Raw genomic sequence first — 46,526 nt, 5'->3', positions numbered from 1 at the left:
CTCGTCCAGAATCTGACAGCCAGCCCAATCCCTGTGGGAGCGGGCTTGTCCCGCGATAGGCTCGGTACAGACGCCGCGAACCTATTTGGACAAGTACCTCATCGCTTCCTCCAACCCCTGCAAGGTCAGCGGGAACATCCTGTCCTCGACCAGCTCACGCACCAGTTGGGTGGAGGCGGTGTAGTTCCAGGTCTGTTTCGGGTAAGGATTGATCCAGACGATCTTCCTGAATTTCTCCATGAAGCGCTGCATCCACACATACCCGGCCTCTTCGTTCCAGTGCTCGACGCTGCCGCCCGGCTGGGTGATCTCGTAGGGCGCCATCGCCGCATCGCCGACGAACACCACCTTGTAGTCATCACCGTACTTGTGCAGCAGGTCGAAGGTGGAAAAACGCTCGGAGGTGCGGCGCAGGTTGTTCTTCCACACCGATTCGTAGACGAAGTTGTGGAAGTAGTAGTACTCCAGATGCTTGAACTCGGTCTTGCAGGCCGAGAACAGCTCTTCGCACACTTTCACGTGGGCATCCATCGAGCCGCCGATATCGAACAGCAACAGCAGCTTGACCGTGTTGCGCCGTTCCGGACGCATCTGGATGTTCAACAGCCCGGCATCGCGGGCGGTGTGGTCGATGGTCCCGTCGATGTCGAGCTCCTCGGCGGCGCCCTCGCGGGCGAACTTGCGCAGGCGACGCAGGGCCAGCTTGATGTTGCGCGTGCCCAGCTCGACCTGGTCGTCGAGGTTCTTGTACTCGCGCTGATCCCAGACCTTGACCGCCTTGCCCTGACGCTTGCCGGCCTCGCCGACGCGGATGCCCTCGGGGTTGAAACCGCCCGAGCCGAACGGGCTGGTGCCGCCGGTGCCGATCCACTTGTTGCCGCCGGCGTGGCGTTCCTTCTGCTCCTCGAGACGCTTCTTGAATTCCTCTATCAGCTTGTCGAGCCCGCCGAGCGACTGGATCTGCGCGCGCTCTTCATCGCTGAGCGAGCGTTCGAACTCCTTGCGCAACCATTCTTCGGGGATCAGCGCTTCCAGGTGGCGGTCGAGGTTTTCCAGGCCCTTGAAATAAGCCGAGAAGGCGCGGTCGAACTTGTCGAAATGGCGCTCATCCTTCACCAGGATTGCCCGCGCCAAATAGTAGAACTCGTCCATGTCGGCGAATACCACACGCTGCTGCAGGGCGTTGAGCAGGTCGAGCAGTTCGCGCACCGACACCGGCACCTTGGCCGCGCGCATTTCATTGAACAGGTTGAGCAGCATGGCCAGCCCCTCAGCGGTTGCCGCGACGGCTCATGAAGGCCAGGCGCTCCAGCAGTTGTACGTCCTGCTCGTTCTTGACCAGGGCACCGGCCAGCGGCGGGATGGCCTTGGTCGGATCGCGCTCGCGCAGCACCGCCTCACCGATGTTGTCGGCCATCAGCAGCTTGAGCCAGTCGACCAGCTCGGAGGTGGAGGGCTTCTTCTTCAGGCCCGGCACCTTGCGCACGTCGAAGAATACGTCCAGCGCCTCGCTGACCAGCGACTGCTTGATGTTCGGGTAGTGCACATCGACGATGCGCTGCAGGGTTTCGCGGTCGGGGAAGGCGATGTAGTGGAAGAAGCAGCGGCGCAGGAAGGCGTCGGGTAGCTCTTTTTCATTGTTGGAGGTGATGATGATGATCGGGCGCTGTTTCGCCTTGATGGTCTCGTCGATTTCGTAGACGTAGAACTCCATCTTGTCGAGTTCCTGCAGCAGGTCGTTGGGGAACTCGATGTCGGCCTTGTCGATCTCGTCGATCAGCAGGATCACGCGCTCATCGGCCTCGAAGGCTTCCCACAGCTTGCCTTTCTTCAGGTAGTTGCGCACATCGTGGACCTTGTCCACGCCCAGTTGCGAGTCGCGCAGGCGGCTCACCGCATCGTACTCGTAGAGGCCCTGGTGGGCCTTGGTGGTGGATTTGATGTGCCAGGTGATCAGGCGTGCCCCGAAAGATTCGGCCAGTTGCTCGGCCAGCATGGTCTTGCCGGTGCCCGGCTCGCCCTTGACCAGCAGCGGGCGTTCGAGGGTGATGGCCGCGTTGACCGCCAGCTTCAGGTCGTCGGTGGCGACGTAGTTGCGGGTGCCTTCGAATTTCATGGAGCCGATCCTCTGCGGGGTGTCGGTGCTGGCTTTTTCGCGGGCAAGCTGGCTCCTACAGGGGAGAGTACCTTGTGGGAGCGGGCTTGCCCGCGAAAAGGCCGACACCGAGAACTCATGTCTAAGATGTATCCCCGACTATAACGCGGCCCCAGGCGGCTGCAAACGCAGACCGGGTATTCAGTCCCTGAATGGCCCGTCACCCCGGTTTCAGTCAGCCTTGGGTGGCGGCTGCTCGTAGCGGGCGTTGAATGCCTGGACGAAACCATTGCGCAATATCTGCAGGAACGCCTCGAATGCGCTGATGTTCTGTTGATGCACGCTGCCACTGAGCTCGACGCGGGTGGCGAACTGATTCTTCGGCTGGTTCTTCAGCACCGTTTCACTGGCACCGACCACCGCCTCCCAGATCGAGCGGAAGAAGCCTTTGTCCTTGTCTTCGACATCCTGCTGCCAGTCGAACACATCGACATCGCGCAGCAACGGCTTGATATAGCCGTTGAGCCTACCGTTCTCGGCCTGGGCCTCGATAACCAGGTCGCCGTGCCCGGCATTGAAATCGAACTTGCCATAGGCGCTGGCGAAGTCATTGAGTCGACGCAGTTCCAGGCCCTCGGCGCGCAGACGGAACTCGAAGTCGTCGAAGTCGCTGAACGGATCGAAGGTGGCGCGGCTTTCGACCTTGGCATCTCCGGCGATCAGGGCGGTGGCCTCGAAGCTGGCGTCACGCCGACCCTTTTCGTCGCGCACGTTGGTCAGGTTGCGGATACTGGCCTGAAGCTGGATGGCCTTGAGGTCCACAGGCGGCTTGGAGTTGAAGTTGCGAAAGGTCAGGGTGCCGTTTTCGATGCGCACTTCGTTGAGCGTAATTGGCAGCAGTTTCTCCAGTTGCTGGCGCCAGTCGGTGCCCTGGCCGGTCTGCGAGTTCTGTTTGCTGCCGCCATCGACGAAGTTGAGTTCGGGCCGCACGAACGCCACCTCGGCGACCACGGCCTGGTCGTACCACAGCGCATGCCAACTGACCGACAGGTCGATCAGCGGCGCATCGAGCAGCGGCACGGGCACCTTGCCGGTGGTCTTGACGATCTTCAGCCCGTTGATCTGGTAGGCACCGCGCCACCAGGCGAGATCGACGTCGGCGACCTGGCCGCGGTAGTCGCCCATGTCGGCGAGCTTGTCGTTCAGGTAGTCGCGCACCAGGTAGGGCAGGGCCAGATGCAGGGCCACCAGCAGCACGATCAGGCCGGCCAGGCCGATCAGCGGCCAGCGATAACGGGCTTTCATCGCAAGCTCTCCAGGGCAGGTTGTGCGGTTGACCGCCAGGCGCCGGGCTTGGTTCGAACGGGCTTTACGGGCTGCCGGGGCAGGCTTACCCTTGAAGCTTTCCCGCCTGTTTCCAACGATTCAAGGACCCCTGCCATGAGCCGTATCTACGCCGACAACGCCCACTCCATCGGCAACACGCCGCTGGTGCAGATCAACCGCATCGCCCCGCGCGGGGTGACCATTCTGGCCAAGATCGAGGGGCGCAATCCGGGCTATTCGGTGAAGTGCCGGATCGGCGCGAACATGGTCTGGGACGCCGAAGGTAGCGGCAAGCTCAAACCGGGCATGACCATTGTCGAGCCCACCTCGGGCAACACCGGCATCGGCCTTGCCTTCGTTGCTGCGGCGCGCGGCTACAAGCTGATTCTGACCATGCCGGCCTCCATGAGCCTGGAGCGGCGCAAGGTGCTCAAGGCGCTGGGCGCCGAGCTTGTGCTGACCGACCCTGCCAAGGGCATGAAAGGTGCGATCGAAAAAGCCAACGAGATCGTCGCCTCCGATCCCGCGCAGTACTTCCAGCCAGGGCAGTTCGAAAACCCCGCCAACCCGGCGATTCACGAGAAGACCACCGGCCCCGAGATCTGGAACGACACCGACGGCGCCGTTGACGTGCTGGTCGCAGGTGTCGGCACCGGCGGCACCATTACCGGCGTGTCGCGCTACATCAAGCACACCCAGGGCAAGCCGCTGCTGTCGGTGGCTGTGGAGCCGGTGGCTTCGCCGCTGATCAGCCAGACCCTGGCCGGCGAGGAACTCAAGCCCAGCCCGCACAAGATCCAGGGCATCGGCGCAGGTTTCGTGCCGAAGAACCTCGACCTGTCGGTCGTCGACCAGGTCGAGCAGGTCACCGATGAAGAGTCCAAGGCCATGGCCATCCGCCTGATGCAGGAGGAGGGGATCCTGTGTGGTATCTCCTGCGGTGCGGCGATGGCGGCGGCCGTGCGCCTGGCGGAAAAACCGGAGATGCAGGGCAAGACCATCGTGGTGATCCTGCCGGACTCGGGCGAGCGCTACCTGTCGAGCATGCTGTTCAGCGACATGTTCAGCGAGCAGGAAAACCAGCAGTGAAGCCCAGGGGCGTCTAGCGCCCCTGCCTCAACGCTGATCCTGGGCAATGCCGACGGTTTCGGTTTGCTGCACAGTCCGTGACACTGTGATCCGGTCCGGGCTGTTTTTACCCGGCCCGGATGGGTTTATCATGTCCGGCTATCTGGGGATGGCCTGATTTCCCCGTCAAGGAGTGTTGCATGACCTTTTCCTTCGTCGCCAAGGCGGGTGTCCTGCTGGTGTTCTTCGGCAGTGTGCTGTTCGTGCACCTGCGCGGCAAGGCACGCCTGCCGGTACTGCGCCAGTTCGTCAACCATTCGGCGCTGTTCGCCCCCTACAACAGCCTGATGTACCTGTTCTCCGGCGTACCGTCCAAGCCTTACCTGGACCGCCAGCGGTTCCCGGAGCTGGATGTGCTCAAGGATAACTGGCAGGAGATCCGCGAAGAGGCCATGCGCCTGTTCGACGAGGGGTATATCCGCGCAGCCGAAAAAGACAATGACGCCGGCTTCGGCTCGTTCTTCAAGAAGGGCTGGAAGCGGTTCTACCTCAAGTGGTACGACAAGCCGCTGCCGTCCGCCGAGGCCCTGTGCCCGCGTACCGTCGAACTGGTCAGCAGCATTCCCAACGTCAAAGGTGCAATGTTCGCCCTGTTGCCTGGCGGTAGCCACCTGAACCCGCATCGCGACCCGTTTGCCGGCTCCCTGCGCTATCACCTGGGGCTGTCGACCCCCAACTCCGATGACTGCCGCATCTACGTCGATGGCCAGGTCTATGCCTGGCGTGACGGCGAAGACGTGATGTTCGATGAAACCTATGTGCACTGGGTGAAGAACGAAACCGACGTGACGCGGGTAATCCTGTTCTGTGACGTCGAGCGTCCGCTCAACAGCCCGCTGATGACCCGCATCAACCGCAAGGTCAGCGCGTTCCTTGGCCGCGCCACCGCGCCGCAGAACACTGACGACGAGCGGGTGGGCGGGATCAACCAGGCCTATGCCTGGAGCAAGCGCTTCAGCAACCGCATCAGCACCCATGTGAAGCAGTTCAAGCGCTCCAACCCCAAGGCCTACCGCATCCTGCGGCCGGTGCTGGCGGTGGTGGTGGCCTACCTGCTGTATCGCTGGTTGTTCTGATTCGTTGACCTCTTCGCGGGCTTGCCCGCGAAGAGGTCTGTCCGATCAATCCAGGGTGTTGCCCTGTCCCGCATTCACCGATATATTCCGAAACATCCATCTTCCCCGAAGACCTGTTCATGCCAGCCATCCCTTCCACCTCCGCCTACGTTCTCGCGCCTGTCGCGGGCGTTGTCGTGCGTGGCAGCCAGCAGCCGGCCATGATCAGTCACTACCCACCACCTGTCAGTGGCGTCGTCGGCGGCGTATCCCCGCCTCGCTGCGTGGTCGTGCTGGGCTGATCGGCGTTCTCGCCGGCCCACGCGCACTCGCAACCTACTGAACACGGTCGGCCTCTTTGCTCGCTGAAGCGCGCCCACCGTTTGGCTTTTGCCCAATACTCAGGTGGCACTACATGTCTGTCCTTTCCAAAGCATCCGTGGCCTCGGCGGCCACTACCAGCCTGTTCGTCCTGCTGTGGAGCAGCGGGGCGATCGTCTCCAAGCTCGGCCTGGCCCAGGCCAGCCCCTTCGCCTTCCTGCTGCTGCGCTCGGCCCTGGCCCTGGCAGGGCTGTTGCTGATCGGCCCCTGGCTGGGGTTGCGCTGGCCGCGCAGTCGCGGCGGTATCCTGCGTGCCCTGGGCACCGGTTGCGTGCTGCTCGGTGCGTACCAGATCTTTTACCTGCTGGCGCTCAACACCCACGTCACCCCCGGAGTCATGGCCACGGTCATGGGGGTGCAACCAATCCTCACGGTGGTGTCGATGGAGCGTCAGCGCTCATGGAGCCGTCTGTTCGGCCTGGGCCTGGGGCTTGGCGGCCTGGTGATGGTGGTCTACCAAGGCATCAACCTGGGTGGGGTTTCCCTTGCCGGGATGCTGTTTGCCCTGCTGGCGCTGACCAGCATGACGTTCGGCTCGATCCTGCAGAAGCGCATCACCGACAACCCGATGGGGACCTTGCCGCTGCAATACCTCGCAGGGTTTGCCCTGTGTGCGGTGTTTGCGCCGTTTCAGCCGCTGCACGTCGAATGGAGCGCCAGTTTCGTCGGCGCCCTGCTGTGGATGGGATTGGTGGTGTCGTTGCTGGCGACGCTGCTGCTCTATCGGTTGATCGCCCGAGGCAACCTGGTCAATGTCACCAGCCTGTTCTACCTGGTGCCAGCAGTGACTGCCGTGATGGATTTCCTTATCTTCGGTAACCGCCTGGCGCCGCTGAGCCTGCTGGGGATGGGGCTGATCGTGGTGGGGTTGCTGTTCGTGTTCCGCAAGCCTGGGGTGAAGATGGCCGAGGCCTGATACCGCCTGCGGCGGTACGGTTTCAGGCACGCGCCGGCCGCAGCACCAACCACAGTGCTGCGGCAATCAGGACCCCGCCATACAGGTGCGCCAACGACAGGGGCTCATCCAGCAACCAGGCTCCCCACAGCACCCCGAACACCGGAATCAGGAAGGTCACGGTACTGGCCTTGACCGGCCCGATTTCGTTGAGCAGGCGGAAGTACAGGATGTAGGCGAAGGCCGTGCACACCAGCCCCAGGCCCAGCAACGACAGCCACACCGACCAGCCACCCCAGCTGGCGGGTGGCTGGGTCAGGGCGCTCCAGGCAAACAGCGGGCTGAGCAGCAAGGTCGCTCCCAGCATGCTGCCCAAGGCCGACAGGCGGCTGTCCAGGCCGCCGATCCAGCGCCGGGCGAGAAAACCGGCGAAGCCATAGCAGGTGGTCGCCGCAAGGCAGGCCAGGGCGCCTTGCACCAGTGCCATGTCCAGCGCCACCGGGCCTGCGCCGCTGAGGATGCCGACGCCGAACAGGCCCAGGAAGATCCCGCACAGTTTGGGCAGGGTCATGCTTTCGCGGAAGAACAACGCGCCGATCAGCACGCCCATCAGCGGTGTGGTGGCGTTGAAGATTGCCGAATAGCCCGCGGGCAATACCTGCGCGGCGACCGAATAGAAGGTCGCCGGAATGCCCGAGTTGATCATGCCCAGCACCAGGCAGGCACCGAGCTTGCCCTGGAAGTCCCAGCGCACCCTGGCTGCGGCGAGGATGCCGATCAGGCCGAGGCAGGCGATGGAGACGCGAAAGAAAGCGGTCGGCACCGTACCCAGTTCAGGGGCGATGATGCGCATGAACAGGAAGCTCGCGCCCCAGACGGCGGCAAGGGTCAGCAGGCGGGCGAGGGCGATGGGGCTCACGGGTATCTCCGGGTTCTGGGCAGGGGCGCGAGTGTACGTCAGCTGTCGGGGGTGTTTCTTGTGCTTTCTTGCTTTGGCAATTGTGTTGGCCCACGAAAAGGCCGACACCCGACTAAGCTCTTTTCATTCCGCACCCAACGAGCCCCTCAGCATGCCCCAGCCCTGGCCCGCTGCAGCCATCGCCCGGATGATCCTCGATGGCTTCGACAATTACCGCGAACACTTTCGCCGCATCACCCTGGGCGCCCGCGAACGCTTCGAGCAGGCGCAATGGCAGGCGATCCAGCAGGCCGCTGCTGCGCGGATCAACCTGTACGAAGAGAAGGTCGCCGAGGTCAACGGCTGGTTGCGCGAGGCTTTCGACGCCTCGCTGCTGCTGGACGTGGAACAGTGGCCGCTGGTCAAGAGCGCCTATATCCGCTTGATCGACCCGCGCCTGGACGATGAGCTGGCCGAGACCTGGTACAACTCCCTGTTCTGCAGCCTGTTCAGCCACGACCTGATCAGCGACGGCTGCATGTTCATCCACACCACCCGTCCGGCCATGCGCGGCCGCGAGCGCGCTGCACAGACCCGCACCTATCACCTGCGCGATGGCCTGGGCAGCCTGTTGCGGGCGATCCTTGCCGACCATGCTTTCGAAGTGCCCTACGGCGAGCTGGACGCCGATCTAATGCGCCTTGAGGAGCAACTGCGTGACTGCCTGCCCGACTGGGTATGCAAGGACCCGGCGCTGGCCGTGGAGCTGTTTTCCTCGGTGCTGTACCGCAACAAGGGCGCCTATCTGGTCGGGCGCCTGTACACCCGTGACGAGCAATGGCCGCTGGTGATCCCGCTGCTGCACCGCGAGGGCCATGGCATCGAGGCCGATGCCCTGATCACCGACGAGGCCGAGGTGTCGATCATCTTCTCGTTCACCCGCTCGTACTTCATGGTCGATGTGCCGGTGCCGGCGGAGTTCGTCAACTTTCTCAAGCGCATCCTGCCGGGCAAGCATGTTGCCGAGTTGTATACCTCGATCGGCTTCTACAAGCATGGCAAGTCGGAGTTCTACCGCGCGTTGATCAATCATCTGGCCAGTACCGATGACCGTTTCGTCATGGCGCCTGGCGTGCGTGGCATGGTGATGAGTGTGTTCACTCTGCCGGGCTTCAACACCGTGTTCAAGATCATCAAGGATCGCTTTTCACCCTCGAAGACCGTCGACCGGGCCACGGTGATCGAAAAATACCGGCTGGTGAAAAGTGTCGATCGCGTGGGGCGTATGGCCGACACCCAGGAGTTCGCCGATTTTCGCTTCCCGGTGGCCAAGTTCGAAGCCGATTGCCTGGCCGAGCTGTTGGAGGTCGCGCCTTCGACGGTGGTGGTGGAGGGTGACAGCGTGCTGATCCGCCACTGCTGGACCGAACGGCGCATGACGCCGTTGAACCTGTACCTGGAGCAGGCGAGCGAGGCCCAGGTGCTCGAAGCGCTGGAGGACTACGGGCTGGCGATCAAGCAACTGGCGGCGGCAAACATCTTTCCCGGCGACATGCTGCTGAAGAACTTCGGGGTTACCCGGCATGGGCGGGTGGTGTTCTACGACTATGACGAGATCAGCTATCTCACCGAGGTGAATTTTCGCCATATCCCGCCGCCGCGCTACCCGGAAGATGAGATGTCTGGCGAGCCCTGGTATTCGATCGGGCCGCACGATGTGTTTCCCGAGGAGTTCCCACCCTTCCTGTTCGCCGATATCGGCCAGCGCCGCTTGTTCAGCCGGCTGCATGGGGAGCTGTATGACGCCGATTACTGGCAGGGATTGCAGGGGGCGATACGGGCGGGGAAGGTGATTGATGTATTCCCCTATCGGCGCAGGGGCAGGTGAGGGTGTCAGTTGAGTCGGTGGTGGCCTTTTCGCGGGCAAGCCCGCTCCTACACCCCCTCCACCGCCCTTGTAGGAGCGGCGGTTCGCCGCTGCGACTTGCCCGCGAAAAGGCCACCCCGACCCTCACCCCTTGAGGCACTTCAGCTCGCTGAAGTCACGACGTACCTTGGCCAGCCGATCCTGCAGGAACTGCCGCTGCGCCGGGCTGCTCTGCTGCATCAGGTCGACCAGCAGGCTGCGTGCCTGCAGTTCGGTGTTCTCGAAGGCCATGCGGTAGGCCGGTGACCACAGGCTCTCCTTGCGCTGCAGCAGCTGCGCCAGGCGCGGCTCGAACGCTGGCGAGCGGCGTTGCTCCATGGCCAGCACCAACTGCTGCTGCCAGGCTTGGCGGTTGGCGATCCACTCGCTGTTCTGATCGCCGAGGGCCTGGGACCAGGTCATCACCCGCAGGCGCTGGCGGGCATTGAGTTCGCCCAGCCACGGCGTCAGGCGTTTTTCCATGCGCGTTGCGCGCGCCTGGATCTGCTTGGGCAGCGGAGTGTCGACATACTGTTTCTGGCGTTCGGCAATGTCGTCATCGAACGCCTTGCGCATTTCGGCGACCTGCGCGTCGCTCATGCCGCGCAGCAATTCGGTCGCGGAGGGTGTGATTTCTTCGGCGACCCGGCCAATGGCCTGGCGCGCCTCGGTAGTGCGCTGCTGCAGGGCCTGGTCGGTCACGGTCTGGTTGGCAACCATCAGGCGCACCTTGTCGAGCCAGTCGAGGTAGCCGGGCAGCTGTGTCTTGCAGTGCCAGGCCAGGTGTTCCTTGAGCCGTTCGTCGAGCAGGGCCTTCTGCTGGCGATTCATGTCCAGGTAGTCGCCCAGCGACCAGGGCACCAGCCGGTCGAGGTTGCGGTAGGCGAGGTCGATACGGCTGCAGGCCGCGAGCGTAAGGGCAAACGCGAGAATGAGCAGCAGGGCTCTGGGCAGACGGACAGGCATGAGCGAATCCTTGCAGGTTGCTTGCCAGGCAATAGATACGCGCCGCGCTCGGCGGTTCCCACGGATCGGGCAGCCGGGCAGCTTCAGGTGTAGAATAGCCGCCTTGTCTTGAGGAACATCGGAAATGGCTCTGCTTGGGCGTTACAACAGTTTGCAAATCGTGAAACACGTGGAGTTCGGTCTTTACCTGGACGGCGGCGCCGACGGCGAGATCCTCCTGCCCAGGCGCTACTTCCCCAAGGACGCCGAGCTCGAGCTCGACGACTGGCTGAACGTGTTCATCTACCTCGACAGCGAAGACCAGCTGATCGCCACCACCGAGAAACCCAAGGTGCAGGTCGGTGAGTTCGCCAGTCTCAAGGTCAAGGACATCAACGGTGCCGGCATCTTCCTCGATTGGGGCCTGTCCAAGGACTTGCTGATGCCCTACTCGGAAGAGGCGCAGCAGTTGAAGATCGGCGATTACTGCGTGGTGCACGCTTACCTCGACAAGCGCACCCGACGCATCACCGCCACCGCGCGCCTGGACCGCTACCTCGACCGTACCCCGGCCGACTACAAGGCGGGCCAGCCGGTGGAGTTGCTGGTGGCGGGCGAGACGCCAATGGGCTTCAAGGCGATCATCAACAACCGCCACTGGGGCCTGATCCACAAGAACGAGGTGTTCAAGTTCCTGCGCTCGGGCATGCACGAGAAGGGCTTCATCAAGGAAGTGCGCCACGACGGCAAGATCGCCCTGAGTCTGCAGCCGGTGGGCGCGGCCTTGGCCGACAGCCTGCAGGAGCAGATCCTCAAGCGCCTGGACGAAGCCGGAGGCGTGCTGCCGGTGTGCGACAAGAGCGCACCGGAAGTGATCGCCAAGCTGTTCAACGTCAGCAAGGGCAATTTCAAGAAGGCTATTGGCGGGCTGTTCAAGCAGGGGCTGATCGTCATCCATGACGATCGCATCGAGCGGGCCTGATCAGGCCTGCACGAAGGTGCTGAAGTCCAGTTGCTCACCGCCTGGGCGGGTGTCGCGCAGCAGCGAGTCGCGGTCGGCGCTCAGCGCCAGGCTGATGGTCGAGCGGCGCTTGCCGGGGTGGCGGACTTCCATCTGTTCCTGATGCGCGCGCAGGAAGTTGACCGGCACTTTCAAGTGCTGCAGTTCGTCGGTTTCCGGGGAGTGCAGCAGCAGGTTGACCCAATCGGGCTGGCCTTTGCGCAGCAATGCCACCGGCACCTCGAACCACCACAGGTTGCGTTTCTTGTCGAGGATGGCGAACAGGGTGTTGTCGCGGTCGAGCACCGGCCGGTTCAGCGCTTGGTTGCGCCGGGCGATGGCGGTGGGTTTGTCGAGTTTCATGCAGGTTCCTGCGGGTTGACGCCAGAAAGGCCTGACATTGTGCGGGGTGGCGCGGGGCGCGGCAAGGGTTGTGGGGTGGGTTGGGTCGGCCTCCTCGCGGGTTTGCCCGTGAAGAGGCCCTGAGCTTCAGCGCCGCAACGGCTGGCTCAACTCCGAGGTCGCGCCATCGGCTGTGGTCACCGTCGCGGTGAAGCTGTTCAAGCCGTCACTGCCGTCCAGCCTCTTCTCGAACCGTGCCTTGCCCTGGGCATCGCTGGCGACCAGCACCTCGCCCAGATACTGCTCCGCCTCCCGCCCATCCGCCGCCGCATTGCCGAACACCTCGATGCGCAGCAGGCTGGATGCCGGCCCTTGCACTTCACCTTGCAGCATCTGCCCGGCCAGCCCGATCAGACGCGGCGCCTGCTGATTGTGATTGGGCAGCGGCTGGCACGGCTGGGGTTGGCCGCTGCCATCGCAGATGATCGCCTGGTCCTTTTTCGCCAGTTCCGCGCCGACACCGCGCGAACCGACGTACAGCGCGTGGGCCTGGGCCGGCACACCGAAGATGATCGCGCCAGTGCGCTGGTTCGCGACGCACGAGCCACCCGCTTCGCAGCGCCGGATATCCAGGCCATTGCCCCAGATACGGTTGGCGGTGACGCGGGTGGCGGTGACTTCCGGCTCCGGACGCAGGGCCACGCCGATGCGGTTGCCGTGGATCAGGTTGCCGTCGAGGATGTTGCCCTCGCCGGTCACGCTGATGCCGATGGAGTTGCCGGTGAAGGTATTGGCACCCAGGTAGTTGCGCTTGCCCCAGTTGATCTGCAGGCCGTCGGAGTAGTTCTCGAAGCGGTTGCGCACCACGCTGTTGTCGTTGCCCAGCAGGATCTCGATGCCCTGGGAAGGCTCGGGGTTGGCGTCGGTGGAGCGGAACAGGTTGTCGGCCACCAGGTTGAACGCGGCGCCGCGGGTCAGCTCCAGGCCGTCGCCGTTGTCGATCAGTTGGTTGCGCAGCACCTTGTTGTTGAGTGTGGTGGTGGCCGTCGGGTTGCCCGCGCCGTCATCGCCCGTGAGCATGATCCCGGCCCCGCCCTTGTTGGCGACGATGCGGTTGTCTTCGATCACGTTGCCGCTGGCGCGGTTGACCAGGATGCCGATGCAGAAGTTGCGCACTTCCAGGCCACTCAGGTGCACGCCCTGGGTGTCGCGCAGCACCAGGCCGGGGTTGGTGGTGGTGCGCACATTGGTGCCGAACTGGCCGGGCAGGGCGCCTGGGCAGGTGCGTACCCCCTGGTCCTTGATATAGCCGGCGCCGTCGATGGCGATGTACTGGCCGTCACGTGCCCAGGCCAGGCCGGTGATGCGTACCGGGCCTTTGATTTCAGGCAGTGGCCGGCTCGGGCGGATCACGTAGGGCGGCTCGCCGACCGCGGCGATGTCGATGCGGTAGTGGCCGGGGTTGCGGTTGCTGGTTTCCAGGGCCCAGCGCAGGGTGCCGGGTTGGTCGTCGTCGGTGTAGCGCTCGACCCGCAAGGTTTGCACGGCGGTCGGGGCGGCGGCGAGGGCGGGCAGGGGAAGCAACGGCAGCATGGCCGCGAGTAGGGGCATCAATCGCATGTGCAAGGTTTCCACGAACTGTTGTTTTTATGAATGGCCGGATTCTAGAGCTGCGCCTTCCGAGTGCGCAGCGGCGCTGGGACAATTCGGTGCGGTATTCGCCCGCTGTTTGCCGTTCGGCTTGGTGCCCGAGAAATTGTTGAAACTCTTGCGCAAGCGAACCGGTCCACCTTTTGTCGACACGGTTCACGTGTCTCTTTTTGCAGGAGATTCGCCATGAGCGGCACTAAAGACAAAGCCAAGGGCCTGGTCAACGAAGCGGTTGGCAACATCAAGCAAGGCGTCGGTAAAGTGACCGACAACGACAAGCTGCGTGCCGAGGGCAAGGCCCAGGAACTCAAGGGCGAAGGGCAGCAGGCGGTGGGCAAGGTCAAGGATGCGGTGAAAAAGCCTTGACCCGCGGTTGATGCACAGGGCCTTGTGGGCGCGCCGTTTTGCGCCCATGAGGCCTTACCGTTTTGTCTCAACGTCCGCCGTAGCCGTTTTCCTGATTTCGCCAGTGAGCAGTACGCGGTGCGCGTGGTCTATTAGACTTGTCTGCACAGTTGCAACCACGACGATCAAGCGGCGAAAGGAGACGCTATGATTTTTCCCGCCCTGCAGGGCCTGCCTCTGCACCGCGTGCTGGTGCGCACCGTCAAGGAATTCCTCGATGACGAGATGTCCACCTATGCCTCGGCACTGGCCTACCAGATGCTGTTCTCGCTGTTCCCTTTCATTTTGTTTCTGATCGCGCTGATCGGTTTCCTGCACCTGCCCGACTTCTTCTCCTGGTTGCGCCTGCAATCGGAACTGGTGCTGCCGCCCCAGGCACTCGAACAAGTCAATCCGGTGATCGACCAACTGCAGCAATCGAAGGGCGGATTGCTCTCGGTGGGTATCGTCATCGCCCTGTGGACGGCCTCGGCCGGTGTGCGCCTGATGATGAGCGCCATGAACGCCGCCTACGATGTGCCCGAGGGCCGTCCGGTGTGGAAGCGCATCCCGTTGTCGATCTTCTACACCATCGGCATCGCTGGCATGCTGCTGGCCGCCGCCGCACTCATGGTGCTGGGGCCGCAGGTGATGGAGTGGATCGCCGCCCAGGTCGGCCTGCAGGAGGTGATCGTCACCATTTGGACCGTGCTGCGTTGGCCGGCGATCATCATCCTGATGATGGTGGCGGTGGCGTTGATCTACTACGTGATGCCCGACGTGAAGCAGAAATTCCGCTTCATCACCCCAGGCTCGGTGCTGGCGGTGGTGGTGTGGATCATCGCCTCATTGGGCTTTGCCTACTACGTCAAGACCTTCGCCGACTACAACGCCATGTACGGCAGCATCGGGGCGATCATCGTGCTGTTGCTGTATTTCTATATCTCCGCCGCCGTGCTATTGCTGGGCGCCGAGATGAATGCGGTGATCGAGCACATGTCGGCTGAAGGCAAGAACCCCGGCGAGAAGGATTTCGACGGCGAGCAGCCGAAGGAGACCATCACTGTGCTCGGCCATGAGCATCCCGCGCATGCCGAACCCCAGACCCGTGAGCCGAACCCCTGATGATCCGTGACATCCTCAAGATGGGCGATGAGCGCCTGCTGCGCATCGCACCGCCTGTGCCCGAGCAGATGATCGGCAGCCCAGAGCTGCAGCAACTGATCGACGACATGTTCGAGACCATGCGCCACGTCGGTGGCGTCGGCCTGGCCGCGCCGCAGATCGGCATCGACCTGCAGCTGGTGATCTTCGGATTCGAGCGCAGCGAGCGCTATCCGGACGCCGAGCCCGTGCCGCAGACCATCCTGCTCAACCCGCTGATCACCCCGATGTCCACCGAGCTCGAGGACGGTTGGGAAGGGTGCCTGTCAGTGCCGGGCTTGCGCGGTGTCGTGCCCCGCTACAAGCACATCCGCTATGAGGGCCTCGACCCCCAGGGTGCCCCCATCAACCGCTTCGCCGATGGCTTTCATGCGCGGGTGGTGCAGCATGAGTGCGATCACCTCATCGGCCGGCTCTACCCATCGCGCATCCAGGATTTTGCCCGCTTCGGCTATACCGATGTGCTGTTTCCCGGGCTCGACGTTGCCGACGACTGAGCGCACACCATCGCTACCAGCGCTTTGCTGCGTTGGTAGCGGGCCAGCCGCGAGGCCAGTTCGGCGGGCAGGGCGCTCGCCGTTGTGAATGCCTGGCGCGCATAGAAGCTTTGCAGGTCGGGGTGGCAGAACAGCCAGGTCGGGCCTGTGCTGTAGTCCAGCGCTGCGCCTACCAGCCCTGCAGCGACACCCTGGCCACGCCACTGTGGCGCCACGAACAGGCCGGTCAGCCAATGGCCATCGGCGACGGGCGTCAGGTTCAATGCACCCACCATGACCTGATTACGCGCGACCCACAGTTGCCCCTCTGCACTGGCGCGCATGCGCGAGCCGTGCTGGCGGTAGAAGTGGTCGAGCAGGCGGCGCTGCGAGCGGCAGAGCGGGAGGAATTCGGGCAGGGTCATGGGGGGCTTTGTCGCAGATTGTTGCAAATCTGGCAAGGGTGAATATCCGACTGCAGGGTTCAAGTATTCGGTGGCGGGCGTAGAATTTCACTCATCCCTTCTGCAGTACGACGATGCGGGATCGGTGCTTCGTGTCATCGCCGACGATGACAACTTCTCCGCGCCAGTGACGGCATAAGAAGTCAATCGATCAACGTGATTGCTTTCAAGGCCACAGACTCATGAAAACATTACTCATTCTTGCATTGGTCGGGATGTCTTCGCTCGCCCTCGCGGACGAGGCCAAGACCACCCAGCCCCAGCCCCCGGTGCAGTACGATTACTCGATGAACCTGGATATCAAGCGGGTGATCAATCTGTCGACCATCCCCGATGTCTGCGAGGTGGTGCCGGCCACCATGACCTATGAGGATCATCAAGGTCAGGTGCACACCATTCAGTACCGAGCCATGGGCGAGGGTTGCCAGCAGGGGTGAGTGCTATCTCCCTGCCAGCTCGCCAAGTACCGCGCGCACGACCTCCAGCCCCTGCTTGAGCTGCGCGCGGCTGGTGGCGGCCGACAGGCTAATGCGCACGGCCCTGACCTCATCGCCACCCACCGCGAAGACACTGGCTGGTACTACTTCGACCCCACGTGCCCGGCAAGCGCCTACCAGTGCTTCAGCAGGCCCTGGGGTGTTCACCCAGACATGTGGCGAGGGCTCATCCTGAGCGCGCATCGCCTCACCGAACAGACGTCGCGCCAGGCGCCAGCGTTCCCCGATTTCCTCCCGTTGCCAAGCCAGCCGCCGCGCGGCTGTGCCATTGGCGATCCATTGGCAGGCGATGCGCAGGTTCAGCGGTGACACCGGCCAGTGCGTGGCCCGGGCATGCGGGTCGATGTGTTCCAGCACTGACGCCGGTGCGGCGATCCAGCCCAGGCGCAGCCCCGCCGCGACCGTCTTGGACAGGCTGCTGACGAGTATCCCCTGGCCGTCGAGCAAGGGGTACAAGGGCGCCCGCTCGCTCAGTGCGCCATAGACATCATCCTCGATCACCCGCAGGCCGTGACGCTTTACCACCTCGGCGATGGCCTGGCGACGGCTGTCGTCCATGCAGGCGCCGGTGGGATTGTGCAGGGTCGGTGTGGTCACCAGCACCCTGGCGCCACTGGCCCGCGTCACCCGATCAAGTTCATCCGGGCGCAGCCCTTGGTGATCCAGGGCCACGCCATGCACCGGCAGGCGCAACTGGCGACACGCTGCCTTGATCCCTGGTGCGGTCAGGGCTTCGACCATGACCGCCTCGCCGGGCTGGCACAGCGACTGCAGCACACATGCCAGCCCTTGCTGGGCGCCGCCGCACAGCAGCAGGTCGTCAGCGCCCAGCGCCAGCCCGCGCTGGGCCAGCCAGCGTGCGCCGTGCAGGCGACCGAGCAGCAGTTGGTCATGATCGAGGTAGTGATCGAGCAGGCTGAGGTCGTCCGCCTGCAGCAATGCCTGGAGGCTGTGCTGCAGGTCGTGCGGGTGCGGATCGGCCACCGGCACGTTGGTCGACAGGTCGATCAGCGACGAATGCCGGTCGTGCTGTTTGAGGCGAAACAGCGTTGCTTCCTTGCTGCCCGCCAATACGTAGGTACCGCGTCCCACTTCGCCGGCCACCAGGTGTCGCGCGGCAGCTTCGCGGTAAGCCTGCTGGGTGGTGCTCGGGTTGAGCCCCAGCTTCCAGGCCAGGCGCCGTTGTGGCGGCAGACGTTCCCCTACCTTGAGTTCACCGCGTTCGATGGCGGCGGCGATGGCATCGACCAGTGCCAGGTAGCGGGGTTGGGCGTCGTCGATCAGTTCCGGGGTCCACACGAAATTGCTACCCATGCAATATAAGGTTTGACCCATACAATGCCCGGCGCTCAGGATCGTCGCAACTGCCCTCGATGAAGGATGATCGCCATGTTCGACCTCACAGCCCTGCGCGAAGCCGCCGATTTCGTTCACCAGCATGTGCCTGCGACGCCACAGCACGTCTGGCCGTTGCTCGCCGAGCGGGCCGGCTGCCAACTGTGGGTCAAGCATGAGAACCATGCGCCGACTGGCGCATTCAAGGTGCGCGGCGGGCTGGTCTATGTGCGCTCGCTGCTGGCCAGCGGTGATGTGCCCCCGGGGCTGGTCACCGCTACTCGCGGCAATCATGGCCAGAGCATGGCCCTGGCGGCGCGTCAGGCAGGCTTGCCGCTGGTGATCGTGGTGCCTGAAGGCAATTCGCGGGAGAAGAACGCCGCCATGCGTGCGTTGGGCGCCGAACTGATCGAGCACGGTGTCGATTTCGATGTGGCCCGTGAGTACGCCGCACAGCTGGCCGAGCAGCGCGGCTACCGGATGGTGCCCTCGTTCCACCCGGAGCTGGTGCGCGGCGTGGCGACCTATGCGCTGGAGCTGTTCGAGGCCGTGTCGGACCTCGACACCGTCTACGTGCCGATTGGCATGGGTTCTGGCATCTGCGGGCTGATCCAGGCGCGCAACCTGCTGGGGCTGCGGACCGAGATCGTTGGCGTGGTGTCCAGCGCTGCAGATGCCTACGCACAGAGCTTCGAGCTGGGGCGTATCGTCACCACGGCCACCGCCGACACCTTTGCCGACGGCATGGCCTGCCGCGTGCCGCACCCGGACGCTTTCGCCCTGGTGCGTGAGCATGCTGCGCGCATCGTCCGGGTGAGCGATGACGAGATCGCCCAGGCCATGCGCCTCTACCACGAAACCACCCACAACACCGCCGAAGGCGCGGGCGCCGCAGCACTGGCCGCGCTGTTGCAGGAGCGCGAACGCCAGCAGGGCAGGAGGGTTGCGGTGGTGTTGAGCGGGGCCAACGTGGATCGGGCGCGTTATGCACAGGTGCTGGCTGGGTAAGGGGGGCGCAACGGAGAATCCTGAATCACCATAGGCGGAAATAGTGCTATCTTAATTTGATAGCATTTTCCGCGACCGGTATTTGGGATATGAGTTGCATGCGCTACAAGGGCTATGTTGCCCGCATCGATTACGACGAACGCGACGACCTGTTCGTCGGCCGTGTGCTGGGGATGCGTGACATCATCAGCTTTCACGCAAGCTCCGTACCCGAGTTGCACAAGGCGTTCGCTCAAGCCCTGGAAGATTACCTGGCCGATTGTGCCGAGCAGGGTATTGCCCCGGAAAAACCGGCCTCCGGAAAAGTGATGTTGCGTATTCGTCCTGAAGTGCACGCTGCCGCAAGTGTCGCGGCGCGAGCTGCAGGCAAGAGTCTCAACCAGTGGGCCGACGAAGTGTTCGAGCAGGCGGCGCGGGCTTGAACCTGCGAAGGTCTTTCGGCACGGGCCGGTAACGGAAAACCGCAAAAAGTTTTCCAGCGTTGTCGATTCCTCCCATCCCCAGTCGACCATCAGTGAAGGCGCCGCAAACATCCGGCGCCACCCACTGATGACCTGCTGGAGGCTTCCCCATGAATACCCCCGCCGAAACCGAAATCCGTCAACTTATCGAAGGCTGGATCCAGGCTGTGCGCGAGCGCGACCTGCCGGCCATCGTCGCGCCCTATGCCGATGACATCGTTGCCTTCGACGCCATCCAGGCCCTGCAATTCAAGGGTAAGGCTGCCTACCAGGCACACTGGGAAATGTGCATGGGCTTTTGCACCGGTCCGATGGTCTTCGAGGTGGCCGAGCTGAATGTCCAGGCCGATGGCGACCTGGCCCTGGCGCATTGGCTCAACCGCTGCGGCCCGGCCGACGATGAAAGCCAGTGCGGCTTCATGCGCGTCACGGTGGGCTATCGTCGTAGTGCAGGGCGCTGGCAGGTGATCCATGAGCACTGGTCGGCACCGTTCGACATGGAAACCCAGAAGGCTCGCTTCGACCTCAAGCCCTGAACCGCCCGTCAGCTGGAGACGATCATGAAATACCTGTGCCTGGTCTATTGTGACGAGGGGCTGCTGCACAGCCTGCCCGACAGCCCCGAAGACGCCGAGTGCATGGCTTACGCCGAGTCGCTGCACGGCTCCGGGCGGATGCTTGCGGCCGAGGCGCTCAAGCCGGTGCAGACCGCCACTACGGTGCGCATGCGCGCTGGCAAGATGAGCCTGACCGACGGGCCCTTCGCCGAAACCAAGGAGCAACTGGCCGGCTTCTACCTGGTCGATGCCCGTGACCTCAACGAGGCACTGAACATCGCCAAAGGCATTCCGGCGGCGCGGGTCGGCAGTGTCGAAGTGAGGCCGGTGCGCGAACTGCAACCCTGATGACGGGAGGTCAGCCAAGATGACGCCGCGGACCGCAACACGATGACGGGTGATGAACTGCGCACCCATGTCGAGGTTATCTACCGGCGCGACTCGCGGCGCATCCTGGCGACCCTGATCCGCCTGTTGGGTGATTTCGACCTGGCCGAGGAGGCCCTGCATGATGCCTTCTTCATTGCCGTGGAACGTTGGCAGCGCGACGGCATGCCGGATAACCCCCGGGCCTGGCTGGTCTCGGCCGGGCGCTTCAAGGCCATCGATGCCTTGCGCAGACGCGCCCGTTTCGATCGTTCGCAGGCGGCGCTGATCATGCAGCTCCAAGACCCGTCGCAGGATCCGAGCGAGGAGGAACTGCTCGCTGACGACCGCTTGCGCTTGATCTTCACCTGTTGTCACCCGGCGTTGTCCGCCGATGCCCAGGTGCCTTTGACCCTGCGTGAGGTGTGCGATCTGACCACCGAGCAGATCGCCCGCGCGTTCCTGCAGTCGCCCTCGACCATCGCCCAGCGCATCGTGCGGGCCAAGGCCAAGATCCGCGATGCACGGATTCCCTACCAGGTGCCCGCCATGGGCGAACTGGCCGAGCGCCTGGAAAGTGTGTTGCGGGTGATTTACCTGGTGTTCAACGAAGGCTATTCGGCGTCGGCGGGGGAAGACCTGGTGCAGCGCGACCTGTGTGACGAGGCGATTCGCCTGGGGCGGCTGCTGGCGCAATTGCTGCCGGATCCAGAGGTGTTCGGCCTGCTGGCGTTGATGCTGTTGCAGGCCTCGCGCCAGCAGGCGCGCACCGATGGCGAAGGCGAGTTGGTGCTGCTCGACCAGCAGGACCGCAGCCTGTGGGACAAGGCACAGATCGAGGAAGGCTGCGCTCTGGTGCGTCATGCGCTGGGTAGCCGTGATATCGGGCCCTACAGCGTGCAGGCGGCGATTGCTGCGGTGCATGCCGAGGCCGCCAGCGCCCAGGACACCGACTGGGCAGAGATCGTCGGCCTGTATGACGTGTTGCTGCGGCACTGGCCGTCACCTGTGATCGAACTCAACCGCGCAGTGGCGCTGGCCAGTCGTGACGGACCGGCGACGGGCCTGGCGGTGGTGGAGGCGATTCTGGGGCGCGGCGAGTTGCTCGATTACCATCTGGCCCATGCGGCCCGGGCTCAGCTACATGGGCAGCTGGGGCATGTGCAGCAGGCCCGGGAGGCGTGGGGCAGGGCGCTGGCGCTGGCCCGCCAGGAACCTGAGCGGCGGCATATCGAGCGCTGCCTGAGGGCGTTGGAGCCCTGTCGCGGGTAGATCCGCGACAGGATACTGCTCGATCAGCCGGCGACAAAGTTCGGCGGCGATACCAGCTCTACTGTCTGCTGCTTGCGTGGCGCCAGGATCTCGGCCTCGCCCTCGACTACCAGTTCGTCGTTCTGGTTGTACACGTTGGTGGCGATGCGCACCTTGAACTTGGGCAGCTTCTCGAGGATTTCCAGGCGTACGGTCAGGGTGTCGCCAATCTTCACCGGCTTCTGGAAGCTCATCTTCTGCCCCAGGTAGATGGTGCCGGGCCCTGGCAAGGTGCAGGCGACCGCGGCGCTGATCAGGGCACCGCTGAACATGCCGTGGGCGATGCGCTCGCGGAACATGCTCTTGGCCGCGAACTCGGCGTCCAGGTGCACCGGGTTGTGGTCACCGGACATGGCGGCGAACAGCTGGATGTCGCGTTCTTCCACCGATTTTTCATAACTGGCTTTCTGGCCGACTTCGAGGGCTTCGTAGGGCGTGTTGGTGACCTGGGTCATCAGGGCTTCCTTGGAGGGACGAGGCGGTGCACATCATTCGCTGCGGGCAGGGCGGCCAAGGGCCAGTGCCTGTTCCAGCCAGGCAATGATGTCGTGGGTGACCTCGTCGCGATTGGTTTCGTTGAGCACTTCGTGGCGTGCCTGCGGGTAGACGCGCAATTGTACATGGCGATTGCCAGTCGCGCGCAGGGCGTTGGCCAGGTGGGTGAGACGCTTGCCGGCGCTGACCGGATCACATTCGCCGCCGATCACCAGCATCGGCAGGTTCGGATCGATCTGCGCCAGATGGCGCGGTTGGCTGATCTGTGCCAGGCCTTGCAGCAGGTCGAGCCACAGCTGGTTGCTGCAACGAAAGCCGCACAGCGGGTCGTCGATGTAGGCGTCGACCTCGGCCGGGTCGCGGCTGAGCCAGTCGAACGCCGTGCGGTTGGGTTTGAAGGCCTTGTTGAACGAGCCGAACGACAGCCAGTCGATCAGCGCGCTCTTGCCCTCCACCCCCTGGCGCCAGGCCTCCAGGCGGGCGATCAGGCGTGCTGCGCGATAGAGCGCAGGCGGCTGGAAGTTCGAGCCGCTGAGCACCGCCCCATGCAGGCTGCCACTGTGGTGCAGCAGGTACGCCTGGGCGATGTAGCTGCCCATGCTGTGGCCGAACAGGAACAGCGGCGTGCCGGGGAACTGCTGGCCGATGTGCTGGCTGAGCAGGCCCAGGTCGTTGACCACCGTGTTCCAGCCGTGCTGATGGGCGAACAGACCGAGGCTACCGAGCTCCGCGGTGCGGCCGTGGCCACGCAGATCAGGGGCGAACAGGGCAAAGCCGGCATCGTTCAGCGCATGGCCCAGGCGCCGGTAGCGCCCGGCGTGCTCGGCCATGCCATGGGCCAGCAGCACAACGGCCTTGACCGGCGTCTGCGGCAGCCACTGGTGGACGTACAGGCTGCAGTGCTCGCTGGCGGGTAGCCAGAAGGCGTCGTGGGGCATGGGAAATCCTTTGTGCACGGGATTGAGCTCAGTGTATGCACAATGACCAGGATTGCAGCAGGGGCACAAATAAGATTCACAATGTTAATGGCAGCCCTTGGCGTATTTGCCACCTCCGGCTTACCTGCTAACGTCGGCTGAACGCCTTTTTGCCGCTGGGCAATCAGGTCATGGACGGTTCAGGCTGAGGAACAACAATAAATGCAAGCCGACTTCTGGAATGACAAGCGCCCGGCGGGCGTGCCTTCCACCATAGACATCACTGCTTACAAATCCGTCGTCGAGGTGTTCGAGCGTTCCTGCAAACGCTTCGCCGACCGGCCGGCGTTCAGCAACCTCGGTGTCACCCTCAGTTACGCCGAACTGGAGCGCCATTCGGCGGCCTTTGCGGCCTGGCTGCAACAGCACACCGACCTCAAGCCCGGTGATCGCATCGCCGTGCAGATGCCCAATGTCCTGCAATACCCCATCGCCGTCTTCGGTGCGATGCGCGCCGGGTTGATCGTGGTCAACACCAACCCGCTGTACACCGAGCGCGAGATGCGCCACCAGTTCAATGACTCCGGCGCCCGTGCGCTGGTGTACCTGAACATGTTCGGCCAGCGGGTGCAGACGGTGCTGCCCGATACCGGCATCGAATACCTGATCGAGGCGAAGATGGGCGACCTGCTGCCCGCCGCCAAGGGCTGGCTGGTCAACACGGTGGTCGACAAGCTGAAGAAGATGGTGCCGGCCTACCGCCTGCCCCAGGCCGTGTCGTTCAAGCAGGTACTGCGTGAGGGCCGTGAGCTCACGCACAAGCCGGTGGTGCAGACGCTCGAGGATGTCGCCGTATTGCAATACACCGGCGGCACCACGGGGCTGGCCAAGGGCGCGATGCTCACCCACGGCAACCTGGTCGCCAACATGCTGCAGGTACTGGCCTGCTTCGCCCAGCACGGGCCCGACGGCCAGCCGCTGATCAAGGAAGGGCAGGAGGTGATGATCGCACCGCTGCCGCTGTATCACATCTATGCCTTCACTGCGAACTGCATGTGCATGATGGTCACGGGCAATCACAACGTACTGATCACCAACCCGCGCGACATTCCGGGCTTCATCAATGAGCTGGGCAAGTGGCGCTTCTCGGCGCTGCTGGGCCTGAACACACTGTTCGTCGCGTTGATGGACAACCCGGGCTTCAAGTCGCTGGATTTCTCGGCGCTGAAGGTCACCAACTCGGGCGGCACGGCGTTGGTCAAGGCCACCGCCGAGCGCTGGGAGAGCCTGACTGGCTGTCGCATCGTCGAGGGTTACGGCCTGACCGAAACCTCCCCGGTGGCCAGCACCAACCCCTACGGGCAACTGGCGCGGCTGGGTACGGTGGGCATCCCGGTGGTCGGGACTGCATTCAAGGTCATCGACGACGACGGCAACGAAATGCCGCTGGGCGAACGCGGCGAGCTGTGCATCAAGGGGCCGCAGGTCATGAAGGGCTATTGGCAGCAGCCGGAGGCGACAGCCCAGGCGCTGGATGCCGACGGCTGGTTCAAGACCGGCGACATCGCGGTGATCGACCCGGACGGCTTCACCCGCATCGTCGATCGCAAGAAGGACATGATCATCGTCTCGGGCTTCAACGTGTATCCCAACGAGATCGAGGACGTGGTCATGGGCCACCCGCAGGTGGCCAGTTGCGCGGTGATCGGCGTGCCCGACGAACGCTCCGGCGAAGCGGTAAAACTGTTCGTGGTTCCTCGGGCGGGCGGTGTCAGCGTCGAGGAGCTCAAGACCTTCTGCAAGGCCAACTTCACCGGCTACAAGGTGCCCAAGCACATCGTGCTGCGCGATTCACTGCCCATGACGCCGGTAGGCAAGATCCTGCGTCGGGAGTTGCGCGACATCGCCTGAAATCCAGCGCATGTGTGGGAGCAATTGTCTTGCTCAGAATTTAAAGTCCAGCCCAATCCCCTGTGGGAGCGGCGGTTCGGCGTCCCGACTTGTCCCGCGATCGGGCGCGAAGCGGCCGTAGAACCTGGCACCGAGATTTATCAGGATGATCTCGACTGCCTGGCTTGCGGCCGCTTCGCGCCCGATCGCGGGACAAGCCCGCTCCTACAGCGACCGAGTCGGCTGCCGCACGCACCGCAATGCGACATTTTGATTAAATACTCTAGAAATGACTCATAGGGTTCATTGAGTCACTTTGGTGACTCTTGAGGCTTGCTAAGCCCTCTAGGCGACCCCAGGCAAAGCTGTTACTCTCGGCGCGCTTTCAGATGATGCGGTTTGCAATGAATCCCTTCATCTCATATCAATAATAAACGCATCGACGCGTGAAGAATTCGCTGTTGCTAAAGGAGTGGGCTTCCATGATCGAACATTTTTGGAAGGATAAATACCCAGCCGGAATTACGGCGGAAATCAATCCTGACGAATTCCCCAACATCCAGGCCGTACTGAAGCAATCCTGCCAGCGCTTCGCCGACAAACCGGCGTTCAGCAACCTCGGCAAGACCCTCACCTACGGCGAGCTGTACACCCTGTCCGGCGCTTTCGCGGCCTGGCTGCAACAGCACACCGACCTCAAGCCCGGCGATCGCATCGCCGTGCAACTGCCCAATGTACTGCAATATCCCGTCGCCGTGTTCGGTGCCATGCGCGCCGGCCTGGTCGTGGTCAACACCAACCCGCTGTATACCGCGCGTGAGCTGGAGCATCAGTTCACCGATTCCGGTGCCAAGGCCGTGGTGTGCCTGGCCAACATGGCGCACTTGGTCGAGAAGGTCCTGCCCAAGACCCAGGTCAAGCACGTCATCGTTACCGAAGTGGCCGACCTGCTGCCGCCGCTCAAGCGCGTGCTGATCAACAGCGTCATCAAGTATGTGAAGAAGATGGTGCCGGCCTACAGCCTGCCCCAGGCCGTGCGCTTCAACGATGCACTGGCCAAGGGCCGTGGCCAGCCGGTCATCGAGGCCAGCCCGCAAGCCAATGACGTGGCCGTGCTGCAATACACCGGCGGCACTACGGGCGTGGCCAAGGGCGCGATGCTGACCCACCGCAACCTGGTCTCCAACATGCTGCAATGCCGCGCGCTGATGGGCTCGAACCTGCAGGAAGGCTCCGAGATCATCATCACGCCGCTGCCGCTGTACCACATCTACGCCTTCACCTTCCATTGCATGGCGATGATGCTGATCGGCAACCACAACGTGCTGATCAGCAACCCGCGCGACCTGCCGGCGATGGTCAAGGAGCTGGGCAAGTGGAAGTTCAGCGGCTTCGTCGGGCTCAACACCCTGTTCGTCGCCCTGTGCAACAACGAAACCTTCCGCAGCCTGGACTTCTCGGCGCTGAAGGTCACGCTTTCCGGCGGCATGGCCCTGCAACTGAGCGTGGCCGAACGCTGGAAGGCGGTCACCGGCTGCGCCATCTGCGAAGGCTATGGCATGACCGAGACCAGCCCGGTGGCGGCGGTCAACCCGTCCGAAGCCAACCAGATCGGCACCATCGGCATTCCGGTGCCGTCCACCCTGTGCAAGGTCATCGACGACAGCGGCCAGGAACTGCCGCTGGGAGAAGTCGGTGAGCTGTGCATCAAGGGCCCGCAGGTGATGAAGGGCTACTGGCAGCGCGAAGACGCCACCGCCGAGATCCTCGACAGCGAAGGCTGGCTGAAGACCGGTGACATCGCGGTGATTCAGCCGGACGGCTACATGCGCATCGTCGACCGCAAGAAGGACATGATCCTGGTCTCGGGCTTCAACGTGTACCCCAACGAGCTGGAAGACGTGCTGGTTTCCCTGCCGGGCGTGCTGCAATGTGCCGCGATCGGCGTGCCTGACGAGAAGTCGGGCGAGGTGATCAAGATGTTCATCGTCGCCAAGCCGGGTGTCACGCTGACCAAGGAGCAGGTGATGGAGCACATGCGTGCCAACGTCACCGGCTACAAGGTGCCGCGTTTCATCGAGTTCCGCGATGCCCTGCCGACCACCAACGTTGGCAAGATCCTGCGTCGTGAGCTGCGCGACGAAGAAATGAAGAAGCTTGGGCTGAAGAAGATCGCCTGATTGACACCGGCCCGCTCCTGCAAGAACGGGCCGGTTTTGGTTTCAGCGCAACTTTTCCAGCATCTGGTAGTACCACATCCCCACCGACAGCAGCGGATTGCCCAGCAAATCCCCCATCGGCACCTTGATGTGCTTGCACGCGGCAAAGGTGTCGAACTTCTCCAGCGTCCCGGTCAACGCCTCGGCCATGATCTCGCCCATGATGTGGCTGGTCGCGATGCCATGCCCGGAGTAACCCTGGCAGTACCAGACGTTGTCCGACAGCTTGCCCAGCTGTGGGATGCGGTTGACCACGATGCCCATGGCGCAGCTCCACTTGAACTCGATCGGCACGCCCTTGAGCGCCGGGAAGGTGCGCTCGATGCAGGGGCGCAGCTCGGCTTCGATGTCCCGCGAATCACGCCCCGAATAGTTGGCGCCGCCGCCGAACAGCAGGCGCTTGTCGGCGGTCAGGCGGTAGTAGTCGAGCACGAAGCGACAGTCGTACACCGCCAGGTCCTCGGGGTTGATCTGCTCGGCCAGCTCGCCCAGGGGCGCGGTGGTCACGATGCCGCCCATGGCCGGGAAAATCTTGCCCTTGAGCTGGCGCTGTTCGAGCTTGTGGTACACATCGCCCGCCAGCAATACCTGGCGCGCCTCGATCCGGCCGTTGGCAGTGACCACCGCCGGGCGCGGACCGTGGACGATATCCAGCACTTCTGAATTCTCGAAGATCAGCGCGCCGAGGCTGTGCGCAGCCCGCGCCTCGCCCAGGCACAGGTTGAGTGGATGCAGGTGCAGGTTGCGCGTGTTCTTCAGCGCCCCGAGATACAGCGGGCTCTGCAGGTGGCGCGAGATGCCCTGGCGGTCGAGCAGCTGTACCTGGTCGCCCATCCCACGGCGCTGGGCCTCGGCTTCGAAGGCGCGCAGTTCCTCCAGATGCGACGGCTTCATCGCGGCATGCAGGTGGCCGCGCTTGAGATCGCACTGGATGCCGTAGCGCGCCACGCGCTGCTCGATGATCTGGTGCCCGCGCCAGCGCAGGTGCCAGATGAAATCGTCCACCTCGCTGCCGAGCCGGTCACGCATCTGCGTGCGCATGGCCTCGTCGCCGGACAGGCTGCCGGTCACTTGCCCACCATTGCGCCCGCTGGCGCCCCAGCCGATGCGGTTGGTCTCGACGATGGCGACCTTCAGGCCGCGCTCGGCCAGTTCCACTGCAGTGGCGACGCCGGTGAAGCCGCCACCGATGATCGCCACGTCGACCTGTTCGCTGCCCTCGAGCGTCGGGTATTCGGTCCGATCGTTGAGGGTGGCGCTGTAGTAGGACGGTGCGCGCTGGGCCGGGCCGTTGTTCAGTGCAGCGTTCATGGGGTGTTCCTTGTTCTGAATAGGGTAGGGCTCAGGCCTGGTGCAGGTACCAGCGCCAGTCCTGTTCGCTGACTTCGGCCATGAACTGGCGGTATTCGGCGCGTTTGACTTTCAGGTATACCCCGAGGAAGGCATCGCCCAGCGCTTCGCGCGCCCAGGCCGAGTGCTCCAGTGCATCGAGGGCGGTGAGCCAGTCGGTGGGCAGGTGCTCGGTGGCCTGGGCATAGCCGTTGCCCTCGACCGGGGCGCCGGGGTCCAGTTGTTCGCGAATGCCCTGGTGCGTGGCGGCGAGAATGGCCGCGGCGGCCAGGTAAGGGTTGGCATCGGCGCCGCAGATGCGGTGCTCGATGTGCCGGCTGGGGGCAGGGCCGCCGGGCACGCGCAGGCTCACGGTGCGGTTGTCGACACCCCAGGTCGGCGCCAGCGGCGCATAGCTGTTGGCCTGGAAGCGGCGGAACGAGTTGGCGTTGGGGCAGAACAGCAGCAGCGAATCGCGCAGGTGGCGCAGCATGCCGGCCACAGCCTGGCGCAGCAGCGGCGTGCCGGCCGGGTCCTCGCTGGCGAACAGGTTGCGGCCTTCGCTGTCAGCCAGGCTCAGGTGCATGTGCATGCCGGTGCCGGCAATCTGCGCGAAGGGCTTGGCCATGAAGCAGGCCTGCATGCCGTGGGCGTGGGCCACGCCCTTGACCAGGCGCTTGTAGCGCACGGCCTGGTCCATCGCTGCCAGCGCATCGCCGTGCTCCAGGGTGATTTCCACCTGGCCGGGTGCGTATTCGGAAATCGCCGTGCGCGCCGGAATGCCCTGGGCCTTGCAGGCGGCATACAGGTCGGCGAGGAAGGGTTCGATCTGTTCCAGTTCACGCAGGCCGTAGACCTGTGTGCTGCGTGGCCGGCCGCCGTCGCTGTCGAGCGCCGGTTGCGGGCGGCCCTGGGCATCGCGCTGTTGGTCGAGCAGGTAGAACTCCAGCTCGCAGGCCATCACCGGGTGATAACCGTCGGCCTTCAGGGCCTCGATGGTGCGCAGCAGGACATGGCGTGGGTCGGCAATGCTGGCGGGCAGGCCTTCGCTGGGGTGCATGCTGACCTGCACCGCGGCGGTCGGCACCCGGCGCCAGGGCAGGCGCACCAGGCTGCCATCCAGGGGATAGGCGCGACAGTCGATGTCGCCGACATCCCAGACCAGGCCCGAGTTTTCCACATCGTCGCCATTGAGGGTCAGGCCAAGGATGGTGCTGGGCAGCGGCCGGCCGCTTTCATACACCGCCATCAGCTCGTCACGGTGCAGCAGCTTGCCGCGCGGCACGCCGTTGGCGTCGAGGATGAACAGTTCGATCAGGTCGATATCGGGGTTTTCGGCCAGAAAGCCGCGGGCTTGCTCGGGGTTGGCAAAGTGCATGGAGGCTCGCTCGCGCCCCTGTCGTTCAGGGGCGCACAAGACCACCGCGGGTTGACGCGGTGTGTCGGACGGATTCAGGCAGCCGCAGGGCTGCGGTAGGCGTCAATGGACAGCGAGCGAGGTATCCGGCGGGCGAGCATGGCGGCAGTGCCACAGGGCCCAGAAGGCGAGGATGACGTGGACCAACGGATTTTCACCGGCGCGGGCGCTGACCTTCGGCAGCGAAGGGCGTGACAGCGGGGGCGCGGTGATCGGGTCGGGAATCATGCCCTGGATACTCACATGGTGGGTAAGGTTGATTAAAGCAGTGAATGGCGACGTTCACTCCGCAGCTGGCTAAACATTTGCGCCGCTTGGTGATGGGGTTTCGGAGTAGTCCTACGAGATGTTCAGACCGTAATGGATAGGGGGCCACAGTCCAGCAGCCTGATGCTGATCATTTAATCCGGGGTAGTGATGGCTGACGTCTTTGCAATTGGCTTCATCTGCATTCTCGCGGTAGGCGTCGACTGGCTATTCCGGTCTAGCAGGCTCCGAGTGTTCATGTATCTGGTTTTCATGGCAGCAGCGATTACGAGTTGCACGAAACTGGGTGAGCACGAAAACCTATTGCTCGACGGTTTGGTCTGGACCGTCTTTTTCACGATGGCTGGCACACGACTGCTGTTCAAGCGTTCGCGGTATTTCGAACGGGATCGGGGCTGATCGGAAATTGCCGGCGCGCGCGGTCGCGTAGGAGTAACCGTCTTGTTCAAAATCTGACAGCCAGCTCAGTCCCTGTGGGAGCGGGCTCGCCCGCGAAGAGGCCGGTACAGGCAGCAGAGAACCGCCAAATCTGCGACAATCGCCCATCCCCACGAATGCCGATCATGCAAAAGCAGGCTCACCTGCATCATCAGAAAGCCCCATGACTGACCACGCCATCGACAAACTGCTGCAAAACCTCGACCACGCCATGATCGCCGACCGCCATCGCCTGCGGCGGCAACTGCACGAGCTGCGCAAGCGCCCCGACGAGGGCAAGCTGGCGCAGTGGGTGGAGAAGGTCCAGGCGTCCTGTGCCCAGGTCACCGCGCGCCAGCAGAGCGTGCCGAGCATCCGCTACGACGACAACCTGCCCATCGCCGCCAAGCGCGACGAGATCAAGAAGGCCCTGGCAGAGCACCAGGTGCTGGTGATCGCCGGCGAAACCGGCTCGGGCAAAACCACCCAGTTGCCGAAGATCTGCCTGGAGCTGGGCCGCGGAAGTCATGGCCTGATCGCCCATACCCAGCCACGCCGGATCGCCGCGCGCAGTGTGGCGGCGCGGGTTGCCGAGGAGCTCGGCACACCGCTTGGGGCGCTCGTCGGTTACCAGGTGCGTTTCGAGGACCAGAGCGACTCGAACACCCTGGTCAAGCTGATGACCGACGGTATCCTGCTGGCCGAAACCCAGCACGACCGCTTCCTCGAGCGCTACGACACGATCATCGTCGACGAAGCCCACGAGCGCAGCCTGAACATCGACTTCCTGCTCGGCTACCTCAAGACCCTGCTGCACCGGCGCCCTGACCTCAAGCTGATCATCACCTCGGCGACCATCGACCTGGAGCGCTTCTCCAAGCACTTCGATGGCGCGCCGATCATCGAGGTGTCCGGCCGCACCTACCCGGTTGACACCTGGTACCGCCCGCTGACCAGCGAGCAGGACGAGGAGGGTAACCAGGTCGAGGATGACCTCACCGTCGATCAGGCGATCCTCGCCACGCTGGATGAAATCGCCCAGCACGAGCGCAGCCAGGGCAAGGGCCCGGGCGATGTGCTGGTGTTCCTGCCCGGCGAGCGCGAGATTCGCGATGCCGCCGAAATCCTGCGCAAGGCACAACTGCGCCACACCGAAATCCTGCCGCTGTACGCGCGCCTGACCCCGGCCGAGCAGCAGAAGATCTTCCAGTCCCACAGTGGCCGGCGCGTGGTACTGGCGACCAACGTCGCCGAAACCTCGCTGACCGTGCCGGGCATCCGCTACGTGATCGACAGCGGCACCGCGCGCATCAGCCGCTACAGCTACCGCGCCAAGGTCCAGCGCCTGCCCATCGAGGCGGTGTCGCAGGCCAGCGCCAACCAGCGTAAAGGCCGTTGCGGGCGGGTCGAGCCGGGGATCTGCATCCGTCTCTACAGCGAGGATGATTTCAACGGCCGCCCGGCCTTCACCGACCCTGAGATCCTGCGCACCAACCTGGCGGCGGTGATCCTGCAGATGCTGCACCTGCGCCTGGGCGAGATCGACGCGTTTCCGTTCATCGAGCCGCCGGATGGCAAGGCCATCAGCGACGGCTTCAACCTGTTGCAGGAGCTCTCGGCGGTCAACCGCGAGAACCAGCTCACGCCGCTGGGCCGCCAGTTGGCGCGCCTGCCGATCGACCCGCGGCTGGGCCGCATGCTGCTCGAAGGTGCCCGCCAGGGCAGCCTGCAGGAAGTGCTGATCGTCGCCAGTGCGCTGTCGGTACAAGACCCGCGCGAGCGACCGCCAGAGCGCCAGCAGGCCGCTGACCAGGCGCACGCGCAGTGGAAAGATGTCGATTCGGACTTCGCCGCGCTGGTCAACCTGTGGCGCGGCTTCGAGGAACAGCGCCAGGCGTTGACCGCCAACCCGCTGCGCAACTGGTGCCGCAAGCAGTTCCTCAACTACCTGCGCCTGCGCGAGTGGCGTGATGCGCACCGCCAGCTGTCGCTGATCTGCCGCGACCTGCAGTTGGCGGTGAACAAGGAAGCCTCCGACTACCAGCGGATGCACAAGGCGATCCTCAGTGGTCTGCTCAGCCAGATCGGCCACAAGACCGAGGAGGGTGATTACCAGGGCGCGCGTCAGCGGCGCTTCTGGGTGCACCCCTCGTCCGGCATCGGCCGCAAGCGCCCGCAGTGGGTGATGGCCGCCGAGCTGGTGGAAACCACCAAGCTGTATGCGCGCATGGTCGCCAAGATCGAGCCGGACTGGATCGAGCCGCTGGCCGGGCATCTGATCAAGAAGAACCATTTCGAGCCGCACTGGGAGAAGAAGCGCGGGCAGGTGGTCGCCTATGAGCAGATCACGCTTTATGGCTTGATCCTGGTCGGTCGTCGCCCGGTGCACTTCGGTCCGATCGATCCGGTGACCTCGCGCGAGCTGTTCATCCGCGAGGGGCTGGTCGGTGGCGAGATCCAGTCCAGGGCCAAGTGCCTGTCGGCCAACAAGCGCCTGCTCGAGCAGCTCGACGAGCTGGAAGCCAAGGCCCGCCGTCGTGACATCCTGGCCGACGAAGAGACACTGTACGCGTTCTACGAGGCGCGCCTGCCCGAAGAGATCCACCAGACCGCGACCTTCGACAGCTGGTACCGGATGAACAGCCAGAAGGACGCCAACCTGCTGATCATGCGCGAAGAGGACGTGCTCGCCCGTGAGGCCAGCGAAGTCACCGCCGCGCAGTACCCGGACCACCTGCAGGTGGGCGACCTGCGCCTGCCGCTGAGCTATCACTTCGAACCCAATCACCCGCGTGACGGTGTCACCGTGCGGGTGCCTGCGCCCCTGCTGCCGAACCTGCCGGGCGAACGCCTGGAGTGGTTGGTGCCGGGGTTGCTGGAGGCCAAGTGCGTGGCCCTGGTGCGCAACCTGCCCAAGGCCTTGCGCAAGAACTTCGTGCCGGTGCCGGACTTCGTCAAGGCGGCATTGTCGCGCATGAGCTTCGGCCAAGGTGCCTTGCCGCAGGCCCTGGGCCAGGAACTGCTGCGCATGACCGGGGCGCGGGTGTCCGACGAGGCGTGGGCCGAATCGGCCGGCCAGGTCGAAGGGCACCTGCGCATGAACATCGAGGTGGTCGACGGCCAGGGCAAGTTCCTCGGCGAAGGCCGCGACCTGGCTGAGCTGACCGCGCGCTTCGCCGCCGCCAGCCAGGCCGCCCTGGCGTTGCCACGCAGCGAGAAGACCGAACAGCCGGTGCAGGCCAAGGCCTTCGCCCAGGTGGCGCAGACTGCCCAGCAGAAAATTGCCGGCCTGTCGCTGACGGTCTACCCGGCACTGGTGGAAGACAACGGCGCGGTGCGCGAGGGGCGTTTCTCGACCCAGGCCGAAGCCGAATTCCAGCACCGCCGCGCGCTGCAGCGCTTGTTGCTGCAACAGCTGGCCGAGCCTGCCAAGTTCCTGCGCGGCAAGTTGCCGGGGCTGACCGAGCTGGGGCTGTTGTACCGCGAGTTGGGCCGTGTCGAGTCGCTGGTCGAGGACATCCTGCTGGCCAGCCTCGACAGCTGTGTGCTCGAAGGGGAGATGCCGCTGCCGCGTGATGGTGCTGCGCTGGCCTCGCTCGCCGAACGCAAGCGTGGCGACTGGGCCGAGCATGCCGAGCGGCTGGCACGCCAGACCCTGGAAGTGCTCAAGCTGTGGCATGGCCTGCAGAAGCGCTTCAAGGGCAAGATCGACCTGAGCCAGGCCGTGGCGCTGAACGATATCAAGCAGCAACTGGGCAACCTGGTCTACCCAGGCTTCGTGCGCGAGACGCCGGCGCAGTGGTTCAAGGAACTGCCGCGCTATCTGAAGGCCATCGAGCTACGTTTGGAGAAGCTGGGCTCGCAGGTGCAGAAGGACCGGGTCTGGAGCGGTGAGCTGGGCAACCTGTGGACACAGTACAAGACCCGCGCCGACAAGCATGCCCAGGAGGGCAAGCGTGACGCCGAGCTGACCCTGTATCGCTGGTTGCTGGAGGAGTACCGGGTGTCGCTGTTCGCGCAGCAGTTGGGGACGAAAGTGGCGGTTTCCGATAAGCGATTAAGCAAGCAGTGGAGTTTGGTGGAAGCCTAAATTCCCTGAATTGTGGCAATATTGGTGCAATTTGGGCTGCGTTGCGGCCCATCGCATGACAACCGCGCTCTCACTTTGTGGGAGCGGGCTTGCCCCGCGATCGAGGGCGCAGCCCTCGCTGACGATCTCAATTTGGCACTAAAGTGCCATTAATCACAGCCCATCCCGGCCAACGCCCGACAGGCGCAGGCCACAGACCAGAGGAACGACCGTGCATAACGTCGTGATCAGCGGCACCGGCCTGTATACCCCGGCCCAGAGCATCTCCAACGAAGAACTGGTGGAATCCTTCAACACCTGGTCGCAACAGTTCAACGCAGACAACGCCGCCGCCATCGAGCGTGGCGAGGTCGAGCCGGCGCCGCTCTCCGACGCGGCGTTCATCGAAAAGGCGTCGGGCATCAAGAGCCGCTTCGTCATGGACAAGGCCGGCATCCTCGACCCGCAGCGCATGAAGCCACGCCTGCCGGAGCGCTCCAACGACGAGTACTCCATTCTTTGCGAAATGGCCGTGGCCGCCGCCCGCCAGGCACTGGAGCGTGCCGGTCGTACCGCTGCCGACGTCGACGGGGTGATCGTCGCCTGTTCCAACCTGCAGCGCGCCTATCCTGCGATTGCCATCGAAGTGCAGCAGGCCTTGGGTATCCAGGGCTTCGGCTTCGACATGAACGTGGCCTGCTCCTCGGCCACCTTCGGCATCCAGAACGCCGCCAACAGCATCCAGCTCGGCCAGGCCCGGGCGATCCTGATGGTCAACCCGGAGATCTGCACCGGGCACCTGAACTTCCGTGACCGCGACAGCCACTTCATCTTTGGTGATGCCGCTACAGCCGTGTTGCTCGAGCGCGCCGACAAGGCCACCTCGAAGCATCAGTTCGACATCGTCAGCACCAAGCTGCTGACCTCGTTCTCCAACAACATCCGCAACAACTTCGGCTTCCTCAATCGTGCGGCGGAGGAGGGTGAAGGCACCCGCGACAAGCTGTTCGTGCAGGAAGGGCGCAAGGTGTTCAAGGAAGTCTGCCCGATGGTCGCCGAGCTGATCGGCAAGCACCTGGCCGAGAACGACCTGCAGCCGTCCGACGTCAAGCGCTTCTGGCTGCACCAGGCCAACCTGAGCATGAACCACCTGATCGTCAAGAAACTGCTGGGGCGTGAGGTGAGCGAGCAGGAGGCACCGGTGATTCTCGACCGTTATGCCAACACCAGTTCGGCCGGCTCGGTGATTGCCTTCCACCTGTACCAGGATGACCTGGCCGAGGGTTCGCTGGCGGTGCTGAGTTCGTTCGGGGCGGGGTATTCGATTGGCAGTGTGATTCTGCGCAAGCGCTGATAACGGCGGCGGCCTTTTCAGCAGACGAAAAAAAGCGGGAAGCGCCGGATGGGGTCGGCACTTCCCGCTGAGCTACGCAGGGGAGCGTTCTTTTAGAACTTGGCTTCCAGGTCGACCTGCAGGGTGTCGACGTCCGTGTCGGTGTTCGGCAGCTGCGAACGGTCGGTCTTGGCCATCAGGTAAGCCGCGCCGACAGCGAAGTTCTTGTCGATTTCGTAACCGACCTTGAACTTGTGACCACGGTTACCGGTGAAGCCGTTGCCGAAGTCGGAGTCGGTGAAGGCGCTGACCACAGCGTTGCGCTGCACGTCGCGGTAGTTGTAGTCCAGGCTCCAGGCGCCGAGCTTGGTCTTCACACCAGCCAGCCAGGCCTTGTCTTCGCCGTCGGTGCTTTCGGTGTTCTTCACGTACTGACCGTAGGCTGCCAGCGGGATGGCGAAGCCGGTGAAGTCGATCTGACCGAAGCCTTCCACCAGATTGAATTCGTTGGTGGTGTTGCCGAACTGACGCAGGGCGGCAGATTCCTTGTCGTTGTCGTAGCCGTAGATGCTGCCGCCAACGGTGACCTTGAGGGTGTCAGCCGGTGCGAAGCGGGCACCCAACTGGCCGTGGTACAGCTGGGCGTCGTGCTTGAACTGCACGCCGTCGCCGTCGACGTTGTCCTTGAGGGTGTACTGACCGGCGCTGCCGAACAGCTCGGCGCCGCCCAGGTTGGTCTTGTAGGTAACAGCCACACCTTCCGGGTTCAGGTCACTATCCCAGATGATGTCGCCCATGCTCACCCAAGGCTGCTGCATCTTGCCGCCGATCAGGTGCAGGTTCGGGATGGCGGTCGGGTGCCAGTCGAGGTAGGCCAGGTCGACCCACAGCGATTTCTTCTCGAAGTAGTTGTCCAGACTCTGGTTGGTCGAGCGGCCATCGGCGCTGCTGCCGGTGGCGATACGCACGCCAGCGTCAACCTGCGGGTTGATTTCGCTGTAGAAGCCGACGCGGGCACGGACGCGTTCGCGGTCCTGGTTGCCGCTGCCGCTGCGTGGGTTGTCGACGTTGACGTCTTCGTAACGCAGGCGCACGTCACCCTTGATCTGGGTCTTGGCGGCCCATGCCACTTTCTGTTCGAAGGAGCTCAGGCGTTCGGACTGTGCCTTCTGGTCGGCCTTTTCCTTGGTTTCTTTTGCCAGATCGGCCTGCAGTTCGCTGTACTGCGCCTGGTTGATCGAGCCGTTGGCGCGGAGCATTTCGAGCAGCTTGGCGTCGACTGCAGCACTGGCCGGGGCGCTCAGGGCCAGCATCATGCCGGTGAGGCTAACTCCGGTAAGTGTAGAAACAAGACGCATAAGGTTCTCCCTATTGGAAAAGTGTGGGGAGGCTTTTGTGCGCCCACCCCCAAGTTGGCATGTCTCCGGAAAAGGCCTGACTAGACAGGTTCTCGGCATCCGAAAAACAGGCGCAAGTATTGCGAGGGGGGATTACAGAATAATGTCTATTTAGTGGCACTGCTGTTAAGTAATTACTCACTTGGTTATAAGAACGGTCGTCGTCATTTGAGCGAACCGGCGCCTTTGGCGATACTGGCGACCTGTGTTCAGGGAGCCGAAGTCGTGACCAGCCTCTACAGTCTTGCCCACCTGCGTGACCTTCCGGCACTGTCCTGGGACGCGCTCGTGCCCGCCGGCCAGCCGTTTCTGCGCCATGCCTTCCTCAGCGCGCTGGAGGACAGCGGCAGCGTCAGCCGCCAGACCGGCTGGGCCGCCGAGCACCTGGTGCTGGAGCGTGATGGCGAGGTGCGGGCGTTGCTGCCTGCGTACCGCAAATGGCATTCGTTCGGTGAGTACGTGTTCGACCACGGCTGGGCCGATGCCTGTGAGCGTGCGGGTATCGCCTATTACCCCAAGCTGCTCGGGGCGGTGCCGTTCAGCCCGGTCAGTGGGCCGCGCCTTCTGAGCGCAGACCCTGCCGACGCCCTGCTGTTGCTGCAGGCATTGCCGAAGTACCTGGTCAAGGGTGAACTGTCCGGTGCGCACATCAACTTCACCGACAGCAGCCTGGACGAGCAGATGCTCGGCCAGCCGGGCTGGATGGAGCGCCTGGGCTGCCAGTTCCACTGGCGCAACCGTGGTTATCGGGATTTTCAGGACTTTCTCGACACCCTCAGCTCGCGCAAGCGCAAGCAGATGCGCAAGGAGCGCGAGCAGGTGACCGGACAGGGCATCGACTTCCAGTGGCTGCGCGGCCATGAGCTGGACCAGGCGCGCTGGGATTTCGTCTACCGCTGCTATGCCAACACCTATGCGGTGCGACGACGTGCGCCCTACCTGACCCGTGAGTTCTTCAGCCTGCTGGCCGAGCGCATGCCCGAGGCGCTGCGGGTGGTGGTCGCACGGCAGAACGGCCGCGACGTGGCCATGGCCTTGAGCCTGGTCGGGGGCGACAGTTTCTACGGTCGCTACTGGGGCTGCCTGGACGAATTCGACCGCCTGCATTTCGAGACCTGCTTCTACCAGGGCATGGACTACGCGATTGCCGAGGGGCTGCAGCGGTTCGACGCCGGTGCCCAGGGGGAGCACAAGCTGATCCGCGGGTTCGAGCCGGTGCTGACGCGTTCGTGGCACTACTTGCGCCATGCTGGGCTGCGGCGGGCGGTGGATGAGTTTCTGGCTCAGGAGCGAGACGGGGTGAGGGCGTATGCCGAGCAGGCACGGGAGATGCTGCCGTATCGGCGGGGTTGAGTGGGGTCTGTGCCGGCACTATCGCGGGGCAAGTCGGATCGCCGCACCGCCGCTCCCACAGGTACCGCGCTGTCCGTCAGTGCAACGCGCTACCTGGCCGGTTAGAACCCCTCAATCCACCCCGACGAACCCGCCGGTCTGGTGATGCCACAACCGCGCATACAGCCCTTGCTGGGCCAGCAGCTCGGCGTGGCTGCCGCTTTCGACGATACGCCCCTTCTCCAGCACTACCAGACGGTCCATCCGGGCGATGGTCGACAGGCGGTGGGCGATGGCGATCACGGTCTTGCCCTGCATCAGGGTTTCCAGGCTCTCCTGGATCGCTGCCTCGACTTCCGAGTCCAGCGCCGAGGTCGCTTCATCCATGATCAGGATCGGCGCATTCTTCAACAGCACGCGGGCAATGGCGATGCGCTGGCGCTGGCCGCCGGAGAGCTTGACCCCGCGCTCGCCTACATGGGCGTCGAAGCCGGTGCGGCCCTGGGCGTCGGACAACTGCGGGATGAACTCGTCGGCCCGGGCGCGGCGCACGGCCTCCCAGACTTCCTCGTCGCTCGCGTCCGGTCGGCCATACAGCAGGTTGTCGCGGATCGAGCGGTGCAGCAGCGAGGTGTCCTGGGTGATCATGCCGATCTGCGCACGCAGGCTGGCCTGGTTGACCTGGGCGATATCCTGACCATCGATGAGGATGCGCCCGCCCTGCACGTCGTACAGGCGCAGCAGCAGGTTGACGAGCGTGGACTTGCCCGCACCGGACGGGCCGATCAGGCCGATCTTCTCGCCCGGGCGAATATCCAGGTTCAGCCCATCGATGACCTTGCCACCCTTGCCGTAGTGGAAGTCGACATCGTCGAAACGTACGCCGCCACGGCTGACCTTCAATGCCGGGGCATTGGGTGTGTCGGTGACCGAGACCGGCTGGGCAATGGTCTGCAGGCCATCCTGGACCATGCCGATGTTTTCGAAGATGCCATTGACCACCCACATGATCCAGCCGGACATGTTGACGATACGGATCACCAGGCCCGTGGCCAGGGCAATGGCGCCGACGCTGATCAGCGACTGGCTCCAGAGCCACAGGGCAAGGCCGGTGGTGGCGACCACCAGCAGGCCGTTGAGGGTGGTGATCACCACATCCATACTGGTGATGACACGTGAGGCCAGTTGCGTCTTCTCGGTCTGTTCGCTGATCGCCTCGCGGGCGTACTGCTGTTCGTAGTCCGTGTGGGCGAACAGCTTGAGGGTGGCGATGTTGGTGTAGCCATCGACGATCCGCCCCATCAGTTTGGAGCGTGCGTCCGAGGACACCACCGAGCGTTCCTTGACCCGCGGCACGAAGTAGTAGAGCGCGGCGATATAGCCGACGATCCAGACCAGCAGCGGAATCATCAGGCGCCAGTCGGCCTCGGCAAACAGCACCAGCGAGCTGATCGCGTAGATCAGCACGTGCCACAGCGCATCCACCGCCTGCACCGCCGAGTCGCGCAGCGAGTTGCCGGTCTGCATGATGCGCTGGGCGATGCGCCCGGCGAAGTCGCTCTGGAAGAAGTTCAGGCTCTGCTTGAGCACATAGGTGTGGTTCTGCCAGCGGATCAGGCTGGTCATCCCCGGGTTGATGGTCTGGTGCACCAGCAGGTCGTGCAGGCCGAAGAACACCGGCCGCAGCAACAGGACCACCACCAGCATCCAGATCAGCTCGCCGCTGTGCTCACTGAAGAAGTTGACGTTGGGCGTGCCCTGGGCCAGGTCGATGATCCGGCTCAGGTAGCTGAACAAGGCCACCTCGATCAGCGAGGCGACCAGGCCGACCACCAGCAAGGCGAGAAAGCTCGGCCAGACCTGGCGCAAGTAGTACAGGTAGAACGGCCAGACCGTGCTCGGCGGCGCCTCGCTGGGCGCCTCACGGAAGATGTCGATCAGTTGTTCGAAGCGACGGTACAGCATGGAAACTCCTGTTGATCCCGCTCGCGGGCGGCGTCACATCCTGTGAGACCCGCGATCAATCGATACGTTTGGCCGACTTGATGTAGACCGGATCGGCCGGTACATCGCGCATGCCTTTCTTGACGGTGGTGGGGGAGTTGACGATCTGGTCGACCACCTCCATGCCCTTGGTCACCTTGCCGAACACGGCGTAGCCGCGGTCACGACCAGGATTGAGGAAGTCGTTGTCGGCCACGTTGATGAAGAACTGGCTGGTGGCCGAATTCGGATCCGAGGTGCGGGCCATCGACAGCGTGCCGCGCGTGTTCTGCAGGCCGTTGCTGGCTTCGTTGCGAATCGGATCCTTGGTGCTCTTCTGTACCATCTGGTCGGTGAAGCCGCCGCCCTGGACCATGAAGCCCGGGATCACGCGGTGGAAGATCGTATTGTTATAGAAACCGCTGTCGACGTACTCCAGGAAGTTCTTCGTACTGATGGGGGCTTTTTCGGCGTTCAGTTCGATCTCGACATCGCCGAAGCTGGTAGTCAGCAGCACGTGGGGGGTCTTGTCGGACGCCATGACGCTGGCAGCGAAGGCGAACGAGCAGGCGGTCAGCAGGAGTTTCTTCAGCATGGGCTCAATGATCCTTGAGAGGTGGATGCGGCTGCGAGGAAACGCAGCAGGGTCTGGTTGAAGACCTCGGGTTGGTCCAGGGGCGTAGCGTGCCGCGAATCCTCGATGACCGCCAGTGTCGCATGGGGCATCAGGGCAACGTAGCGCGCTTTCTGTTGTATCGGGGTGTAATCGTGGTCGGCGGCGATCACCAGTGTCGGACACGGGATCTGCCCGATGCGTTCCTGCACACCCCAGTCGACGATGGCGTCGAAGCTCTTGAGGTAAGCGCGCTTGTCGTTGCGCGCCCAGCGCTCGGCCATCTTGCGGCGCAGTTCGCCTTGCTCGGGTTTGGGGAACAGGCGCGCGGCCAGGCCCTGGCCGACCGTCTCGACGCTGAGCAGGCGTGCCAGGCTCCAGCGCTTGGCCCACCAGATCCAGTGTTCGAGGTTGTGGCGCTTGACCTCGGGGGCGCTGTTGACGATGCACAGGCTGCGCAGCCTGTGCGGATGGTCGACGGCAAACTGGAAACCGACCATGCCGCCCATGGACAAGCCCACGAAGTGCACCGGGCCGGTGTCCAGATGGTCGAGCAGGGCCAGCAAGTCTTCGCTGAAGGTCTTGATCTGGTAGCCGTGGCGAGGCTTGGCCGACTGGCCGTGGCCGCGAATGTCCATCAGGATCACCCGATAGTGACGGCTCAGTTCCGGGACCTGCAGCTCCCAGTCCTGGCTGCTCGAACCGAGCCCGTGCAGCAGTACCAGAGGCTCGCCCTGGCCATGTTCCTCATAGTGCAGCAGGCATCCGTCACGTTCGAAACAGGCCATGGGCGCGGTCCTCTCAGGCTTGCGGGGGGGCTGCGAAGGGCACGTCCAGTGGCGCGGTGTCGAAATTGCGCAGCAGCTCGATGAGGATCTGCGTGGCCGGACCCAAGGTCTTTTCCTTGCTCGAGTAAAGGTAGAACAGCGGGTGTCGACTGCCACCCTGATCGAGCGGCAGAGGCTTTAGCAGTCCCTCGCGCAGTTCGCGTTCGATCATGTGCCGGGGCAGCCAGGCAAAGCCCAGGCCGCTGCCGACGAAGGTCGCCGCGGTGCCCAGGCTGCCGACGGTCCAGCGCTGTTCGGCACCCAGCCAGCCGACGTCGCGTGGCTGGCTGCGGCCGGAGTCGCGGATCACCACCTGCAACTGGCTTTCCAGGTCCTGGAACGTGATCTCTCGGCCCAGGCGATGCAGGCTGTGCTCGGGGTGGGCGACGGCGACGAACTCCACCGCGCTCAGCTCGGCGCCCAGGTAGCCGGGAATGTTGAAGCTGCTGATGGCAAGGTCGGCGATGCCTTCGTGCAGTACTTCCTCGACCCCGGACAGCACTTCTTCACGCAGGCGCACACGGCAGCCGCGGCTCTGCGGCATGAACGCGCTCAGTGCGCGCACCAGCCGGGCGCTGGGGTAGGCGGCGTCGACCACCAGGCGCACTTCGGCCTCCCAGCCCTGTTCCATGTGGTGAGCCAGGTCTTCGAGCTGGCTGGCCTGTTTGACCAGGTGCCGCGAGCGACGCAGCAGCACGCTGCCGGCCTCGGTCAGTACCGCCTTGCGCCCGTCGATGCGTAGCAGCGGCACGCCCAGTTGCTCCTGCATGCGCGCCACGGTGTAGCTCACCGAGGACTGCGAGCGATGCAGGGCTTCGGCGGCCTGGGCGAAGCCGCCGTGATCGACCACTGCCTGCAGGGTTCGCCACTGATCCAGGGTCACGCGCGGCGCTTTCATCTTCGGCTCCTGTTGTCCTAAGCTGCGCTCATCACAAGGAGAGCGCGAAATGAAGAAATGGTTTGCGGTACTGCTGACGTCCCTGCCCCTGAGCGCCATGGCCTATCCCATCGATGTGCAGAAGGAGATCGAAGGGGTCAAGCTCGACTACACCGCGTACGACACCGCCTACGACATCGGCAGCATCAGCCTGAACAACTACGGGCAGGTGCCGGCTGCCTGCAAGGTCACCATGCGCAATGGCCCCGAAGCGCCGAGAGTGCGTCGGGTCAATGTGCCGGCCGGCAAGAGCGTGGATGTGACGGCCAAGTTCAACCGGCAGATCATCAAGCTGCGCATCGACCTGAGCTGCAAACCGGAATAAAACCAATTAATCGATAGATTGAACCCACTTTTTACGCTTTTTTATCGACAGGTCAAGTCTTAATCTCACCTCCATCGAATCGCAACCCTATTTGCCGATGGAGGCACCCCATGTCCCGCGTACTGATCATCGAAAGCAGCGCCCGCCAACAGGATTCCGTTTCCCGTCAACTGACCCGCGACTTCATCCAGCAGTGGCAAGCGGCGCATCCTGCCGACGAGATCAAGGTACGCGACCTGGCGGTCAACCCGGTGCCGCACCTGGACGCCAACCTGCTCGGCGGCTGGATGAAGCCTGAAGAGCAGCGCAGCGCGGCTGAAATCGATGCGCTGGCCCGCTCCAACGAGCTGACCGATGAGTTGCTGTCCGCCGATGTGCTGGTGATGGCGGCGCCCATGTACAACTTCGCCATCCCCAGCACACTCAAGGCCTGGCTCGACCATGTGCTGCGTGCCGGCATCACCTTCAAGTACACCCCGACGGGCCCGCAGGGGCTGCTCAACGGCAAGCGTGCGATCGTCCTGACTGCCCGCGGCGGTATCCACGCCGGCGCTGCCAGCGATCACCAGGAACCCTACCTGCGCCAGGTGATGGCCTTCATCGGGATCCACGAGGTGAACTTCATTCACGCCGAGGGCCTGAACATGAGTGGCGACTTCCACGAGAAGGGGCTGAACCAGGCCAAGGCGAAGCTCGCCGCAGTGGCTTGAGGCGCGAGGCGTCCACGAATTCCCAACCCTGACACCTGTTGCTCCTTTGGGTGTATGTGCCCGGTCATGCGAATGGCCGGGCTTTTTTTTGCGCCAGGCTCAGTGCAGGTCCGCCGCGTCCCTGCGCTGCTGCGCCAGCTCCATGAAGGCGCTCATCGCCGAGGTCGGCAACGAATCCTGGCGACGGATGAACACAGTGGACACGCGGGAGAATTCCGCGGGTAGTTCATGGCAGCGAATCGCATGGCGCACGCTGCAGTTCTGCGTCACCGACCTGGGCAACAGAGTAACGCCCATTCCGGCCGAGACGCAGGTGAGGATGCCATCCAGGCTGCCCATTTCCATGATCTGGTTGGGCACCAGGCCCATCCGATAGAACCAGTTCTCCAGCGTCGATCGGTAGAAGCAGCCGCTGCGAAACACCAGCACTGTCTGCGAGGGCATTCGCGCCATCAAGGTGTCGAGCGAATCGAACTGGTCGCTGCTTACCAGCACCAGTTCCTCGCTGAACACCTCTTGCTGGGCAAGCATCGGATTCTGGTGAAACCCTCCGACGAAAGCGCCATCGATCCGGTGGGACTCGATGGCCTTGATCAGTTCGGCAGTGGTGCCGGTGAGCAACGACAGTTGCACATCGGGATGCTGCTCGCGGTAGCGGGTGAGGATCTTCGGCAGGCGAATGGCGGCAGTGGTCTCCATCGAGCCCAGGCGCAGCGGGCCGTTGGGTACACCGGTATCGAGCAGGGCGCTGCGGCTTTCTTCGGTCAGTTGCAGGATGCGCCGGGCATACCCGAGAAACGTCTCGCCCGCGACCGTGAGCACGACGCCGGATTTTCTGCGGATGAACAGCTCGCGCTTGAGTTCCGCCTCGAGCTCCTTGATGCGCATGGTCACGTTGGACTGCACGGTGTTGATCCTGACCGCAGCCGCGGTGAAACTGCCCAGCTCGGCCACGGCGCAGAAGATCTTCAACTGGCGCATTTCCATGGGGACTACCTATCACTGATGATGATTGATGGGGTGTTTATGCATCATTTCATGATCGGTTTTCCAGTGGCTTGGAGGCGACCGGGCCAGACTGCTGGTTCACGATCAGTGATGGAATTCATCATTTATCATCATTTGTGAAAATTCATGGGTGCGCTTAAGGTCAACTCTGGGCTCGCTCCCCGCCAACGGACATGCGCACCCGCCATGAGCAACCCATGATGAGCAACCTCCATGACCACTGACATCCAGGCTTTGCTGAACGTCCGTTTCCCCATCATCCAGGCGCCCATGGCGGGCGTTTCTACGCCAGCGCTGGCGGCGGCGGTATCGAATGCGGGTGGTTTGGGGTCGATCGCGATCGGCGCGAGCTCGGTCGAGCAGGCTCGCCAGTGCATACGCGAAACCTTCGCGCTGACCCAACAACCGTTCAACGTCAATCTGTTCTGCCACCGCCCGGCGCTGCGAGATGACGAGCGCGAGGACGCCTGGCTGCAGGCGCTCGAAGCGCGCTTTGCCGAGTTCCAGGCCCAGCCGCCGAAGGGCCTGCGGGAAATCTATCGCTCGTTCGTCGAAGACCCCGAGATGCTGCAGATGCTGCTGGAAGAAAAACCGGCAGTGGTGAGTTTTCATTTTGGCCTGCCGCCGCAGTCGTTCATCGAGGCGCTGAAGGCGGCCGGTATCGTGCTACTGGCCTGCGTGACCTGCGTGGACGAGGCGCTGCAAGTGCAGCAAGCAGGGGTCGATGCACTGATCGCCCAGGGTTACGAGGCGGGCGGTCATCGCGGGATATTCGATCCTGAGCATGACGACGAATCGAGCACGCTGGAGTTGGTGCGCCTGTTGGCCGAGCAGGTTCGACTGCCGATCATCGCAGCTGGCGGAATCATGGATGGCACAGACATCGCCAAGGCGTTCGCGCAGGGCGCTTGTGCGGCGCAGTTGGGTACAGCGTTCTTGCTGTGCCCGGAATCGTCGGCCAACGCGGCCTACCGTGAGGCGCTGAGCGGGCCACGGGCGCGGCAGACGCAGATCACCAGCGCAATTTCCGGACGGCCTGCGCGGGGTATGGTCAACCGGGCGTTCGAGGTGAAGAGTGCTGCGGGCGTGCCGGATTATCCCCGCGCCTACGATGCCAACAAGGCACTCAATAGCGTGGCGACTGCCCAGGGCTGCAGCGACTTCGCCGCACAATGGGCCGGTACCGGCGCCCACCGGGCGCGCGCCCTGCCGGCCGCGCAGCTGGTCGAGGTGCTGATGGCCGAGCTCGACGCGCAGCGCTGACAGGCAAGCTCTGGCTGGAGCAACTGTCTTGTTCAAAATCCAAAGACCAGCCCAATCCCTGTAGGAGCGGGCTTGCCCGCGAAAAGGTCTCCGCGGTGGATGGCATCGGCTGTGCCGGTGTTCGCGGGCAAGCC

At 63.7% G+C, this 46,526-nt stretch carries 43 protein-coding genes; 23 read left to right on the top strand and 20 right to left on the bottom strand.

Features of this window, described 5'->3' with window-relative positions; all coding sequences use genetic code 11:
* Positions 1-81: 81 nt before the first annotated feature.
* The 3 genes from ACPZMI_RS07130 to ACPZMI_RS07120 form a co-directional block, all read right to left on the bottom strand.
* Positions 82-1,260 carry a vWA domain-containing protein gene (locus tag ACPZMI_RS07130; protein WP_054895021.1) on the bottom strand — a complete coding sequence of 393 codons (1,179 nt, stop codon included), beginning with the start codon at positions 1,258-1,260 and terminating at the stop codon, positions 82-84.
* A gap of 10 nt (positions 1,261-1,270) precedes the next feature.
* A complete protein-coding gene (locus ACPZMI_RS07125; protein ID WP_054895020.1) occupies positions 1,271-2,116 on the bottom strand; it encodes an AAA family ATPase in 846 nt (281 codons plus the stop codon).
* A 210-nt stretch (positions 2,117-2,326) separates the two neighbouring features.
* Positions 2,327-3,400 (bottom strand): DUF748 domain-containing protein, encoded by a 1,074-nt coding sequence (locus ACPZMI_RS07120; RefSeq protein ID WP_186666904.1) that lies wholly within the window; start codon positions 3,398-3,400, stop codon positions 2,327-2,329.
* A 135-nt stretch (positions 3,401-3,535) separates the two neighbouring features.
* Between ACPZMI_RS07120 and cysK the strand changes: the two genes are divergently transcribed.
* The 4 genes from cysK to ACPZMI_RS07100 all read left to right on the top strand — a co-directional run bounded on the left by cysK (position 3,536) and on the right by ACPZMI_RS07100 (position 6,901).
* Positions 3,536-4,510, top strand: a complete 975-nt coding sequence (gene cysK, locus ACPZMI_RS07115) for a cysteine synthase A (protein ID WP_186709782.1) — start codon at positions 3,536-3,538, stop codon at positions 4,508-4,510.
* A gap of 179 nt (positions 4,511-4,689) precedes the next feature.
* Positions 4,690-5,625, top strand: a complete 936-nt coding sequence (locus ACPZMI_RS07110; RefSeq protein WP_063543682.1) for an aspartyl/asparaginyl beta-hydroxylase domain-containing protein — start codon at positions 4,690-4,692, stop codon at positions 5,623-5,625.
* Between the two features lie 119 nt (positions 5,626-5,744).
* On the top strand, positions 5,745-5,906 hold the full coding sequence (locus ACPZMI_RS07105) for a hypothetical protein (protein WP_186666902.1): 162 nt from the start codon (positions 5,745-5,747) through the stop codon (positions 5,904-5,906).
* 113 nt (positions 5,907-6,019) lie between these two features.
* The gene (locus tag ACPZMI_RS07100; RefSeq protein ID WP_186709783.1) at positions 6,020-6,901 is read left to right on the top strand and encodes a DMT family transporter; all 882 of its coding nucleotides are present in this window, start codon (positions 6,020-6,022) and stop codon (positions 6,899-6,901) included.
* Between the two features lie 22 nt (positions 6,902-6,923).
* On the opposite strand, the gene ACPZMI_RS07095 is transcribed toward ACPZMI_RS07100, so the two are convergent.
* The gene (locus ACPZMI_RS07095) at positions 6,924-7,799 is read right to left on the bottom strand and encodes a DMT family transporter (protein WP_186666900.1); all 876 of its coding nucleotides are present in this window, start codon (positions 7,797-7,799) and stop codon (positions 6,924-6,926) included.
* Between the two features lie 151 nt (positions 7,800-7,950).
* Here ACPZMI_RS07095 and aceK point away from each other — a divergent pair, with 151 nt between their 5' ends.
* Positions 7,951-9,666 carry a bifunctional isocitrate dehydrogenase kinase/phosphatase gene (gene aceK, locus ACPZMI_RS07090; RefSeq protein WP_426351954.1) on the top strand — a complete coding sequence of 572 codons (1,716 nt, stop codon included), beginning with the start codon at positions 7,951-7,953 and terminating at the stop codon, positions 9,664-9,666.
* 123 nt (positions 9,667-9,789) lie between these two features.
* Here aceK and ACPZMI_RS07085 read toward each other — a convergent pair whose 3' ends face one another.
* Positions 9,790-10,650, bottom strand: coding sequence for a DUF6279 family lipoprotein (locus ACPZMI_RS07085; RefSeq protein ID WP_426351953.1), 861 nt, complete (start codon positions 10,648-10,650; stop codon positions 9,790-9,792).
* A 124-nt stretch (positions 10,651-10,774) separates the two neighbouring features.
* Here ACPZMI_RS07085 and ACPZMI_RS07080 point away from each other — a divergent pair, with 124 nt between their 5' ends.
* Positions 10,775-11,611, top strand: a complete 837-nt coding sequence (locus ACPZMI_RS07080; protein ID WP_054925508.1) for a CvfB family protein — start codon at positions 10,775-10,777, stop codon at positions 11,609-11,611.
* On the opposite strand, the gene ACPZMI_RS07075 is transcribed toward ACPZMI_RS07080, so the two are convergent.
* Both ACPZMI_RS07075 and ACPZMI_RS07070 read right to left on the bottom strand, forming a co-directional pair.
* The gene (locus ACPZMI_RS07075) at positions 11,612-11,992 is read right to left on the bottom strand and encodes a hypothetical protein (RefSeq protein ID WP_186666897.1); all 381 of its coding nucleotides are present in this window, start codon (positions 11,990-11,992) and stop codon (positions 11,612-11,614) included. It lies immediately after the preceding gene.
* Between the two features lie 126 nt (positions 11,993-12,118).
* A complete protein-coding gene (locus ACPZMI_RS07070) occupies positions 12,119-13,591 on the bottom strand; it encodes a right-handed parallel beta-helix repeat-containing protein (RefSeq protein ID WP_426351952.1) in 1,473 nt (490 codons plus the stop codon).
* Between the two features lie 216 nt (positions 13,592-13,807).
* Between ACPZMI_RS07070 and ACPZMI_RS07065 the strand changes: the two genes are divergently transcribed.
* From ACPZMI_RS07065 to def, 3 genes are all read left to right on the top strand, one after another.
* A complete protein-coding gene (locus ACPZMI_RS07065; RefSeq protein ID WP_186666895.1) occupies positions 13,808-13,987 on the top strand; it encodes a CsbD family protein in 180 nt (59 codons plus the stop codon).
* Between the two features lie 186 nt (positions 13,988-14,173).
* Complete coding sequence (locus ACPZMI_RS07060) at positions 14,174-15,130, top strand: YihY/virulence factor BrkB family protein (RefSeq protein WP_186666894.1); 957 nt, start codon at positions 14,174-14,176, stop codon at positions 15,128-15,130.
* Entirely contained in the window at positions 15,130-15,666 is a 537-nt protein-coding gene (def, locus tag ACPZMI_RS07055; RefSeq protein WP_186666893.1) for a peptide deformylase, read from the top strand. The genes ACPZMI_RS07060 and def overlap by 1 nt, the downstream gene beginning before the upstream one ends.
* Here def and ACPZMI_RS07050 read toward each other — a convergent pair.
* Positions 15,621-16,070 (bottom strand): GNAT family N-acetyltransferase, encoded by a 450-nt coding sequence (locus tag ACPZMI_RS07050; protein ID WP_426351951.1) that lies wholly within the window; start codon positions 16,068-16,070, stop codon positions 15,621-15,623. The genes def and ACPZMI_RS07050 overlap by 46 nt on opposite strands.
* Positions 16,071-16,291: 221 nt before the next feature.
* Between ACPZMI_RS07050 and ACPZMI_RS07045 the strand changes: the two genes are divergently transcribed.
* Positions 16,292-16,546, top strand: coding sequence for a DUF2790 domain-containing protein (locus tag ACPZMI_RS07045; protein WP_065861450.1), 255 nt, complete (start codon positions 16,292-16,294; stop codon positions 16,544-16,546).
* A gap of 3 nt (positions 16,547-16,549) precedes the next feature.
* Here ACPZMI_RS07045 and ACPZMI_RS07040 read toward each other — a convergent pair whose 3' ends face one another.
* Positions 16,550-17,905: an aminotransferase-like domain-containing protein gene (locus ACPZMI_RS07040; RefSeq protein WP_483407400.1), complete on the bottom strand. Its 1,356-nt coding sequence runs from the start codon at positions 17,903-17,905 to the stop codon at positions 16,550-16,552.
* A gap of 90 nt (positions 17,906-17,995) precedes the next feature.
* Between ACPZMI_RS07040 and ACPZMI_RS07035 the strand changes: the two genes are divergently transcribed.
* From ACPZMI_RS07035 to ACPZMI_RS07015, 5 genes are all read left to right on the top strand, one after another.
* Positions 17,996-18,949 (top strand): threonine dehydratase, encoded by a 954-nt coding sequence (locus tag ACPZMI_RS07035; protein WP_426351949.1) that lies wholly within the window; start codon positions 17,996-17,998, stop codon positions 18,947-18,949.
* 89 nt (positions 18,950-19,038) lie between these two features.
* Positions 19,039-19,371 (top strand): type II toxin-antitoxin system HicB family antitoxin, encoded by a 333-nt coding sequence (locus tag ACPZMI_RS07030; RefSeq protein ID WP_426351948.1) that lies wholly within the window; start codon positions 19,039-19,041, stop codon positions 19,369-19,371.
* Positions 19,372-19,520: 149 nt separating this feature from the next.
* Positions 19,521-19,946 carry a YybH family protein gene (locus ACPZMI_RS07025; RefSeq protein WP_186721242.1) on the top strand — a complete coding sequence of 142 codons (426 nt, stop codon included), beginning with the start codon at positions 19,521-19,523 and terminating at the stop codon, positions 19,944-19,946.
* Between the two features lie 24 nt (positions 19,947-19,970).
* Complete coding sequence (locus ACPZMI_RS07020) at positions 19,971-20,315, top strand: YciI family protein (protein WP_063543704.1); 345 nt, start codon at positions 19,971-19,973, stop codon at positions 20,313-20,315.
* Between the two features lie 42 nt (positions 20,316-20,357).
* Positions 20,358-21,605, top strand: coding sequence for an RNA polymerase sigma factor (locus ACPZMI_RS07015; protein WP_426351947.1), 1,248 nt, complete (start codon positions 20,358-20,360; stop codon positions 21,603-21,605).
* A gap of 23 nt (positions 21,606-21,628) precedes the next feature.
* Here the strand turns inward: ACPZMI_RS07015 and ACPZMI_RS07010 are convergent, their stop codons facing one another.
* Complete coding sequence (locus tag ACPZMI_RS07010; protein ID WP_054893311.1) at positions 21,629-22,099, bottom strand: MaoC family dehydratase; 471 nt, start codon at positions 22,097-22,099, stop codon at positions 21,629-21,631.
* A 33-nt stretch (positions 22,100-22,132) separates the two neighbouring features.
* On the bottom strand, positions 22,133-23,077 hold the full coding sequence (locus ACPZMI_RS07005; RefSeq protein ID WP_426351946.1) for an alpha/beta hydrolase: 945 nt from the start codon (positions 23,075-23,077) through the stop codon (positions 22,133-22,135).
* Positions 23,078-23,278: 201 nt separating this feature from the next.
* Between ACPZMI_RS07005 and fadD2 the strand changes: the two genes are divergently transcribed.
* Positions 23,279-24,967, top strand: coding sequence for a long-chain-fatty-acid--CoA ligase FadD2 (gene fadD2 / locus ACPZMI_RS07000; RefSeq protein WP_426351945.1), 1,689 nt, complete (start codon positions 23,279-23,281; stop codon positions 24,965-24,967).
* A gap of 461 nt (positions 24,968-25,428) precedes the next feature.
* Complete coding sequence (gene fadD1, locus ACPZMI_RS06995) at positions 25,429-27,126, top strand: long-chain-fatty-acid--CoA ligase FadD1 (protein ID WP_186666884.1); 1,698 nt, start codon at positions 25,429-25,431, stop codon at positions 27,124-27,126.
* Positions 27,127-27,168: 42 nt separating this feature from the next.
* On the opposite strand, the gene ACPZMI_RS06990 is transcribed toward fadD1, so the two are convergent.
* From ACPZMI_RS06990 to ACPZMI_RS06980, 3 genes are all read right to left on the bottom strand, one after another.
* Positions 27,169-28,476 carry an NAD(P)/FAD-dependent oxidoreductase gene (locus ACPZMI_RS06990; RefSeq protein WP_426351944.1) on the bottom strand — a complete coding sequence of 436 codons (1,308 nt, stop codon included), beginning with the start codon at positions 28,474-28,476 and terminating at the stop codon, positions 27,169-27,171.
* Positions 28,477-28,507: 31 nt separating this feature from the next.
* Complete coding sequence (locus ACPZMI_RS06985; protein WP_186666882.1) at positions 28,508-29,872, bottom strand: glutamine synthetase family protein; 1,365 nt, start codon at positions 29,870-29,872, stop codon at positions 28,508-28,510.
* 102 nt (positions 29,873-29,974) lie between these two features.
* Entirely contained in the window at positions 29,975-30,139 is a 165-nt protein-coding gene (locus ACPZMI_RS06980; protein ID WP_426351943.1) for a hypothetical protein, read from the bottom strand.
* A 640-nt stretch (positions 30,140-30,779) separates the two neighbouring features.
* On the opposite strand from ACPZMI_RS06980, the gene hrpA reads away from it, so the two are divergent.
* Together hrpA and ACPZMI_RS06970 are read left to right on the top strand one after the other, a co-directional pair.
* Complete coding sequence (hrpA, locus tag ACPZMI_RS06975; RefSeq protein WP_186721237.1) at positions 30,780-34,685, top strand: ATP-dependent RNA helicase HrpA; 3,906 nt, start codon at positions 30,780-30,782, stop codon at positions 34,683-34,685.
* A gap of 211 nt (positions 34,686-34,896) precedes the next feature.
* Positions 34,897-36,018, top strand: a complete 1,122-nt coding sequence (locus ACPZMI_RS06970; RefSeq protein ID WP_186711840.1) for a beta-ketoacyl-ACP synthase III — start codon at positions 34,897-34,899, stop codon at positions 36,016-36,018.
* A gap of 92 nt (positions 36,019-36,110) precedes the next feature.
* Here the strand turns inward: ACPZMI_RS06970 and ACPZMI_RS06965 are convergent, their stop codons facing one another.
* Positions 36,111-37,355: a putative porin gene (locus tag ACPZMI_RS06965; protein ID WP_426351942.1), complete on the bottom strand. Its 1,245-nt coding sequence runs from the start codon at positions 37,353-37,355 to the stop codon at positions 36,111-36,113.
* Positions 37,356-37,619: 264 nt separating this feature from the next.
* Between ACPZMI_RS06965 and ACPZMI_RS06960 the strand changes: the two genes are divergently transcribed.
* A complete protein-coding gene (locus ACPZMI_RS06960; protein ID WP_426351941.1) occupies positions 37,620-38,747 on the top strand; it encodes a GNAT family N-acetyltransferase in 1,128 nt (375 codons plus the stop codon).
* 111 nt (positions 38,748-38,858) lie between these two features.
* Here ACPZMI_RS06960 and ACPZMI_RS06955 read toward each other — a convergent pair whose 3' ends face one another.
* The 4 genes from ACPZMI_RS06955 to ACPZMI_RS06940 are packed head-to-tail and all read right to left on the bottom strand — an operon-like array spanning position 38,859 to position 43,047.
* Complete coding sequence (locus tag ACPZMI_RS06955; protein WP_426351940.1) at positions 38,859-40,691, bottom strand: ABC transporter ATP-binding protein; 1,833 nt, start codon at positions 40,689-40,691, stop codon at positions 38,859-38,861.
* Between the two features lie 55 nt (positions 40,692-40,746).
* Complete coding sequence (locus tag ACPZMI_RS06950; protein ID WP_186666876.1) at positions 40,747-41,304, bottom strand: peptidylprolyl isomerase; 558 nt, start codon at positions 41,302-41,304, stop codon at positions 40,747-40,749.
* Positions 41,298-42,110, bottom strand: a complete 813-nt coding sequence (locus ACPZMI_RS06945; RefSeq protein WP_186666875.1) for an alpha/beta fold hydrolase — start codon at positions 42,108-42,110, stop codon at positions 41,298-41,300. The genes ACPZMI_RS06950 and ACPZMI_RS06945 overlap by 7 nt, the downstream gene beginning before the upstream one ends.
* 13 nt (positions 42,111-42,123) lie before the next feature.
* Positions 42,124-43,047 carry a PA3225 family LysR-type transcriptional regulator gene (locus ACPZMI_RS06940; protein ID WP_186666874.1) on the bottom strand — a complete coding sequence of 308 codons (924 nt, stop codon included), beginning with the start codon at positions 43,045-43,047 and terminating at the stop codon, positions 42,124-42,126.
* Between the two features lie 49 nt (positions 43,048-43,096).
* Between ACPZMI_RS06940 and ACPZMI_RS06935 the strand changes: the two genes are divergently transcribed.
* Together ACPZMI_RS06935 and ACPZMI_RS06930 are read left to right on the top strand one after the other, a co-directional pair.
* On the top strand, positions 43,097-43,411 hold the full coding sequence (locus ACPZMI_RS06935; protein WP_054893296.1) for a hypothetical protein: 315 nt from the start codon (positions 43,097-43,099) through the stop codon (positions 43,409-43,411).
* Positions 43,412-43,521: 110 nt separating this feature from the next.
* The gene (locus ACPZMI_RS06930; RefSeq protein WP_426351939.1) at positions 43,522-44,121 is read left to right on the top strand and encodes an FMN-dependent NADH-azoreductase; all 600 of its coding nucleotides are present in this window, start codon (positions 43,522-43,524) and stop codon (positions 44,119-44,121) included.
* Positions 44,122-44,220: 99 nt separating this feature from the next.
* Here ACPZMI_RS06930 and ACPZMI_RS06925 read toward each other — a convergent pair whose 3' ends face one another.
* Positions 44,221-45,108: a LysR family transcriptional regulator gene (locus ACPZMI_RS06925; protein WP_426351938.1), complete on the bottom strand. Its 888-nt coding sequence runs from the start codon at positions 45,106-45,108 to the stop codon at positions 44,221-44,223.
* Positions 45,109-45,342: 234 nt separating this feature from the next.
* On the opposite strand from ACPZMI_RS06925, the gene ACPZMI_RS06920 reads away from it, so the two are divergent.
* Positions 45,343-46,392, top strand: a complete 1,050-nt coding sequence (locus ACPZMI_RS06920) for an NAD(P)H-dependent flavin oxidoreductase (protein ID WP_426351937.1) — start codon at positions 45,343-45,345, stop codon at positions 46,390-46,392.
* Positions 46,393-46,526 lie beyond the last annotated feature (134 nt).

This window comes from Pseudomonas wayambapalatensis, from assembly GCF_049942315.1.
GTDB lineage: Bacteria > Pseudomonadota > Gammaproteobacteria > Pseudomonadales > Pseudomonadaceae > Aquipseudomonas > Aquipseudomonas wayambapalatensis.
This window is presented reverse-complemented; position numbering and strand designations above follow the sequence as displayed.

Bases quoted from the DNA above. Each gene is read 5' to 3' on its own strand.
- ACPZMI_RS07050 (WP_426351951.1), bottom strand. From the start codon at position 16,070: ATGACCCTGCCCGAATTCCTCCCGCTCTGCCGCTCGCAGCGCCGCCTG.
- ACPZMI_RS07110 (WP_063543682.1), top strand. From the start codon at position 4,690: ATGACCTTTTCCTTCGTCGCCAAGGCGGGTGTCCTGCTGGTGTTCTTC.
- ACPZMI_RS07010 (WP_054893311.1), bottom strand. From the start codon at position 22,099: ATGACCCAGGTCACCAACACGCCCTACGAAGCCCTCGAAGTCGGCCAG.
- ACPZMI_RS07005 (WP_426351946.1), bottom strand. From the start codon at position 23,077: ATGCCCCACGACGCCTTCTGGCTACCCGCCAGCGAGCACTGCAGCCTG.
- ACPZMI_RS07025 (WP_186721242.1), top strand. From the start codon at position 19,521: ATGAATACCCCCGCCGAAACCGAAATCCGTCAACTTATCGAAGGCTGG.
- ACPZMI_RS07045 (WP_065861450.1), top strand. From the start codon at position 16,292: ATGAAAACATTACTCATTCTTGCATTGGTCGGGATGTCTTCGCTCGCC.
- ACPZMI_RS06935 (WP_054893296.1), top strand. From the start codon at position 43,097: ATGAAGAAATGGTTTGCGGTACTGCTGACGTCCCTGCCCCTGAGCGCC.
- ACPZMI_RS06950 (WP_186666876.1), bottom strand. From the start codon at position 41,304: ATGCTGAAGAAACTCCTGCTGACCGCCTGCTCGTTCGCCTTCGCTGCC.
- ACPZMI_RS06945 (WP_186666875.1), bottom strand. From the start codon at position 42,110: ATGGCCTGTTTCGAACGTGACGGATGCCTGCTGCACTATGAGGAACAT.
- ACPZMI_RS06955 (WP_426351940.1), bottom strand. From the start codon at position 40,691: ATGCTGTACCGTCGCTTCGAACAACTGATCGACATCTTCCGTGAGGCG.
- ACPZMI_RS06925 (WP_426351938.1), bottom strand. From the start codon at position 45,108: ATGGAAATGCGCCAGTTGAAGATCTTCTGCGCCGTGGCCGAGCTGGGC.
- ACPZMI_RS06980 (WP_426351943.1), bottom strand. From the start codon at position 30,139: ATGATTCCCGACCCGATCACCGCGCCCCCGCTGTCACGCCCTTCGCTG.
- ACPZMI_RS07085 (WP_426351953.1), bottom strand. From the start codon at position 10,650: ATGCCTGTCCGTCTGCCCAGAGCCCTGCTGCTCATTCTCGCGTTTGCC.
- ACPZMI_RS06990 (WP_426351944.1), bottom strand. From the start codon at position 28,476: ATGAACGCTGCACTGAACAACGGCCCGGCCCAGCGCGCACCGTCCTAC.
- ACPZMI_RS07030 (WP_426351948.1), top strand. From the start codon at position 19,039: ATGAGTTGCATGCGCTACAAGGGCTATGTTGCCCGCATCGATTACGAC.
- ACPZMI_RS06985 (WP_186666882.1), bottom strand. From the start codon at position 29,872: ATGCACTTTGCCAACCCCGAGCAAGCCCGCGGCTTTCTGGCCGAAAAC.
- ACPZMI_RS07070 (WP_426351952.1), bottom strand. From the start codon at position 13,591: ATGCGATTGATGCCCCTACTCGCGGCCATGCTGCCGTTGCTTCCCCTG.
- ACPZMI_RS07120 (WP_186666904.1), bottom strand. From the start codon at position 3,400: ATGAAAGCCCGTTATCGCTGGCCGCTGATCGGCCTGGCCGGCCTGATC.
- ACPZMI_RS07015 (WP_426351947.1), top strand. From the start codon at position 20,358: ATGACGGGTGATGAACTGCGCACCCATGTCGAGGTTATCTACCGGCGC.
- ACPZMI_RS07035 (WP_426351949.1), top strand. From the start codon at position 17,996: ATGTTCGACCTCACAGCCCTGCGCGAAGCCGCCGATTTCGTTCACCAG.
- ACPZMI_RS07100 (WP_186709783.1), top strand. From the start codon at position 6,020: ATGTCTGTCCTTTCCAAAGCATCCGTGGCCTCGGCGGCCACTACCAGC.
- ACPZMI_RS07065 (WP_186666895.1), top strand. From the start codon at position 13,808: ATGAGCGGCACTAAAGACAAAGCCAAGGGCCTGGTCAACGAAGCGGTT.
- ACPZMI_RS07130 (WP_054895021.1), bottom strand. From the start codon at position 1,260: ATGCTGCTCAACCTGTTCAATGAAATGCGCGCGGCCAAGGTGCCGGTG.
- hrpA (WP_186721237.1), top strand. From the start codon at position 30,780: ATGACTGACCACGCCATCGACAAACTGCTGCAAAACCTCGACCACGCC.
- ACPZMI_RS07080 (WP_054925508.1), top strand. From the start codon at position 10,775: ATGGCTCTGCTTGGGCGTTACAACAGTTTGCAAATCGTGAAACACGTG.
- cysK (WP_186709782.1), top strand. From the start codon at position 3,536: ATGAGCCGTATCTACGCCGACAACGCCCACTCCATCGGCAACACGCCG.
- ACPZMI_RS07125 (WP_054895020.1), bottom strand. From the start codon at position 2,116: ATGAAATTCGAAGGCACCCGCAACTACGTCGCCACCGACGACCTGAAG.
- ACPZMI_RS06920 (WP_426351937.1), top strand. From the start codon at position 45,343: ATGACCACTGACATCCAGGCTTTGCTGAACGTCCGTTTCCCCATCATC.
- ACPZMI_RS06930 (WP_426351939.1), top strand. From the start codon at position 43,522: ATGTCCCGCGTACTGATCATCGAAAGCAGCGCCCGCCAACAGGATTCC.
- ACPZMI_RS07075 (WP_186666897.1), bottom strand. From the start codon at position 11,992: ATGAAACTCGACAAACCCACCGCCATCGCCCGGCGCAACCAAGCGCTG.
- ACPZMI_RS07105 (WP_186666902.1), top strand. From the start codon at position 5,745: ATGCCAGCCATCCCTTCCACCTCCGCCTACGTTCTCGCGCCTGTCGCG.
- ACPZMI_RS07060 (WP_186666894.1), top strand. From the start codon at position 14,174: ATGATTTTTCCCGCCCTGCAGGGCCTGCCTCTGCACCGCGTGCTGGTG.
- ACPZMI_RS06940 (WP_186666874.1), bottom strand. From the start codon at position 43,047: ATGAAAGCGCCGCGCGTGACCCTGGATCAGTGGCGAACCCTGCAGGCA.
- aceK (WP_426351954.1), top strand. From the start codon at position 7,951: ATGCCCCAGCCCTGGCCCGCTGCAGCCATCGCCCGGATGATCCTCGAT.
- def (WP_186666893.1), top strand. From the start codon at position 15,130: ATGATCCGTGACATCCTCAAGATGGGCGATGAGCGCCTGCTGCGCATC.
- ACPZMI_RS06965 (WP_426351942.1), bottom strand. From the start codon at position 37,355: ATGCGTCTTGTTTCTACACTTACCGGAGTTAGCCTCACCGGCATGATG.
- fadD2 (WP_426351945.1), top strand. From the start codon at position 23,279: ATGCAAGCCGACTTCTGGAATGACAAGCGCCCGGCGGGCGTGCCTTCC.
- ACPZMI_RS07020 (WP_063543704.1), top strand. From the start codon at position 19,971: ATGAAATACCTGTGCCTGGTCTATTGTGACGAGGGGCTGCTGCACAGC.
- fadD1 (WP_186666884.1), top strand. From the start codon at position 25,429: ATGATCGAACATTTTTGGAAGGATAAATACCCAGCCGGAATTACGGCG.